This is a genomic window from Calothrix sp. NIES-3974 (assembly GCF_002368395.1).
GTDB lineage: Bacteria > Cyanobacteriota > Cyanobacteriia > Cyanobacteriales > Nostocaceae > NIES-3974.
The window spans coordinates 4037005-4094675 of the sequence record NZ_AP018254.1 but is presented as its reverse complement, the minus strand read 5'-3'; the positions used below and the strand labels follow the sequence as shown (position 1 = coordinate 4094675).

At 41.5% G+C, this 57671-nt stretch carries 43 protein-coding genes and 3 pseudogenes (1 of these 46 running past the window's edge); 27 read left to right on the top strand and 19 right to left on the bottom strand.

The window, feature by feature from the left end; translation table 11 throughout:
- On the top strand, window positions 1-323 hold the final stretch of the coding sequence (locus CDC37_RS16485; RefSeq protein WP_157780768.1) for a hypothetical protein. 673 nt of this gene lie to the left of the window's left edge; 323 of the gene's 996 nt are visible here — the last part of the coding sequence; its start codon lies off the left edge, out of view; the stop codon is at window positions 321-323.
- Window positions 324-382: 59 nt separating this feature from the next.
- Here the strand turns inward: CDC37_RS16485 and CDC37_RS16480 are convergent, their stop codons facing one another.
- Entirely contained in the window at window positions 383-1408 is a 1026-nt protein-coding gene (locus CDC37_RS16480) for a response regulator (protein WP_096623246.1), read from the bottom strand.
- A 1061-nt stretch (window positions 1409-2469) separates the two neighbouring features.
- On the opposite strand from CDC37_RS16480, the gene CDC37_RS16475 reads away from it, so the two are divergent.
- Window positions 2470-3396, top strand: a complete 927-nt coding sequence (locus tag CDC37_RS16475) for an RluA family pseudouridine synthase (protein WP_096623244.1) — start codon at window positions 2470-2472, stop codon at window positions 3394-3396.
- A 77-nt stretch (window positions 3397-3473) separates the two neighbouring features.
- Here the strand turns inward: CDC37_RS16475 and CDC37_RS16470 are convergent, their stop codons facing one another.
- Window positions 3474-4121 carry a hypothetical protein gene (locus CDC37_RS16470; protein WP_096623242.1) on the bottom strand — a complete coding sequence of 216 codons (648 nt, stop codon included), beginning with the start codon at window positions 4119-4121 and terminating at the stop codon, window positions 3474-3476.
- A 269-nt stretch (window positions 4122-4390) separates the two neighbouring features.
- Here CDC37_RS16470 and galE point away from each other — a divergent pair, with 269 nt between their 5' ends.
- From galE to CDC37_RS16425, 9 genes are all read left to right on the top strand, one after another.
- The gene (gene galE, locus CDC37_RS16465; protein ID WP_096623240.1) at window positions 4391-5395 is read left to right on the top strand and encodes a UDP-glucose 4-epimerase GalE; all 1005 of its coding nucleotides are present in this window, start codon (window positions 4391-4393) and stop codon (window positions 5393-5395) included.
- Window positions 5396-5821: 426 nt separating this feature from the next.
- On the top strand, window positions 5822-6721 hold the full coding sequence (locus CDC37_RS16460) for an alpha/beta fold hydrolase (protein ID WP_096623238.1): 900 nt from the start codon (window positions 5822-5824) through the stop codon (window positions 6719-6721).
- A gap of 1427 nt (window positions 6722-8148) precedes the next feature.
- On the top strand, window positions 8149-9012 hold the full coding sequence (locus tag CDC37_RS16455) for a biotin--[acetyl-CoA-carboxylase] ligase (protein ID WP_096623236.1): 864 nt from the start codon (window positions 8149-8151) through the stop codon (window positions 9010-9012).
- Between the two features lie 172 nt (window positions 9013-9184).
- A complete protein-coding gene (locus CDC37_RS16450) occupies window positions 9185-10837 on the top strand; it encodes a M23 family metallopeptidase (protein ID WP_096623234.1) in 1653 nt (550 codons plus the stop codon).
- 499 nt (window positions 10838-11336) lie between these two features.
- The gene (lexA, locus tag CDC37_RS16445) at window positions 11337-11942 is read left to right on the top strand and encodes a transcriptional repressor LexA (protein ID WP_096623232.1); all 606 of its coding nucleotides are present in this window, start codon (window positions 11337-11339) and stop codon (window positions 11940-11942) included.
- A 119-nt stretch (window positions 11943-12061) separates the two neighbouring features.
- Window positions 12062-13546 (top strand): DNA phosphorothioation system restriction enzyme, encoded by a 1485-nt coding sequence (locus CDC37_RS16440; protein WP_096623230.1) that lies wholly within the window; start codon window positions 12062-12064, stop codon window positions 13544-13546.
- Window positions 13547-14332: 786 nt separating this feature from the next.
- Window positions 14333-14500 carry a hypothetical protein gene (locus CDC37_RS24750; protein ID WP_172892791.1) on the top strand — a complete coding sequence of 56 codons (168 nt, stop codon included), beginning with the start codon at window positions 14333-14335 and terminating at the stop codon, window positions 14498-14500.
- Window positions 14497-16647, top strand: coding sequence for an AAA family ATPase (locus CDC37_RS16430; RefSeq protein WP_096623226.1), 2151 nt, complete (start codon window positions 14497-14499; stop codon window positions 16645-16647). Before CDC37_RS24750 ends, CDC37_RS16430 begins: the two co-directional genes overlap by 4 nt.
- A 53-nt stretch (window positions 16648-16700) precedes the next feature.
- Entirely contained in the window at window positions 16701-17168 is a 468-nt protein-coding gene (locus CDC37_RS16425; RefSeq protein WP_096623224.1) for a DNA phosphorothioation-associated protein 4, read from the top strand.
- A gap of 519 nt (window positions 17169-17687) precedes the next feature.
- Here CDC37_RS16425 and CDC37_RS16420 read toward each other — a convergent pair.
- The 3 genes and pseudogenes from CDC37_RS16420 to CDC37_RS16405 form a co-directional block, all read right to left on the bottom strand.
- Window positions 17688-18288: pseudogene (locus CDC37_RS16420) on the bottom strand (cytochrome b/b6 domain-containing protein).
- A 277-nt stretch (window positions 18289-18565) separates the two neighbouring features.
- The gene (locus tag CDC37_RS16415) at window positions 18566-18793 is read right to left on the bottom strand and encodes a HetP family heterocyst commitment protein (RefSeq protein ID WP_096623222.1); all 228 of its coding nucleotides are present in this window, start codon (window positions 18791-18793) and stop codon (window positions 18566-18568) included.
- Between the two features lie 1259 nt (window positions 18794-20052).
- On the bottom strand, window positions 20053-22191 hold the full coding sequence (locus tag CDC37_RS16405; RefSeq protein ID WP_096623218.1) for a GAF domain-containing sensor histidine kinase: 2139 nt from the start codon (window positions 22189-22191) through the stop codon (window positions 20053-20055).
- Window positions 22192-22832: 641 nt separating this feature from the next.
- On the opposite strand from CDC37_RS16405, the gene CDC37_RS16400 reads away from it, so the two are divergent.
- A complete protein-coding gene (locus tag CDC37_RS16400; protein WP_096623216.1) occupies window positions 22833-24764 on the top strand; it encodes an AAA-like domain-containing protein in 1932 nt (643 codons plus the stop codon).
- 352 nt (window positions 24765-25116) lie between these two features.
- Here the strand turns inward: CDC37_RS16400 and prmA are convergent, their stop codons facing one another.
- The 6 genes and pseudogenes from prmA to CDC37_RS16370 form a co-directional block, all read right to left on the bottom strand.
- Window positions 25117-26034 carry a 50S ribosomal protein L11 methyltransferase gene (gene prmA / locus CDC37_RS16395; RefSeq protein WP_096623214.1) on the bottom strand — a complete coding sequence of 306 codons (918 nt, stop codon included), beginning with the start codon at window positions 26032-26034 and terminating at the stop codon, window positions 25117-25119.
- 681 nt (window positions 26035-26715) lie between these two features.
- A complete protein-coding gene (gene serA, locus CDC37_RS16390) occupies window positions 26716-28296 on the bottom strand; it encodes a phosphoglycerate dehydrogenase (RefSeq protein WP_096623212.1) in 1581 nt (526 codons plus the stop codon).
- 193 nt (window positions 28297-28489) lie between these two features.
- Window positions 28490-28781 (bottom strand): annotated as a pseudogene (locus CDC37_RS16385) (hypothetical protein).
- Between the two features lie 127 nt (window positions 28782-28908).
- Entirely contained in the window at window positions 28909-29637 is a 729-nt protein-coding gene (locus CDC37_RS16380) for a Stp1/IreP family PP2C-type Ser/Thr phosphatase (protein ID WP_096623208.1), read from the bottom strand.
- 57 nt (window positions 29638-29694) lie between these two features.
- A complete protein-coding gene (locus CDC37_RS16375; protein ID WP_096623206.1) occupies window positions 29695-31383 on the bottom strand; it encodes an ABC1 kinase family protein in 1689 nt (562 codons plus the stop codon).
- 241 nt (window positions 31384-31624) lie between these two features.
- Window positions 31625-31954, bottom strand: coding sequence for a DUF6825 family protein (locus tag CDC37_RS16370; RefSeq protein ID WP_096623204.1), 330 nt, complete (start codon window positions 31952-31954; stop codon window positions 31625-31627).
- Between the two features lie 350 nt (window positions 31955-32304).
- Here CDC37_RS16370 and CDC37_RS24445 point away from each other — a divergent pair, with 350 nt between their 5' ends.
- Together CDC37_RS24445 and purD are read left to right on the top strand one after the other, a co-directional pair.
- Window positions 32305-32454 (top strand): hypothetical protein, encoded by a 150-nt coding sequence (locus CDC37_RS24445; protein WP_157780767.1) that lies wholly within the window; start codon window positions 32305-32307, stop codon window positions 32452-32454.
- 125 nt (window positions 32455-32579) lie between these two features.
- Window positions 32580-33851 carry a phosphoribosylamine--glycine ligase gene (gene purD / locus CDC37_RS16365; RefSeq protein ID WP_096623202.1) on the top strand — a complete coding sequence of 424 codons (1272 nt, stop codon included), beginning with the start codon at window positions 32580-32582 and terminating at the stop codon, window positions 33849-33851.
- 9 nt (window positions 33852-33860) lie between these two features.
- Here purD and CDC37_RS16360 read toward each other — a convergent pair whose 3' ends face one another.
- On the bottom strand, window positions 33861-34355 hold the full coding sequence (locus CDC37_RS16360; protein WP_231943089.1) for a Fur family transcriptional regulator: 495 nt from the start codon (window positions 34353-34355) through the stop codon (window positions 33861-33863).
- 163 nt (window positions 34356-34518) lie between these two features.
- On the opposite strand from CDC37_RS16360, the gene CDC37_RS16355 reads away from it, so the two are divergent.
- The 10 genes from CDC37_RS16355 to CDC37_RS16310 all read left to right on the top strand — a co-directional run bounded on the left by CDC37_RS16355 (window position 34519) and on the right by CDC37_RS16310 (window position 45674).
- Window positions 34519-35088 carry a peroxiredoxin gene (locus CDC37_RS16355; protein WP_096623200.1) on the top strand — a complete coding sequence of 190 codons (570 nt, stop codon included), beginning with the start codon at window positions 34519-34521 and terminating at the stop codon, window positions 35086-35088.
- Window positions 35089-35489: 401 nt separating this feature from the next.
- A complete protein-coding gene (locus CDC37_RS16350) occupies window positions 35490-36386 on the top strand; it encodes a phosphodiester glycosidase family protein (protein ID WP_172892790.1) in 897 nt (298 codons plus the stop codon).
- A gap of 129 nt (window positions 36387-36515) precedes the next feature.
- Window positions 36516-37058, top strand: coding sequence for a bifunctional pyr operon transcriptional regulator/uracil phosphoribosyltransferase PyrR (gene pyrR / locus CDC37_RS16345; protein ID WP_096623198.1), 543 nt, complete (start codon window positions 36516-36518; stop codon window positions 37056-37058).
- A gap of 13 nt (window positions 37059-37071) precedes the next feature.
- The gene (locus CDC37_RS16340; RefSeq protein WP_096623196.1) at window positions 37072-38109 is read left to right on the top strand and encodes an aldo/keto reductase; all 1038 of its coding nucleotides are present in this window, start codon (window positions 37072-37074) and stop codon (window positions 38107-38109) included.
- Window positions 38110-38328: 219 nt separating this feature from the next.
- Complete coding sequence (locus tag CDC37_RS16335) at window positions 38329-39930, top strand: sensor histidine kinase (protein WP_096623194.1); 1602 nt, start codon at window positions 38329-38331, stop codon at window positions 39928-39930.
- A gap of 868 nt (window positions 39931-40798) precedes the next feature.
- Window positions 40799-41299, top strand: coding sequence for a DUF2231 domain-containing protein (locus tag CDC37_RS16330; RefSeq protein WP_096623192.1), 501 nt, complete (start codon window positions 40799-40801; stop codon window positions 41297-41299).
- On the top strand, window positions 41296-41901 hold the full coding sequence (locus CDC37_RS16325; protein ID WP_096623190.1) for a DUF2231 domain-containing protein: 606 nt from the start codon (window positions 41296-41298) through the stop codon (window positions 41899-41901). The genes CDC37_RS16330 and CDC37_RS16325 overlap by 4 nt, the downstream gene beginning before the upstream one ends.
- A gap of 131 nt (window positions 41902-42032) precedes the next feature.
- A complete protein-coding gene (locus CDC37_RS16320; RefSeq protein WP_096623188.1) occupies window positions 42033-42941 on the top strand; it encodes a cytochrome c oxidase subunit II in 909 nt (302 codons plus the stop codon).
- Between the two features lie 282 nt (window positions 42942-43223).
- Entirely contained in the window at window positions 43224-44909 is a 1686-nt protein-coding gene (gene ctaD, locus CDC37_RS16315) for a cytochrome c oxidase subunit I (protein ID WP_096623186.1), read from the top strand.
- A 162-nt stretch (window positions 44910-45071) separates the two neighbouring features.
- Window positions 45072-45674, top strand: coding sequence for a cytochrome c oxidase subunit 3 (locus CDC37_RS16310; RefSeq protein ID WP_096623184.1), 603 nt, complete (start codon window positions 45072-45074; stop codon window positions 45672-45674).
- 446 nt (window positions 45675-46120) lie between these two features.
- Here CDC37_RS16310 and CDC37_RS16305 read toward each other — a convergent pair whose 3' ends face one another.
- The 3 genes from CDC37_RS16305 to CDC37_RS16295 form a co-directional block, all read right to left on the bottom strand.
- Window positions 46121-47479 carry an IS4 family transposase gene (locus CDC37_RS16305; RefSeq protein ID WP_096620005.1) on the bottom strand — a complete coding sequence of 453 codons (1359 nt, stop codon included), beginning with the start codon at window positions 47477-47479 and terminating at the stop codon, window positions 46121-46123.
- 176 nt (window positions 47480-47655) lie between these two features.
- Window positions 47656-48402 (bottom strand): DUF1995 family protein, encoded by a 747-nt coding sequence (locus CDC37_RS16300; protein ID WP_096623182.1) that lies wholly within the window; start codon window positions 48400-48402, stop codon window positions 47656-47658.
- Between the two features lie 244 nt (window positions 48403-48646).
- Window positions 48647-49990 carry an NAD(P)/FAD-dependent oxidoreductase gene (locus CDC37_RS16295; protein ID WP_096623180.1) on the bottom strand — a complete coding sequence of 448 codons (1344 nt, stop codon included), beginning with the start codon at window positions 49988-49990 and terminating at the stop codon, window positions 48647-48649.
- A gap of 263 nt (window positions 49991-50253) precedes the next feature.
- Here CDC37_RS16295 and CDC37_RS16290 point away from each other — a divergent pair, with 263 nt between their 5' ends.
- The gene (locus CDC37_RS16290) at window positions 50254-50550 is read left to right on the top strand and encodes a hypothetical protein (RefSeq protein ID WP_096623178.1); all 297 of its coding nucleotides are present in this window, start codon (window positions 50254-50256) and stop codon (window positions 50548-50550) included.
- A 184-nt stretch (window positions 50551-50734) separates the two neighbouring features.
- Here the strand turns inward: CDC37_RS16290 and CDC37_RS25840 are convergent.
- From CDC37_RS25840 to CDC37_RS16280, 3 genes and pseudogenes are all read right to left on the bottom strand, one after another.
- Window positions 50735-50875 (bottom strand): annotated as a pseudogene (locus tag CDC37_RS25840) (IS982 family transposase); the annotation flags it as partial.
- Between the two features lie 208 nt (window positions 50876-51083).
- Window positions 51084-53255 (bottom strand): DNA helicase RecQ, encoded by a 2172-nt coding sequence (gene recQ, locus CDC37_RS16285; protein WP_096623176.1) that lies wholly within the window; start codon window positions 53253-53255, stop codon window positions 51084-51086.
- 419 nt (window positions 53256-53674) lie between these two features.
- Entirely contained in the window at window positions 53675-54424 is a 750-nt protein-coding gene (locus tag CDC37_RS16280) for an RNA polymerase sigma factor SigF (protein ID WP_096626311.1), read from the bottom strand.
- Between the two features lie 1499 nt (window positions 54425-55923).
- Here CDC37_RS16280 and CDC37_RS16275 point away from each other — a divergent pair.
- Window positions 55924-56361, top strand: coding sequence for an Hsp20/alpha crystallin family protein (locus CDC37_RS16275; RefSeq protein WP_096623174.1), 438 nt, complete (start codon window positions 55924-55926; stop codon window positions 56359-56361).
- A 156-nt stretch (window positions 56362-56517) separates the two neighbouring features.
- Here CDC37_RS16275 and CDC37_RS16270 read toward each other — a convergent pair whose 3' ends face one another.
- The gene (locus CDC37_RS16270) at window positions 56518-57042 is read right to left on the bottom strand and encodes a pentapeptide repeat-containing protein (RefSeq protein WP_231943088.1); all 525 of its coding nucleotides are present in this window, start codon (window positions 57040-57042) and stop codon (window positions 56518-56520) included.
- 15 nt (window positions 57043-57057) lie between these two features.
- Between CDC37_RS16270 and CDC37_RS16265 the strand changes: the two genes are divergently transcribed.
- On the top strand, window positions 57058-57546 hold the full coding sequence (locus tag CDC37_RS16265) for a YraN family protein (RefSeq protein ID WP_096623170.1): 489 nt from the start codon (window positions 57058-57060) through the stop codon (window positions 57544-57546).
- Window positions 57547-57671: the final 125 nt, after the last annotated feature.

The window sequence follows — 57671 nt, the reverse complement described above, 5'->3', positions numbered from 1 at the left end:
TAGCAGTCGATGAATTTGCTTATTTAGCATCGGTTCGTGCTGGTTTTGAACGGGGAGGTTGTTTGCGGGCAATGGAGATTTTAGCTCGCTTTGCTCCACCTGAATCCAATCCTTTTGTTCCCACTATATCCCAACGTGCGATCGCAATACAAGCATTAATGGAGAAAAATCCCAATCCCCTATTTACAGAAGAAGTAAAAACCCGTCTTACCCAATCCCCACCCCTCACCTACCAACTTTCTGGAGACAGAAGGTCGTTACAAATCAATCCCCGTCACGGTACTTCGGTAGTCCAAGATATTGACAGATTATTTGGATTTTAGGAGAGACGCGACATGTCGCGTCTGTACTCCCTATCTGAGAGATTTGTGAGAAGTAGGATTTAAGATAAATGGTGAAATATAACTTTTAATAAATCGGCTTGTGTAAATGGCTTAGTTAAATAACCAGATGCACCTAACATTTTTGCACGAGCGCGATCTATTAATCCCGTGCGTGCTGTCACCATAATAATTGGCGTATGTTTAAAGTGTGTATGTTTACGTACTAATCCACACAACTCATAGCCATCTAAATTTGGCATTCCCACATCTAATAAAATTAAATCTGGTTTGAGACGAATAATTTGAATTAAAGCTTTAACTGGTTCACTAATGGTGACAACGCGAAATATCTGTTCGTCTAAAAAACGCTGGATTGCAGCTAAAACAGTTAAACTATCGTCAATACATAAAATTGTATATACTTGCTTCTGATTTTCAGGATGATATTCTGTCCCCTGATTTCCGGTTTCACTATGGTGCTGATGGGATGACTCCGTTGCTGTGTCTAAATCTTGCTGAGGGGTTTTTCTTGCAGATACATCTGTCGATTTTTTTGAATGCTCCACCCGACTTCGAGAATTAGCAATTAATGCACTTAAATCTAGCTGACAAAATTGAGGCATATTTTCTAAAGCTGAGTTAGCCGTAATTTCGTAGCTACCTTCTTGAATTTTTAAAATAGCGGTGAGAACATCTAATGCCAATTCTTCAATTAATAATTTCGCTTGTTGACAAGTGAGATGTTTGCGATTTACTAACCAGCAAATTGCCAAATAATCTAGATGGGGAATTGCTTTATTATCAATTGATGTATCAAAAATTGTTTTGATTCTTTGATATACTTCTGCATTTAATGTTGGTATTTGTTTACTGAGTATTTGCAGTTTACTCAGCAAGGTATCTAGCATATTATCCCCATAACAGGCATAAATAACTTTCCCTTCCTCAAGATATATCAACCAGGTTCCAGAAGCACTAAATACTTGCAGACACCCACTCGTCTTTTTACTGATAATTCGATTCAGAACTGATATCGGTTGCAATCTCTGAAAAAAGCGATATCTACCAATTGGAAGGGTTTGCATAATAGTTTTTTTAAATGTAAATTACCGTTTGTGGATAATTTAACTAGAGAATTAAATGATAGCAATCTGCTTGATATTTGATATATATAAATCTATATCATATTCAGATAACTTTGCTTGCTAAATAGGAAACACAAGTAACTGGGGATGGGATTTATTCTAGTTAAACCACCGATTAAAAAAATCAAATTTTTGCTCCGACTAGGAGTATAATTTTAACTTTTACCCCGAATAATTTCGGATATTATGCTGCCACTGTATTCATAGATGTACACCATAACCCATGTCCTTGAGCATGTTAATCTGGAATTAGGATTTTTACTTCCGTTACTTAGACACCCTAAATATAGTCTTTTTGATAACAACACATTATTAGTGTGTACACCTGCTACGCAGGAAGTAAGCTAGATAGAAAATAAATCAGGTTTTTTCTTGCTTTCTGGTTACAGGTTTAGATGCGGACAATAAGTATCAAGAATTACTCCTTTTCCTCCGGTTATCAATTCGGTTATATAGGTCAAATCCCAATTCTCGACTCTCAAACAAGATAAACTAAGTATTAAAAACTACCTCTTGATTTAGTTTAAGTTTTGTTTAATCGGGTAGTAAGTTTCGCGTCGTGACTCCCGTGCAGTATTGCCAATTTTTCCTTCACCATCAAATTAACAAACCAGTTTAAATTTTATGACAACAAATATCTTGACTAAACTCACATTACAATAAATTTTTTACAAAAAGTAAAAAATACCTGCGAAGCTATCTTGAAGAGCTAACAAAGTAAGGTACTTAAATGGAGTAATTGATGCGTGTTTATTTTTACTCATATCGACACCTGATGATTGGTAAAAAACAAAATTCGCCTTGAAAAACTTATTTTCTCTCACTTAAACTGGAACTAGATGATTGTGACTTTTTCCACTCAAGCAAACACTAGTAATACAAAATATACATTAGAATTTGGATGGGCAGAAGACGTAAGTAGATACCTATTAGTTCCATCCCTCGCTTATAAATAGGGAGAGGGAGTCAGAATTCAAAATCAATAGAATCAAAGAGAGAACGTGGAAAAAATCGAATTATACGTGGAATTTGGGGGGGATAGACTAGACAGGTATTTGGCAGAGGAATTATCCGGGTTATCATTATCGCGATCGCGGATTCAAAGTTTAATAGAACAGGGTTGGGTAGCAATCAACAACCAAGCTTGTATATCCAAGAAAATCACCGTCAAAGCTGGTGATACCATCATTGTCACTATTCCCGAAGCCGAACCCTTGGCATTAGCAGCCGAACATATCCCTTTAGATATCCTCTACGAAGACGATGAACTCATCGTCGTCAACAAACCTGCGGGGTTAGTGGTTCATCCCGCACCCGGACACCCCAATGGTACTCTCGTAAATGCCCTTCTAGCCCATTGTCCCTATCTCCCTGGAATTGGTGGTATCCAGCGTCCCGGTATCGTCCATCGCCTTGACAAGGATACTACAGGTGCGATTGTCGTTGCGAAGACAGAATTTAGCCATCAACACTTGCAAGCCCAACTCAAAGCCAAAACAGCTCGTCGTGAATACCTAGGTGTAGTTTATGGCGCTCCCAAAACTGAAATAGGCACAATCAATTTACCAATTGGTCGTCACCCGGTAGACCGGAAAAAAATGGCTGTTGTCCCTTTAGAAAAAGGTGGTCGAGAAGCAGTCACCCACTGGCAAATTCAAGAACGCCTCAGTAATTATACGTTAATGCATTATCAATTAGAGACTGGACGCACCCATCAAATTCGCGTCCATAGCTCACAAATTGGTCATCCAATTGTGGGCGACCCGTTGTATAGTTCAGCACACTCAATTGGGGTGAAATTATCTGGCCAAGCTCTCCATGCATGGCGATTAAGGTTGCAACATCCAGTCACCCAGGAATGGTTGGAAGTCACCGCACCAATACCAGAGGAGTTTCGTAAGTTGTTGGATGTTTTACGTAGAAGGTAGGCAAAATCCAAAAAATAACCGAGTCCAACAGAATCCAGACTCGGCCATTAATTGGGAGCAAGAACAGATTCAAGAAACTAACTTCGTCCACCACCCAGGAAAAAGTAAATTTGCGCCAAATAACGTTCCCATTCACGGGTTGTAATACTTAACATTTGGGCGCTAGGGACAAAATCACTCAACTGCAAAGGACGGGGACGGGTAATATCCTGGGGAGTCTGGGGAGCTTGGGCCAAGTAGGGAGTTCTCAGATTCATATCTGCCACTATTGTGCTGCCATTAATACCAGGTGCTGTTGCGAGGGAATTACTGGGAAGTTGGACCACTTGTACTTCGCTGACCACGGGATTTGTCCCAGTGGCAAGGGGAAGACGGAATAGGAAGTAGCCAAAAGCAGGTGTACTAGCAAATAATAAGATTAATAACGAAGCCACCAAATAGTTTCCACCAGGTTTGCCAATTGCACCCTCCTTTAACTTTTGAGCTGCGAGAATCATCAATAAAATCGCAGCACCCAAGGGTTTCAGGGGAAATGTGACAACTTGCCAAATTGAGGCTAGCGCAGGTTCATTCGGATTCACAAACGAAAGTGCTAACACCACAATAAGCGCAATTAATATCATTTTTCCGAAGAAATTACTATTCGGAAACCATTTTTGGAATAGAGTGTAGGCAATGGTACCAATTAGCAGCCACAACAGTACTCGACTTAACATTAAAAACATAAAATTCTCTCTCAATTCTGCGAATTTTGGTCAGTCTCACACGTGTTGGGATTCGACCGATTTTACCGCCAGAGTGTAACAAAACTTGAACTGGAATGGCAAAATAGCTCCTCACATCCGAACTATATTAAGACTACCGTCGTAGTGATTTTAGAGCAATTTTTAGTCAAGTGTAATGTTGTTTTGTAATTTTCTCCCTTAATCCAGATTCACCGATGGTGTCTAGTAAATTAAATTAATTGAGTACCCATAGCTAAAAAGGAAAAAATATGTCGCCCCAAAAGCCTACCATTCTTGTCACTGGAGGCGCTGGATATATCGGCTCCCATACCGTACTTGCCCTGAAAAAAGCCGGGTACAATGTGGTAGTTCTTGATAATCTCGTTTACGGACATCGTGACCTGGTTGAATCCGTATTACAGACGGAATTGGTAGTCGGGGATACTAATGACCGTGGTCTACTGGATGAGGTTTTTCGCACCCGTGATATCTCTGCTGTCATGCATTTCTCCGCCTATGCCTACGTAGGTGAATCCGTATCTGACCCGGCAAAATATTACCGTAATAACGTTATCGGTACAATTACGCTGTTAGAAGCGATGTTAGCTGCCAATGTAAATAAATTTGTATTTTCTTCAACTTGTGCAACCTACGGTGTCCCCGTAGTTGTGCCCATTCCTGAAGACCACCCCCAAAATCCGATTAATCCCTACGGTGCAAGCAAGTTAATGGTGGAACGTATTCTCACCGATTTTGACACCGCCTATGGCTTAAAATCAGTCCGCTTCCGTTACTTTAATGCTGCTGGTGCAGACCCCAATGGTTTGTTAGGGGAAGACCACAATCCAGAAACCCACATCATTCCGTTAGTGTTACAAACAGCGTTAGGAAAACGTGATTCTGTCTCGATTTTTGGTACGGATTACGATACACCTGATGGTACATGTGTTCGAGATTATATTCATGTCAGTGATTTAGCGGATGCCCATGTTTTGGGTTTAGAATATTTACTGAGAGACTCTCCCAGTGCCGTATTTAACTTGGGTAACGGCAACGGTTTTTCCGTAAAACAAGTGATTGAAACAGCCCAGCGCGTTACCGGAAAACCGATTGCAGTGAAAACATGCGATCGCCGTCCTGGAGACCCCCCGGCTTTAATTGGTAGCGGTGAAAAAGCTCGACAAATCCTCGGTTGGGAACCGAAGTACCCGAATCTGGATGATATTATTTCCCATGCCTGGAAATGGCATCAGCGAAGGCATGGGGAGGGGTAGGATAAGGAGATAGAATACAGGAGGTAGGAGCGGGGAGGGGTGAGGATATGGGACTTTAATATGTTTATTAAGTATTCTTGTATTGTTTTGAAGACTTACCCTTGACAAAGTACGTACATAATCCCATTTACTACTGCATAAATTGCTACTTTTCTTGGACGACCACCTGGTTTTGTCTGGGGGACAAATCGGCAATTAATTCCTACTGCTCCCAGGTCAAATTGTTAGGATATGTTTTATATCGTTTACGTTAATGCTTGCTACATATCAGGGGCTGTAACCGTTGATTATTCTAGTTTCATTGAGTTTATCCTGGTTGCAAGTATTGAAATATAACACTTTGCAAGCTTTTGTCCCCTACAGAGATTACCTTTACAACAAAGATGCTTTACCATTATTAAAAATGGCTTAATATATCTTTGTAAAATGCAGACCATCAAACCAACCTCTATCCCCACAATCCCTGGAGAATACTGGCAATGGCGAGGTCATAATATTTACTATGTCCCAGCCGGAAATAAACAACTTACTCACCCACCGTTGCTACTGGTGCATGGCTTCGGAGCATCGACTGACCACTGGCGTAAAAATATTCATGGTTTACAAAATGATTTTGCCGTTTACGCCATAGATTTGTTGGGGTATGGCAGGTCTGCTAAACCAAAGCTAGAATATGGTGGGGATTTATGGCGAGACCAACTGTATGATTTTATTACCCAAATTATTGGCGAACCTGCGGTATTAGCTGGAAATTCTCTGGGTGGCTATGCAAGTTTATGTTTAGCGGCTCAATGTCCAGAAGCGGCAAAAGGTGTTATTTTACTCAATAGTGCGGGGCCATTTAGCGCACCTCCCAACCAAGTTAGACCCAATCCGACACTAATTCAGAAACTTATTGGCAATAGCGCAAAATGGGTGTTTCAACGGCGGATTTCCCAATATTTATTATTTCAATACCTGCGTAATCCCTGGGTAATTCGTCGGACTTTGAAAAAAGTTTATCTTGACCACTCTGCAATTACCGATGAATTAGTTGCGGATATCCATCGTCCTTCCTGTGATGTCGGTGCATTTGATGTCTTTTCAGGTTTATTTAGCAACCGACAGGGAGAAAAAGTTGATATTTTGCTCAAACAATTAACACTACCATTAATGTTAATTTGGGGAGAAGGTGATCCGTGGATGAATTCCCGTCTTCGCTCAGAGCAATTCAAAACCTATTATCCAGACCTAACTGAGCATTTTGTCAATGCAGGTCACTGTCCCCACGATGAAGTCCCAGAAGTGGTTAATCAGTTAATACGGGAATGGGTACAAAATTTGTAGCTTTGTTTAAGAGGTTGTTGAAAAAGTCATTTCTAATACTTGAATTATCGTTTTTGGGAGCAGGAAGAGACGCGACATGTCGCGTCTGTACGGCAATAGGGAGAAACGCGACATGTCTCGTCTGTACTCTCGAAGGAAAAATCCGCTTGATAACCCCATCTCCAGGGTCAGGACGATGGTCACAATAGTGATAATTAATACTTGAGAAACATCCTCTGAGGATATGGGAGTTTAAATTAAATCTAGTCAGTATCTTTAGTCCTGGGTTCTGGGAATGGATAATTTGCGCGATCGCTCATAGCGCTTTACTTGAGATTTGATGCCTGATGGGAAGCTTTGTAATGGTAAATGTACCCTTGCAATTACAACAATCAAGTTCAATCTAGATATTTATCACCTCAAATAAACCAGAGCCAACTTGATTTATCTCAACTTGGAATTCAATTCCAAAAAGTCTAAAAAAGGGTTGATTAATTATAAGGGTTTCTGTTAGTATTGGTATGAGGCTTCAAGGGACTAATAGACCCTAATGTATGAGAATGATAATCACCTATAGGGGTGTAAGCCGCTCACCGTAAGTCTTTGAAACAAAAAGGGCTATGGGTTTTACCCCGCATTGGAGGATATTCTGGGTATTAGCATTTAACATTTTTTGGTAGGTTTTGCCAGGAGAACCCCATATCACTTCGCAAAAGTGTTGATATATTGTCTTTTTGGGTTTTCAAGGCACTTCTGATGCCGTTTTACTTTGGATTTGATACCTGACGGGAAGCTTTCGGGAGCAGGGGAAGAAAATGTATCAAAATTTGAGTGCAATGGTATTCGTGACAAGTTAAGGTGAAATTAGTTTTGTCAACTCGTAATTATCCTTAAAAGTGGGGTGAAGGAGAAGTTTTAAATTCACCTTTACACTGGATTTTCCGCGCCAGAATCAATTATGCATTGAAAATTTAGCGATCGCATCCTTCAACATCATGTTTATTCATCCAGATTTTGACAATATTTTGAGCATTATTACTTATTGACAAAAGACTAATAAGCTTAAATTGTCAGCAATAGTGCAATGGTATCTAGATCCATCTCTATTGATAAAGTATACGGAAAGCGAAAGTTTTCACCGACTGTTTCCCATTGAGTTCAATAGCTGCTATGTTGGTTCTGGCTAAAACTTCACTGAGTAGCCAACATGTAATCCTGACACCAAAACAGATGAAACCTGGATTTTGAGCGAGTAAGTTGTAAGCCTTGAGTAACGGATTGATTTTCCTGATACGGACTATCCCTACTCCCTATTCCCCATGAGTTTTAGGGTTTTGTGAGAAATGCGGGGAAAGTGGTTTTTCCCTACTCTACAACACTAGCTTTCAGGTCAAGATTTTACATGTCCATCCGACTAAATACATGTTCCCCCGTAAAAATCATAAAATATGCTTGATTTGCAGCAAATTGAATCTCGCTTCCATCTTCTCCGTCAACACCGTTTTTTGGATGTTTCCCTACATACATTTTCCTGCGTTGAATCCACGAATCAAATTGCTTGGGAATTAGCTGATTCCGGTGCAAATATCGGGACTACGGTGATTGCTCAACAACAAAATTCCGGTCGTGGACAATGGGGTAGAACATGGAGTTCCTTACCTGGGGGGTTGTATCTGTCAATGTTAATTTATCAATCTTCTCCAGAAAATAATTTACCTCCGATTCCCGCAACCGATAGCTACCAGTTGACCTTGGCAACAGCCTGGGGTATTGCCCACCAGTTGCAAAGTTGTGGTATCCCCTTGCAATTGAAATGGCCTAATGATTTAATTTTACAAGGATGTAAACTGGGCGGTATTTTGACCGAAACCAGGATTGGGGGAGAAAAAATCACCCGTGCAGTGGTCGGAGTTGGGATTAATTGGCAGAATCCTGTACCGGAAACGGGAATTAATTTATATCAGTGGCTCAACTCTCCGGACGATGATTCTAGGGATATCAAAAATTCAGCAAAAATTCAAATAAACAGTCTGGAAGCATTGATAGCTGAGGTTTTAGCGGGTATCGAGGCTGGTTTGACTTGCCTTTTTTCGGAAGGAGTGAGTATGCTGTTACCGCGCTATCTCAAATTTTTCCGCAATATGGGGGAACAGGTGTATGTGGATAATTCTGTTGGCACTATTATTGGTGTCACTGCCAAGGGTTGTCTCCATGTTCGCATCACTGCATCTGAATCTAAATCAGTAAATTTACGAGAAATTTTCCTAGATCCAGGTACAATCAGTTTGGGTTATGCCAAACCCACAAATTGAATCAAACTAAACAATTCCATATATTTATTTTTTGGGATTGATGGCTGGGTTGGTAAGCTTTTTTGACGGTTAACGGTTAACAGTCAACCCTCAACAATGGGAATTTCCGAACCTCAAATGGCTACCTATCCATCATCTTCAGAAGTTTTTTAGACAAAATAACGGTTGAACAATGACCCAAGAACACAAATCGACTCGTCATCAATCACTCTCAGGATACAAGCGAAGTATACCTGCTCAAGGACTTTGTTGGTTGGGTAGTTTCAGTTTACTGAGTAGTGGTTTTGTCTATGCTCAAACGGAAGCCGCTATTGATAATATTGTACCCACCACAGAAAACGTTCAGCCGGTCAATAGCAAACCAGTTCCATCACCCTCGATAGAACGGCTCAAGAAAACAACACCAGAAGCTAGCAATCCCCAGGTGGAGTTTTCCCAAAGACGGACGCGTTTACGGGAGCGACTTAATCAAAATACCGCTACACAGCCACAAAAACCCATCACCAGATTGAGAGAACGGTTGGTAAATCAGTCTCCCCAACAACCAAAAAATACTGCCCCATCTCGTCCCCTACCATCCTTAGCAGTGACGGGAAATCATGATACACGCAACGTCAAGCCGGAAACTTCACGAATTTCTGGGAATGCAGGTCAGCCACAATCAGCACCAGTAATCAGGTCCTTAAGAGAAAATCCTCATGCTGATGGTGAAAATAATCCAGTTAGCAGCAATAGGGAATCAACCAGGGATTACAATAACGTCTATCTCGACCCCACTGAGTATAAAATTAAGCCCGACACCCATCTAGATCGAGCCACTCCAGTTGTTGTGCGATCGCGTTCCGGTGAATGTCGGGTTCTCGGCGCAAATTCCAGTCTTTGTGGAAAAGTACCAGTGGTTGCTAACACCACCAAACCCGCACCTACTCAGAAAAATAATCTTCCACCCACGTGGATACGTAAAAGCGAAAATGTGCGAGTTGCAACAGATAATCCGATTCATCCCCGTCAAGTTGCCCTCAGCAGAACCCGGTCTGCAACCATTGCGGTCAATAAACCCAGGGAAATCATCCCCTACACACCACAACGGCTCAGACATCAACCTGTGCGTCCAGAGCAACCAGTTACTAAGCATAACCCCAATCGCTTCATCCCCGCACCCAGTAGTTTCATCCCCACACCCGAAACCACCGTCAGTTCCACACCCATTGCTCCTAAAGGGGGAATACTACCGCTACCCATCAATGCCACATTGACTGCACCCCGTCCAAGTCAGGTGACATACGATATCCCCCTAGCCTCCGCATTGCCCCAAATTACCTACACTGCGCGTCTAGGCACAATCGCAAATAACCCCACAGGTATTATTTTCCCCCTATCCATTCCCGCACCGATCACATCTTTATTCGGTTGGCGAACTCACCCCATCACTGGCGATCGCCGTTTTCACTCCGGTACTGATATCGGCGCTCCCATCGGTACACCCATCGTTGCAGCTGCTAACGGACAGGTGGAAATCGCTGATTATGTCAGTGGTTACGGCTTAACCGTCACCATCAACCATAATAACGCCCAGCAAACCCTTTACGGCCACATGTCCCAAATTTTTGTCCAACCAGGACAATGGGTGCAACAAGGGGCAATTATTGGTCTTGTTGGTAACACCGGTACTTCCACCGGACCCCACCTCCATTTTGAAGTCCGTCAACTCACCCCCAATGGCTGGGTCGCTGTTGATGCTGGAACCCAACTTCAATACTCCCTAGGACAGATGACACAAATGCTACGTGCTACCCAAGTTCATCAGTCACCACAGGGTGAATAGGGGAGAGAGAATACAGGAGATCGGTATTCAGATCATTGATTACTGATTTCCCCTGCTCCCCCGACTCCCTGTAGAAATGACCCGACGGGTCGTCCCTACCGGGATTTCTCACAAGTAAGTTGTAAACCTTGAGTAACGGATTGATTTTCCTTCTACTCCCGTCACGGACTATTTCCTATGAGTTTTAGGGTTTTGTGAGAAATGCGGGTCTACACCCTTTTTCCCAAATTCAGAACATAAATACTGCTTTTGCTATAAACTATTAATCAATGAGTAAATCATTAACTAACTCATTAACTAACATTTATTTCCTTACAGATTTTTTGAGTAGGCTTGTCAATTCCGTCAACTACCCAACACTTAATGAATCACAATGAATCACACTTTTTTTAATTTGTTAATTTGATTCAAAATCTCCAACAATAAGTGGTCTGTAAGGATAATTATGTAGTACAAATGTTTTTAGGGGTTTGTATTTTGTCTTCCTTACAAATCAATTATGGAAAAGTTAACACAAGCACAACAAGAGTTATACGATTGGTTGGTTGAATATATTCGCGAGCATCGATATTCGCCATCAATTCGTCAGATGATGCAGGCAATGAAATTAAAATCGCCAGCACCGATTCAAAGTCGATTAGAGCATTTGCGTAATAAGGGTTATATTGATTGGCATGAGGGGAAAGCGAGAACCATTCGGATTTTGCATCCTCCGAAAAATGGGGTTCCGGTGTTAGGAAGTATTGCTGCGGGAGGTTTAATCGAACCGTTTACCGATGCGGTGGATACCGTTGATTTGACGAATATGACCTTACCACCAAAGACCTATGCTTTGCGGGTGAATGGGGACAGTATGATTGAGGATTTGATAGCCGATGGCGATTTAGTGTTTTTGCGTCCAGTTTCCGAACCCGATTTGTTAAAGAATGGCACAATTGTGGCTGCGAGGGTGGAAGGACATGGTACAACTTTAAAAAGGTTTTATCGTAGCGGCGATCGCATTACTCTGCAACCAGCTAACCGGAAGTATACACCCATTGAAGTTCCTGCAACGGATGTGGATGTACAAGGTTCTTTGGTAGCCGTTTGGCGAGATTATAATTAGGAAGTCGGGAGTCGGGAATAGGGAGCAGGGGATGGTAAGGAAATAAGTAATCCATTAACTTAATTACTTATGTACTATCTCCTATCCCCTGTATTCTTTAATGGGTGTCTAAATCAAAAATGTATCTAACTCAAAATCAACCACAGAAAGTACCCGTGTTTAATTTAAAACCTCCATTTCTTGGGGAAACACGGGGTTTTTATCAAGTGGAATCGGTGACGGGTTGTCCGCAAATACCTGGGGAGTTGGAATTGCGACCCTATCAGCGTCAAGCGGTGACGAATTGGTTTGGTAACAATGGACGCGGTACATTGAAGATGGCCACGGGTAGCGGGAAGACAATTACAGCTTTAGCGATCGCCTGTGAATTGTACCAGCAAATTCAGTTGCAGGTGGTGATAATTGTTTGTCCGTTTCGCCATTTGGTGGCACAGTGGGGGAGGGAGTGTCAACGGTTTAATTTGCGACCAATTTTGGCGTTTGAGGGGGTACGCAGTTGGCAAAGTGAGTTAGCGACCCAGTTGTATAATGTCCGCACCGATGCGCAACGGTTTTTAGCGGTGGTGACGACGAATCAAACTTTGCTGAGTCAGGGGTTTCAGTCCCAGATTCCCTATTTACCGGAACGAACTTTAATTATTGGCGATGAGGTGCATAATTTAGGTACACCTAAGTTAGAAGAGTCCCTTCCCCGGAGGATTGGTTTACGGTTAGGATTGTCGGCAACGCCGGAACGTCATTATGATGAGGAGGGAACCCAATCGGTATTTGAATATTTTGGTGAGGTTTTACAGCCAGAATTAACCTTAGCAGACGCGATCGCTCAACAGGCTTTAGTTCCGTATTATTATCATCCCCTATTTATCCAGTTGACTCCAGAGGAGAGTCGGATCTATGCAAAACTGACCCAAAAAATTGGTCGGATACTGTTAACCCGCGATCGCGATAGTGTTAGTATGGATGATTGGGAGCGCAGTCAGGATTTGACAACTTTACTGGTACAGCGCGCGCGTTTGGTTGGAGTTGCCGAAAATAAATTAGTGGCTTTACGGGAATTAATGGCACAGAGACGGCATACTACCCATACCTTATTTTACTGTAGTGATGGTTCTCCAGAACCAGGGGGCAACTTACATTTACGTCAGTTGCAGGAAGTCACCCGGATCCTGGGGACAGAATTGGGGTATCGAGTCAGTACCTACACGGCGGAAACTAGATTACGCGATCGCGAAATCCTACGGCAACAGTTTGAGCAAGGGGAATTACAGGGACTAGTAGCAATTCGTTGTTTAGATGAAGGGGTGGATATACCCGCAATTCAAACCGCAGTCATCCTTGCAAGTTCCACGAATCCCCGTCAGTTTATTCAACGTCGTGGTCGGGTGTTGCGTCCCCATCCAGGTAAGGATTATGCCACGATTTTTGATATGATTGTGATGCCTCCAGAACTGGATAGACAAACCTTTGAGTTTGAACGCAATTTACTCAAAAAGGAATTACGTCGCTTAATTGAATTTGCTAACCTTGCGGTGAATGCAGACACTTGCACCAGCCAACTTATAGATATTCATCACCGCTATGGTTTAGGTGATTATTTGGTTTAATTCACTGAGATTTTTATCTGGTTAATTTTAAATTTTATTTAATTATTTATCTTTATTCAAAGAATATTTAAAAATCTCGATATATTTATGGAGAAATAATGGATATTATCGAAGTAGACTGGATTTCAGATAGAAAACAGCTATTGGGGGGACAGGTGTCGGGAATTGGAGTCATTGGCGATTTTTATATTGGGATATGGTTAAGTTATCTTAGGATAAATTTTTCAGATAAAAGCATCATTACTGACATGAAGACCAAAGTAGGGGTAATTTATAAATTTTCACTAAGTAAGAATGACTTTTTCAGTCAGATATTACCTCATTCCTAGAGGTTGTTTGCAAATTCGCTTTTAGGAAGATATTTTATCAAGAGACGTGACATGTCGCGTCTGTTTCTAACGATAAATATACTGTTTGAGCTTATTTCCCTGTCTCCAAGAAGTGCTTATATCATTTATGTTAATGGTTACGACATATCAGGAGCTATAACCGTTGATTATTCGAGTTTCATTTGTTTCAAAATAAAAGAGAATCGATATTAATCAAGTGTTGATTGACACTTTTTAAACATCCTCTTCAGGATAAAGCTTTTAATTTTGGACTTAAAAACCCATGGGAAAAATCATCAAAATTATCAATTATTAAATGTATGAGTGATACTGCTTAACTTCCATAATACTCCTGAATGTGACAAAATAAGCGATTACTGAAAAACTTTTCATATGAGTCTTTTGTGCATTGATAAATTATGCGATCGCCGATTATCCAAATAGCTAATTTTTCCCTATGCAAACCGACCAAAATGACGTGATGGAACCCATCAACACAGCACCACCAGAGGTGAAGGAAATTATTGAAAAAGTCTGGCAACTGGAAAAACGTCGCCTTGCTCAAAAATGCTTTAGTCATATCAACGATGATATTTTATTGATTATCAAAGAAGCTGTAAAATGAGACTAAAATCAATTCGTTTATATAACTTTCGCTCCTTCTATGGGATGACACCGGAAGTGATTTTATCAGGAAATGGTCAGCAAAATACAATCATTATACATGGTAATAATGGGTCTGGTAAAACCAATTTATTGAATGCATTTACTTGGGTATTATACGAAAAATTTAGTGCAGCTTTTGCCTCCAGTGAACAACTAATTAATAAACGTGCTATCCATGAAGCTAAAGCCGGACAAATAGTTGAAGCTTGGGTAGAATTAGCCTGGGAACATGATAATATAAATTATCGGTTAAAGCGGCGAATTCGCGGTCGAAAACTCAAAAGTGAGAATCCGGTAGCGAATGCAAATAATCAGATTGAAATCGGTAAGACTGAGTTATTTATGCAATATGCCGGAGAAGATGGAAGATGGTCTTTTCCCAGACAGCAACCAGAAGACATTATTAATCAAATTTTACCCAGTAATTTGCACCAATATTTTTTCTTTGATGGTGAAAGAATTGAACAGATAGTGAGGTCAGATAAAAAAGCAGAAATTGCCGAAGCGACAAAAATTCTGTTAGGAGTAGAAGTCATCAATCGCTCCATTCGTCATTTAGGAGAAGCCAAGAAAAGTCTAGAAAATGAGTTAGCTGCAATTGGTGATATTGAAATCAAAAAAATACTGACTACCCAAACTAAGTTAGAATCAGAAAAATCAGAATTAATTGTACGTCAACAACAAATTGAACAAGAACAATTAGAACATGCGGTACTAAAACAAGAAATATATAGTCAACTACAATCTTTAAGTGTCACCAAAGAATTACAGGAACGTCGGCAAACTTTAGTTAAACAAAAATCTCAGCAGCAAACAGAACTCTTCCAAAGCCGCGAAAAAATTAAACGTCTAATTTCTAGTCAAGGATATACAGTTTTATTACCATCACTACATCTTAAGTTTCGAGAATTTATTGCCAAATTCAAACAAAAAAATCAAATCAATCCCGGTATATCTAGAGAATTCATCGAAAACTTAATTCATCAGCAAAAATGTATTTGTGGAGCAGATTTAATACCAAAAAATCCAGCTTACTTGCAAATCATCCAACTTTTAGAAACTGCCGTATCTGCTCAAAATGAAACTACTATTATTCAAATTGAAAACCATATCCATGAATTAGAAAGTCGAGCGCAGGACTTTTGGCAGCAAATCGATAGAGAACAAATTCATGTCGCCGAATTACGTCAACAAATTTCCCAATTAGAATCAGAAATAGATAGCATTAATGAACGTCTACGACAAGATGGGAATCAAGAAATTCGCGATTTACAAACCCAACTAGACAACATCGAAGTTAAAATTCGTGACATTACCCTCGAACAGGGAAGAAATCAACAGCAAATTACATACTTAAATCAAGAAATAGAAACCCTTCAAAAACAAATTAATAAGCAAAAATTACAGGAAGATCGACAGATATTAACCCAGCATCGTATTCAAGCGACCCAAGACGCAATTAGTCGTCTCAACCAAGTTAAAAATCGTCAAGAGAAATACTTTCGTATCCAACTCGAACAACGGGTACAGGAAATTTTTCAGCAAATTTCCTTTGCACCCTATATTCCGAAAATCAGTGATAAATACGAACTCACCTTAGTAGAAAATACATCCGGTCAAGAAATAGCCGTAGCAGCATCTACAGGAGAAAACCAAATCCTCAGCTTGTCATTTATTAGCGCGATTATCGACCGAGTTCGTGATTGGAGCGAAAACCAAAAAATGCTCACCCTCCCCGAAAGTAGTACTTTTCCGATTATTATGGATTCTCCCTTTGGGAGTCTAGACGAACACTACCGTCGGCAAATCGCTAAAATTATGCCAGAGATGGCAAATCAATTAGTCATATTAGCAACAAAAACCCAGTGGAGAGGAGAAGTGGAAACGGAAATTTCCCATCGAGTTGCTCGTGAATACGTACTAGTTTACTATTCTTCCAAACCAGATTGCGAAGTCGATAGTATGGAAGTCAATGGAGTTACCTATCCTCTGGTTCAAGCAAGTGTAAATCAATTTGAATATACGGAAATCCTCGAAATTCAGCATCAACATCAATATCCTCTCCGGGTAGAAGAGAAAATGTTGGCTGATTATATTTCCGCTTGAATATTGAATATTTGATGACTATAAACGCAATCATTCCTATAGGGTGTAGCACCATGTTAGAAACAGGTCGGATTCGCATAGCCAAAGATAAAGCTGAGTTAGTAAAATCACTGACGACGATCGACGGTGGAAATGGCCCATTTTTAACCTTTGCAGATGCGATCGCATTTGCTGCGGCTTTAGGGGTAAAATACCAACAACGTGTTCCCCTAGGGGAAATATCTCGACGGGAACCAGGTCCGATTGGAATGGAAATATTTGTCTCCAGAGGATACGATTTATTCATCAAGCAAGTTGGAATTACCGCAACTGAAGATATCCAGGTTCTCTCTAGCTCTGGTAATGGGGAAGGTAAAGGTTTACAGGTGATTTTTGAAGAGTATGCTAACGGAGGTTTAGAGATACTACAGGAGAAGTTACAGGGTGCTGTGGATTATTCGGAACGGATTTTGCTGATTTTGAGTGGGGAAAGATTTCCCACCCATCAGGGGGAAGAATTTGATTTAAGAAAGTTTCTTTGATGTACTTAGGCTCTGCGGAAAAGTCTTTTCGTGAGGGTCGGGAACAGGGACAGACGCGACATGTTGCGTCTGTAGGGAAATAGTTTTAACCCAACTATTCCACTTTTCACAAGACCCAAAAAATTACAAATGCCAGTTTTTTTTCAGCATTTGTTTACACTTTGTGCGACTAAAATGTCTTCAATCCCTTGCAAAATATAGAGACGCGATATATCGCGTCTTTGTTAAATTACGAATAATAAACGCTACAATCCTTGTAAATCCATGATTTTAGAAGTTCGGCTCCAAAGTAACCTCATTTATTAGTTAATAACAAAGACCATAGCTGGTTGATTCCAGGTTTGTTGATTTGATTCTCAATACACTAGAAGGTTTTTAAAAACTCCTATCTCCTAAGAAGAATGTTGGACAAGAGTTTCAGACTTTATCACTTATCGTCGCTAGCTCTCTCTGTAGGAGTACTCGCGTGATTAATTGAAAAAGTATACTTGAAGTAGTTAACCACTAACTGTCAACCAACTACCAAAACATCGATTCCACTAAAACCTCCCCACCAGACTTACGAGCAAGCAGGGGATGAATAATCACGTATAATAGGATGATTGGTACAGAGGCAAAATGAACGATGCGCAACGCTTGCCAACTACCAAAACATTCTACTATCCACGGAAATTGCGCTGGTTTGTACATCCCCATTCCTGTGAAAATGGACAAAATAAGAATGGGAATTATTGTAGTATACACCAATCGATGCCAAGCGTAATGAAGACGTTTGGGATTACTACTCTTTTGCAATGCATTAATATCGTTTTGACCAACAAATCGATGCTTCCACCTCCGGGTGAAGAGAATATACAACCCGTAAGCAATCAGATTCAAACTAAATAACCACATTGCGGCAAAATGCCAATTGTCTACCACCCGCTAACCAACCTCCCAGGGTGAAAATCGTAGGGATGTGGATCCCGCTACGTCCACCAAAGACGGGGTTGGCATTGTATATCTGCAATCCACTGGTGACCATGACGAAAATGGCAATGATGTTGAGCCAATGAAATATTTTCGCTGCGATCGCTTGATGTGGACGTTTGGGTGGGGATGGAGTAAGGGAAGATTGCATTTATCAGTCAACTGCAATTGGGGTTAATGCTGTATTTTAACAAAAAAATAGTAGGTTGGAAAACCCACTACTGACTGAATAAACACAGAATCGATATTTGGTTGAATTTAAGGGATGTAACACCAGCCGAATCGGGAAATGACGCGATAAAGATATGACCACTGCATTGATTTCGCTATTCACGTTTTCTTTAACTAACTAAATATTGAGTGTTGCTGATTGATGTACCAAAAATCTCGCAGTGTGAGTAGTTCTAATACACGCGTTGATTTAAATCTTAGCTTTCTGTTTTCACTAAATGGGAATGGGATTGCTCAAATTGGTAGTTGTCTTTGAGTAAACGGATATAGGTGCGGTAGGGAATATAATGCAACGGTTCGTAACCATTGTACCGCAAAATCAAGACACAAGCCCAGGAATACTTGCCAGCAATTATTGCTTTGAGTATCTCTTCAATTTGCTTATTATTCATCGGTTTTAAATTCACTTTTTGTTGACACGACATAAATCGATATTGGGTCGTTTTTTGCCCCCTATTTCACAGTTTATATATCTAGCGTATCAAGTTTTCAGCTTTTATTAAAAAAACCGTTAAATATTTATAAATTTTTGATGAACTAACTAGCTACTGTGTCATTTTTATTCAATAAAAATACTATTTGTTTTATTTTGTGTGTGTCAAATAATCATTAATTGCTTTGTTTGACAATAATCGAAGATATATAAAATCTATAACAGTTTCAGCGCTGGTGTAATAGGACAAATCCATGAAACCTTTTCTCAGCAAGCTTTATTGCGGTATGAGCAAATAGGAAATACTAGTATTTTTTATGGAGATAAGATTATTTTTATACCAATAGCTGTTGTATTCAGGGGTTAGTATTGTAAATAAATATGCTTGCTAAATTATACTCTAACTTCTGGAAATTGATGGGTAAAAATTGGCATAAAAATTACTGAAATTACGGATGTTATAAGAATAAATCTCTTTAAATATGGCAATATGTATATCAACAGGATTTATTGTTAAAAAACTAACATCAAAATGAGAAATTCAAGCCAAATACAAGCACTATTTGTGACAAGACTAGTATTAATGATGACAATTACCACAAAAAACACGATGAAATTAAGGATAATGCCTGATGTAGCAACATCAGTTTTTAAGAGTCTCATGGAAATCTAAAGAAATAATTATATTAATTGATTAGTACGCAAAGCAATCAATGATAAGTAAAATTTATGTCACGGAAGAAATTTATGTTGGAAATCATGCAGCAAATAGTGAAGAGGGAAAAGTCAGATATTTCACATTTCCAGCTTTAATTTTGGGTTTTTTGCATAAATTTGCAGGATTGACTATACAAGTATTTGAGATTAGGTTTCTCCAAAAAATAAACTACAAGAATAAATTATCTTCCCCAGTCCAATTGAGGTGATAAAATAGGGGGTAAAACCCATGATGATGCATCAGGTTTGGCAATTGACTTTATTGATTTTTTATAGATATAATGCCAGCAGTTAGCTATTAGCTATGTACCTGAACCCCAGGATAATTTTGGCAATTTAGATAGTCCAGTTTCTCGTCGTTTTGATTATTAATCAGGGGATGTGAACAGAATCATTATTCTTGTAGGAATTACCTCCCAAAGCAACCCAAGTGAATTACAACTAGTCAAATCCTGTATTTCTCACGAGTAAGTTGTAAGCTTTAAGCAACGGATTGATTTTCCTTCTAGGGGTTTTGTGAGAAATGGGGAGAAATTAACGGATGGTGGGATTAAATTCAATTAAAAACTCTGTACCTTGACCAAATTGACTGGTACAGCGAATTTTTCCGATGTGCTTATCGATGATATGTTTACAAATTGTTAATCCTAAACCGCGAATTTGGGTATTTGCTTTCGTCGTGAAAAATGGTTCAAAGATACGTCGTTGAATGTGGGGAAGAATCCCATTTCCATTATCAGCAATAGTAACTGTGATTTTCTGTTTTACAGATTGGCGATCGCTAGATGAGGAAGGAACCACCGATAGATGACTGCGATGGATTGCAGTACGGATACGGATGGTGGGAGCAAAGGAGTAATCGGATTGTAATCGATCCTCGATTGCGTCAATAGCGTTATGGAGGAGGTGGATAAACACCTGATTAATTTCGCTGGGATAACATTCGACTAGGGGTAATTCGGCAAAATCCTTAATTATTTGAATCCCTGGACGTTGATTATTGGCTTTGAGACGATGTTGTAGAATCGTTAGACTGCTGTTAATACCTGCATGAAGGTCATATTTGCAAACTTTCGCATGGGGAGGTGTGATAAACTCCTGTAATGCTTTGGTGATTGTTTGTAGGCGATCGCTACCAGCACGCATTGACCACAGTTGTTTGAGTAGTTCGGTTTTGAGGAAATCCGGATCGAGATTGGGGAGATGATTAGCTGCAATTAGGTCTGGGGAAAGACGGTTGTGGTGTTGGTACAGTTCCAACAAACGAATTAAATCCTCCGCATTTTGACTAACGGGTGTGAGGGTGCTGTAGAGAAAAGCGATGGGATTGTGGATTTCGCTGACTAGCTGTTGGATTAGATGACCTAGAAGGGCAAACTGTTCCGTCTGGATAAGTTTTTGTTTGTAATGTTCTAATTCCCTTTGCAACTGTTCCAGATGGGTTTGTAACTCCTTTTCTCGAACTTGGGTTAGTTGCAAAGTTGCGATCGCGTTTTCGCGGTGTTGAGTGAGGTGTTTCTTTTGTAGGGCAATTCCGATTAAGCTACAGACCTGCTTGAGGGTTTTAATTTGCTGGGGATACCATTTATAGCTAGTCTGGATGTCGGTGCTAACGATCCTACGGGGAAAGTTGGACAAAGTAATATGGGAGTCCTTCAGTTTCTTGTGTTCAGTCTGATTAATTGGTAAGCTAGGTGATATATGTGGAGTTTTTTTGCCTTTTTGGGTTGGGGAGTCACAACAGATATGCACCGTCAGCAAACCCCATAGACGCGGTTGAGAGGGACTTTCCGTTTCCCGCACCGGATATTCTAAGATGGGAACAATGCCACAGGCTTTGATCTGTAGTTTTTGGCAATAATCCATTTGCAGGGAATTGATCCGCGCTGTTGCCACATCATCAATAAATATCATTCCCCCCTCCAAAAAGAACTTCATATCCTCTTCACTAAGGGGAAAAGAATTGATGGGAATATGTTCCGATAACGATGGAGAAGCATTGGCAATAGATGCCACAATATTTTTCTCTCCCGCAAATAATTGGTAAACTACAACCCTATCTGCATCACAAAAAGCTCGTACATCCTCGCAAACACTACGCAACATGCTATCAAACCTACCATGACAGGCAACTTGTGCGCGAATGCGTGTTAATAAGTTATCCGTAACATCCACCTCTTTCCGCAAATGAAAGATTTCTTGACTACCCATCATCTGGAGGGGTTGAAGATTTTGATCCCACTGACAGACCTTTAAGCGTTCCCGTACGACCAAGTTTTGTTGGTTGAGTGTTCGCAGACGATAAATAGTTTCACAAGTAGGTGTTTCCCCCGTCAAACATTTACTCCACACCTCCCGAACGAATCCAACATCATCCGGATGGATAAATTGGATCTCAAACTCTTGTCGAGTCGATGGTAAGTCTGGATGACCGGAAATTTTTCTCCAGTCAAGATCAAATTCAATCGTACCTCGCTCTAAACAGCAATGCCAAAAACCCCAATCTGACTTGACCAATAATCCTTGTGCTAATAAAGCAGGGAAACCCTCACCATTTAACCGATTTACGACTTCGAGGGAAGGGGAATGTAAATATGGACTATTAACCTGGGAAGAATAACTCGACACTTGCTCAATGCCATGCTGATGGAAAGAAGAATCTTCAATCTGCATAATTACCTAGTCACAACGGGAATGTACAACAAGTCCAGCAAATGCTACCCAGATTACCAATAAGCTCCCACAGAATTAGATTAGATCAGCCATCCGTTCAATCTGACTTTGGATTGTTTTTGACCTTCTGATTTCATCAGTCTGAAAATTAATCTTTCCAATTGGACTGCAAGAACCTAAACTTTATCTTGTATCGGATATGCAAAAACGTAAACTCACAAATGTGACTTTTGATGTTGTGATTAACGCTCACAAGTTTAGCTAAATGACTACAAAATTTCTTTAATCAGAATTAAAAAATGTTGTTTAAATCACATTTACCGTGACTTTAGCAAGTTACTTCGTCTTTTTGTACCCAGCAAACCTAATTACGGTCTGGGTTTTAACTAAAACACATTAGTCTCCAAAAGTCAACCCTAAAATGTAGCATGTTTGCTCTCCTAAGAACAACCATCAGTGCGACTCAAGCTACAAGCTCATCCTGTAAACAATTCACCTTGGGTTTGTTGGGCTTTGAGCATAAATACTAAATACTATAGTGAACAAAAAGCTCACTTCTTCACCGCATACAGTATAAATTAGTTCCAACTTTTTTCGTACTGTTTGTAAGAAAACTCCTTGCACCCTACCAGCTAACCACCATGACCATCGACGAGGTTTTGCGCTTAATTGCAGCAACGCTACCCAATAAATTAACTCCACTCCAGGAATTTGTCCTGCGTGCTACTTGGGAGGGAAAAACCTATAGCACCATGGCCAAAGAAGTTCACTACGGAGAAGAAAGAATACGTAAAGTAGCTTCAAACATGTGGCATTTACTGAGTCAAACCTGGGAAATAGAAATCAAGAAATCGAACTTTCGTGATATCTGGGAACAGCGACAACTGACTCGAAAAGAACAACAACTAATAGCAGAATTAAACCAAAGCGATCGCCTGATTGCTTCCATCCCTGGGGAATTTCCCAATGGACCGGTACCACTCCACTCACCCTTTTATATTCCCCGTCCACCTTTAGAAGAGACGGTTAACCTCGCGATCGCGGAACCGGGGGGAGCAGCTTGTATCAAATCACCCAGAAAAATGGGAAAAAGTTCCCTACTTTTACGGATGATAGCCTATGCAGAAAATTTCGGCTACCGTTGCGTGACATTGGATTTACAACAGGCAGATACGAACCTATTTACCAATCTCGATCAATTTTTACGGTGGTTAGCAGTAAATATTGGTCGGGAGGTGGGGATCAAGGTGAATCTGGAGGAATGTTGGCATGTCCAACTGGGTAGCAAGGTGAACTGTTCCCTGTTGATGGAGAATCACATTTTAGCAAAATTAGATACACCCTTAGTTTTAATTTTGAATGAATTAGATTGGATTTTAAACTATCCAGCGATCGCAGCTGATGTGATTTTGTTATTACAATCTTGGTATGAGCGGGGTAAACAGGTGGAAATATGGCAAAAACTCCGGTTAGTAGTTGTCTACAGCAGCGAAATCCTGGTTCCCTTAAACCTAATTTCTTCTCCCATTGATTTGGGTGTATCGGTGACATTACCCTATTTTCAACCTCAGCAGGTGAAAACTTTAGCTAGTCGTTACGGACTTGATTGGCTCCAGGATTCCCATATAGACCTGTTAATGGGATTGGTGGGGGGACATCCCTATTTACTCCGATTAGCTATGTATCATCTGGTACGGGATGGAGGAAGGGAGCAATACCTACAGGATTTACTGGAACAAGCATCAACGGAAACAGGTATTTATAGCGAGTATCTGCATCAGTATTTATTAATTTTACGGGAAGAACCGGAACTTGCAGCCGGATTAGAACAGGTCATATTCAATTCCGAACCAGTATACCTAGAACCAGTCATCGCCACCAAATTACAGAACCTGGGATTAATCCAAATAGTTAGCGATCGCTGTAGTCCAGCTTGCGAATTATACCGTAAATACTTCCGTCAATACTTACGTCATCATCTCCACAACTACCAGAGGATAGAGGAACTAGAACAGGAGAATCAGCAACTCAGAATCCAAACAAGTTTAGATGAAGTCACCCAAATCCCCAACCGTCGTTATTTTCAAACCTATTTAAATACCCTGTGGAAAAAATACGCACAGCAACAAGACAGTCAACTCAAATTGGCCTTAATTCTCTGTGACATCGATTATTTTAACTATTACAACCGCATTTATGGTAATGCCGCAGGGGATAATTGCCTACAATTAATTGCCACCACCATCAATCGCTGTCTCCAAGCGGTCCGTAAAACCGACCCCACTACCCTGCTAGCTCGTTATCGCGATGAACAATTTGCGATATTATTAACAGCAGAAACCCAATTAGCAGCCCAATTAGCAGCCACTATCCGTGAACAGATCAAACAATTGGCCATCCCCTGCGAGTATCCAGGAATTGGCGGATTACCAGCCAACGTTCTCACCGTTAGTTTAGGTGTAGCCTCTCTCCCACCCCAACCGGACACCGATGCCATCTCCTTGATTCGTAACAGTGAAACCGCCTTAAACCTCGCTAAACGTCGAGGAAGGGATGGCTATGCAACCTATTGAGGGCTTGCTGAAAAAAGTCAGACTTTCATATCGTCAGCTGTTGAGGCTATTTGGCTGAAAAAAGTGCAAACACATGGGTATACAAGACTTCAAAACCTTGCACTTGTAATTTCTTGGGTTTGTGAAAAGTGGAAGGGTAAAGCTGAAAACTATTCCCTATCCCTGCTAAAAGACTTTTTCCCCAAACCCGATTAAACATAAAAAACTATTCCCTACTACCGACTCCCCATTCCCGAACCCGACTAAAAGACTTTTTCCCCAAACCCGATTAAACATAAAAAACTATTCCCTACTACCGACTCCCCATTCCCGAACCCGACTAAAAGACTTTTTCCCCAAACCCGATTAAACATCAAGAACGACGCACATTTAAACAGCACCACTCCTTCCGCTTCCACAGGGTAGCCACAATCCATCCCTGCTGTTCCAGAGCATCAGCCACCATTTTTGATTGTTCCACCAGGATACCACTAAAGATGGCCCAGGTAGTTGGTTTAGCGATCGCACTCAAATCGGGTACGAGGTTGACAATCACATCCGCTAAAATGTTACAAACAATACCATCAACGGGAGCCGATATCAATTGGCTAACCTTTTCCACACTCCCTTCATCGGCAATAATCCGCTCACTGGGAATACCATTGAGAACAATATTTTCCTTGGTGGAACGAATTGCTAAAGGGTCAATATCAACTGCATAAACCTGTTTTGCTCCCAATAATACCGCACCAATACTGAGAATACCGGAACCACAGCCAATATCAGCGATAACCACATCTTTGGGTTGGGGTGATTGGGGTTGGAAGCCAAAATTATTATCACTGAAGCGCATTTCCAAAGCTTCCAAACATAACTGGGTAGTTGCATGACTTCCCGTACCAAAAGCAACACCCGGATCAAGTTTAATTACCAAACGATCCGTATGGGGGACAGGTAGCCAAGCAGGATTAATTAAAAAGCGATCGCCGATTTCCTGGGGTTGCCAATGTTGTTTCCAGCTACTTGACCAATCCTGCTCATCAATAATCTGCCATTGTAACACAGGTGCAGCCAGCCCCACACACAAGGCATCTTGACGTAACCACAAACCCAAAGCCGCTAGGTCTAATAAATGGGCTTGAAATTCCGGTAAATAAGCCCGAATCAGGCGAATATTGCCTTTTTTTTCAATCGCCGTTCCCCGACAGCCAAAATCATCCAACCGCCAATACACCGAATCTTCTAAATCCGGTACGCATTCAATTTGTAATTCCCACCAAGTGTTTGCCATAAATACAGAATACAAGAAACAGGAGACAGAATACAGGAGGGTGGGAAAATCAAGGTTTTGAAAATGAATACCAATCCAAAATCCATAGACGCGTAAGCTTCCCGTTCTCCGATTTCTCTGGGAGTAGCATAGTAGGCAAGTACTCCGTGGCTCTAGTATCGAGAAAGCTTTATTTTAGAATCCGACTAAAGCACAACTAGGTACTTTTTTACCCATCAAAGTTGACTTGCCAAAGCGTGGTCTGTGTTGTTAGTTCTAATGAGTTGGTAGTAGTGACTTTTGTATAGAAAAAGCTTGAAAATAAAGCGCTATACCCCCAGGGTTGCCCTAGACTAGCGCTACTACGTGCCTTTTTTAACCCATCAAAATTAATGACATGGAGTACTAATACCGCGCGGCGTAAATACACCTACCTTTCCCCTCGCTCCCATGCTCCGCGTGGGAGCAGAATCTGCGAGGCTCCTGCTTCGTGAATGAAGGCAGAGCCTTCAACTCACTAAGCGACCACGCGGAGCATGGTCACTAGATAAAAAGTTAATACTCGGTTTATTTCAGCCAACCTGTACTAGGGTAATCCAAAATCCATAGACGCACATAGTGCGGCTTCTCGCAGAGTAATCCAAAATCCAAAATCGTACAACCCTCAACAGGGAAAATTATTGAGGGTCTTGAGTTAATAATTTACAGATTGACAGTGTAAGCGTCGCGGATACCGGCAACTTTGGTAATTTCTGCCAAAATTCCCTCCGGTAAGGGGTCATCCAAACTTAAAACCATGACCGCATCACCACGGACTATTTTCCGTCCCACCTGCATACTGGCAATATTAACGTTAAAACTACCCAGAAGCGAACCCAATTTACCAATAATTCCCGGCATATCCCGGTGTAAGGTAAATAACATGTGGTGGCTAGGGGGAACGTTGATGGGAAATCCATCCAGATTAGTCAAACGAATTTCTCCGTCTCCCAATAATGCTCCGGTGACAGCATGGGTTCCTAAATTCCCCGTTGCTTCCAGGTGGAGGGAACCAGCATAATCCTTAATGGCTGCATCACGAGTTTCAATCACCCGAATACCCCGTTCCTTGGCTTCAATACTGGCGTTAACGTAATTAACCCGTTCCCGGAGGGCTTGATATAATAGACCCTTCAAGGAGGCGATTACCAAGGGTTGACTTTTGTTGGTAGCCAATTCCCCTTGTAACCGAATTGTTAAGGCTTCTACCCTTCCTCCAGCCAATTGTCCCACTAATTTTCCTAGGGTTTCAGCTAGTTGCATGTAGGGTTTGAGTTCTTCGAGAACATCCGGACCCAAACCGGGAATATTGACCGCAGAGCGAGCGGGTAAATCGAGCAAAACATCACGAATTTGTTCAGCGACATCAATGGCAACATTTTCTTGAGCTTCTACCGTCGAAGCACCTAAATGGGGGGTTAAAATCACATTTTTGCCTAAAGCACATAATGGCGAATCCCCCAGGGGCTCCGACTCAAACACATCCAAAGCCGCACCAGCAATTGTACCCTCCTTGAGGGCGATCGCCAGTGCTGCTTCATCAATAATTCCCCCACGAGCACAGTTAATTATCCGTGCCGTTGGTTTCATTTTGGCCAACATTTCGGCATTAATCAAATGGGTCGTCTCTGGGGTTTTGGGAATATGCAGGGTAATATAATCAGCTTGTCGCACCAAAAAATCCAGATCCACCAACTTACAGCCAATTTGTTCAGCTCGTTCGGTGGAGATAAAAGGGTCGAAAGCCAATAATTTCATTCCCAAGGCTTTAGCTACAGCCGCAACATGGGAACCAATTTTTCCTAAACCGACAATACCCAGGGTTTTTTTATAAACTTCTGCGCCGACAAAAGTTTTCCTATCCCATTCCCCTCTTTTGACGGATGCATTAGCATCAGGGATGTGACGAGACAGGGACAGCATCATCGCTAATGCATGTTCAGCAGCAGCAATTGTATTTCCCTCTGGGGAGTTAACAACGACTATGCCTTGACGGGTTGCTGCTGGGACATCAACATTATCAACACCAACACCAGCACGACCGATGATTTTCAGATTTGTACCAGCTTCGATAATTTCACTAGTAACACGTGTACCAGAACGAATCATTAATGCATCATACTCACCAATGATTTCCTTCAGTTGCTCAGGTTTGAGACCTGTTTTCACATCCACTGTGGCAACTTGAGAGAGAATATCAATTCCAGCCTGGTCAATTGGATCAGAGACGAGAACCTTAGACATGATTGCTTCAAATTAGAGCGAGAGGTAATTCTGGGCAGGACTTACCAGTTTAGAATTAAACGCTGACACTTTGGGGGTGGAATCATATTTTTTTTATGTGGGTTCTTGGCACTATCAAACAACAGTGTTGCGATTCCTCCCATATTTGAACAATAGCAGGTCTGATGACTCTCAGATCCAATTTCTCTAAATTTCAGTCACAATACCGGAAATCACTGCTTACCCGTTCCATTACACCACCGAAAGAAGCGGCTACATTATAGCCGATGCTGATTCCAAACAATCTTGCATAGGGAGACTTTGCCTGGAGGTTTCTAGCCGCTTTGAGACCAGTTTCATCGACTTCATAGTCACCTGTCTCAATATTGATGATGACCATTTTGCCAATATTTTCCTCTGTCTCAACTTTTTGGCGAATTCTACCCTCGTAAATTTGGTAAGCACGTTTCGCAACTTCTTCACTGCTTAATTAGGATCGCTTGCATAGGCTGACTCCCAATCGCTACGATACTTCCTTGCATTTACTTATGATACCTTGCAAGTCAACGGGATGGTCACTGCCACCTCGACCCAGCATTGTTGATTTGGTCGGGTACTAGCTCTGTCTCCTGTCTACTCCTCAACCGCGACGAGAATCAGGGTGATATTATCGTGTCCCCCCTTACTCTTTGCGGCTTCAATCAAATTTTGGGCTGCTTGTTCTAAATTGCTGCCATGAGTTTGTAACTGGGAAACTATTTCTTGGTTACTCAGTTCTTCCGTCAAACCATCACTACATAACAACAAAATATCGCCAACTTGGATATCCAGTTGTTGAATGTCAAAATTTTGCATTTCCTCTCGTCCCAAGCAACGGGAAAGTACGTGGCGTAATGGATGTTCCCGTGCTTCTTCCACTGTCATATCCCCTAGTTTAATGGCTCTGGATACCCAGGTATGGTCTTCGGTCATTTGTTCTAGTTGTCCAGAGCGAAAACGGTAGAGACGGGAATCTCCGATGTGGACACAATAGGGTTCGTCGTTACGAAACATTACACCAACCACCGTAGTACCCATGTCTGCCCGTTCTGGGTGTTCGTGTTGATCGGCTAAAATTGCCGCATTTGCCTGAATTAAAGCTCCTTCGAGTAACTGGGGTGAGGTTTTGGGGGAGTCCCAATTTTCACTGATATAGGCTTGTATTTCCTCCGTGGCAATGCGACTTGCTTCTTCGCCACCAGCATGACCACCCATCCCATCGGCAACGATAAAAAATTTACCATTTTTGTCGATGTAATGTGCATCCTGATTACTCAATCTGACCAATCCCACATCGCTTGCACCGAAAAATAGAAGTTTCATAGATGTTTTTTGTATAACCTGAAAATTTAACTTAATTTGCCTGTTTTTTTGTGTTATTTAATACATTTTGTCATAGCGGTCTAAGCGCATGAGGATTCGCACCATTAACCATGCCACAAATAATGCGATCGCACTAGCGATTACCGCTAACCATACATGATCTTTAACCAATAAAATTGCAGCAGAAAGGGTAAAACTACCGATTATAATGGCGTAGGTTGTGGTTAGCTGGATATTACTCTGTCTACGTAACAATCTTTCCGTCTCAATCGCTCGCACCCGCATTCGCACATCACCCCGTTCTAGTTTTTCTAGGGTATCTTCTAAGCGACGGGGTAATCCTAAGGCCGTATTGCTAACCTGTACTGCTTGACGGCTCAGTTCATTAAAAATACTATTTCCAACATCATTTCCATTTACGTCTGACATAAGCTGAAACGCATAGGGTTTGGCAACTTCCATAAAATTAAAATCTGGATCTAAACCCTTTCCCACCCCTTCGAGGGTAGAAAAGGCACGCATGACAAAGGTAAAAGTAGCAGGAAACCTAAAGGGCTGATTATAGGCGATTTCATACAAATCGTCACTAATTGCGGCAATCGATTGATTTTCCACCGGGTTATCCATAAAGTTATCCAGCATGTACTGCACCGACCGTCGTACTGGACTCATGTCTTCCACTGGTGCAAGTGCCCCTAAATCAATCAGAGATTTTACCACGCGATCGCCGTCCTTCGCGGCAATGCCAAATAGGGTTTCCATCAAGCCTTCCCTGACATTGGCTTTGATTCTCCCCATCATGCCAAAATCATAGAAAATCAAGCTCCCATCGGCACTGACGGCAATGTTACCGGGGTGAGGATCGGCATGGAAAAAACCGTTATCTAGTAACTGTAACAGGTAAGCTTGGGCACTTTGACGGGCAATGGTTTTACGGTCGATCCCTGCTGCTTCTAGGGCTTCATACTGGCTGATTTTAATCCCCGGCATATATTCTAGGGTTAACACCCGTGAGGAGGCATAGCGCCAATAAACCCTGGGAACCTTCACCCAATTATAACCCCGGAAATTCCGTCGGAAGGCATCCGCATTTCTACCTTCATTCAGGTAATCAATTTCTTCCCAGAGAATTTTGCAACACTCGGCATAAATTCCCATCCAATCCCTTCCCCGTCCCCATTTCGGGTGATTCTGGAAATAACGGGCAATCCCTTTGAGGATGTGTAAATCGATTTCAAATAATTTTTTTAAGCCAGGACGTTGTACCTTGACAACGACCGCATCCCCATTATGTAAAACAGCCTTATGAACTTGTCCTAAACTTGCGGCAGCTAAGGGTACAGGCTCAAAACTTTGGAACAATTCGGGAATTTTGCGTCCCAATTCTTGCTCAATAATCGACTCAACTTGTTCGTAACTAAAAGCGGGAACCCGGTCTTGCAACTTCGACAATTCTTCCACATACTCACTCGGAAAAATATCAGCCCTTGTCGAAAATAATTGTCCCACTTTAATAAAAGTTGGTCCTAAATCCAGTAATGTGTTGCGAATCCAAATTGCCAATGTCCGTCGTCGCGCTGCTTGTTTCGCTTCGTTAACCCCTCCAGGATAACTCCAAGCTTTGTTGTACAACCACAATCGGTATAACAACAACAGCACAAAAGACCAAATATCAATGAATCGCCGTCGGCTCGAATAGTTTTCGCGATTCCAACGGTATGCCTGATCCGAATAACCCTTTTCCATATACCTCGCGTACCGCCGGTGCTTGAGCTAATCACCAAACTTAACTTACTACAAATTCTTTGTAAATTTTGCTTTTATCTTTTATACAGCAACTATTCCCCTCACCGTGGTTCCATCCGTTACGAAACTGGTAAATTAGGGATGAGGGACTTGGAAGTTACCCTATCATCCCGATTTTTTTTCAACTTTCCAGTTTCACCAACAGTGTATTAATTTTTACCAAATTTGAATCGGGAGAGTCCTATTCTGCCGAATTGCCACTACGATAGCGCTGCAATTCTGAACGTAAAGTTGCCATTTCCGCCCGTAAATCGTCAATATTAGCTTGAATATCCCCCGGTGCTTCACCACTCGTGTACTGAGTCGTATAAACACCAGTTTCTGCCGCTTGGGCTGCTCGATTCGCTCTTTCAATCACCTCATCTGTAAACTGACGTAGATTTTCTCTCGCTTCGGCTTCCAACTTACCCCACTCACTTAAAACATCAGTAAGGGCACGTTCTGTACGCTCGCTTAAAACTTCGGCGATCGCACGACCAACAAAAAAGGCTTGTACAACAGGGTTACTCATAAATTTTTGTTACGTTCATCCGCACAAAAATTATAACTTGGGATTTTGGATTTTGGATTGCTGTAGAGACGACCCGACGGGTCGTCTCTACGAAATTGTTGGGTCGTCTCTACGAAATTGTTGGGTCGTCTCTACGAAATTGTTGGGTCGTCTCTACGAAATTGTTGGGTTGTTTCGATAAAATTGTTGGGTTGTCTCGACAAAATCGTTGGATTGTTTCTAGCAGATGGTTGTGACATCAATCACATAATCATCAGGTTTTAAATCATTGTCCCCAACCGCGCTAATTACCTAGTCTAGATGTTAACTCCTTCCTTGGGTATGTAATAAACACCTGCGAGGCGATCGCTATGTGGGAAAAAATTTTCTTAGCACTGGGATTAACCTTCACAATTAGTATACTCGCCCAACAAGCCCGTCCTGGCTCGAAAACGATTATGCGTAAACTAGATACACGTAGTCAGATTGTGTATCTACAAAAACAGAATGATGAATATTGAGAGAATACAGGAGATAGAAGGAAATAGTTTATACACCCTAATCCAAAATCCAAAATCTAAAATCCAAAATCAAAATTAGATGGTAATCTGCAATTTGTGATTAGGAACGCAAATACGAGGTTATCGTGAAGGTTTTAGTTGTTGGAAATGGTGGTAGAGAACACGCGATCGCTTGGAAGTTGCTACAGTCAAAACGGGTGGAACGGGTTTTTTGTGCGCCGGGTAATGGAGGAACGGCTAGTTTGAGTGGTGCGGAAAATATTCCCTATGGAGTTGATGATTTCGCCGGGATGGCAGATTTTGCCCATACCAATGGCATCGATTTAGTTGTAGTTGGGCCAGAGGTTCCCCTGGCTTTGGGTATCACTGATTACCTCCAAGCCCAGGGACTCAAGGTCTTTGGACCTGTGAAGGCGGGTGCGCAAATTGAAGCTAGTAAAGCCTGGGCTAAGGCGTTAATGCAGGAAGCGGGAATTCCCACAGCGAAGGCAGCGGTATTTACGGATTTATCGGCAGCCAAATCCTACATTCAATCCCAAGGTGTACCGATTGTTGTCAAAGCTGATGGATTAGCCGCAGGGAAGGGTGTAATTGTTGCTCAAACCGTCGCGGAGGCAGAAAATGCCCTAGAGATGATTTTTGGGGGAGCCTTTGGTAGTGCGGGTAATTTTGTGGTCATTGAAGAATGTTTGGTTGGTCAGGAGGTGTCCGTATTAGCCCTGACTGATGGTGTGACCATTGTGCCCCTGCTACCTGCCCAAGACCACAAACGCATTGGTGAGGGGGATACGGGGGAAAATACGGGGGGTATGGGAGCCTATGCTCCTGCACCTATTGCGACGGATGAATTAATGGCACGGGTGCAAACTCAGGTTTTAGAAGCGGCGATCGCAGCACTGCGCAACAGAGGAATTGATTATCGAGGGGTGCTATACGCTGGATTAATGGTGTCTCCCCAGGGGGATTTTCGGGTATTGGAGTTTAACTGTCGATTTGGCGACCCGGAAACCCAGGTGTTATTACCGATGTTACTTACACCCCTGGATGAGTTGATGCTTGCTTGTGTAGAACAACGTTTGGCAAGTATGTTGCCTTTACAATGGCAACCAGGAGCTGCTGCTACGGTCGTCCTCGCATCCGGAGGGTATCCCGGTAATTACACCAAAGGTAAACCGATCTCTGGAATTAGGGAAGCTGAAAGCTTGGGAGTAACCGTATTTCACGCGGGGACGAAATTAGCGTCCTCCCAAATTCTTACGGACGGGGGAAGGGTGTTAAATGTGACTGCAACTGCTCCAGATTTTGCTACTGCCCTGGCATCTGCCTATGCAGGTATTGGTAAAATTGCCTTTGAGCAAATGTATTTTCGCCGAGATATCGGTCATCGAGTGTTGTAGTTGAAAAACCTACCCACCATTTTCCGGTCGCTGATTTACTGAACAGCGATCGCATATCCCTTCCACTCTCACTTCATAACTTTGAGCTACCAACCCTGGACGTAATGCCTGCAAATTAATTTCATTTAACGCGTTCCAGGGAATATCTTCAATCATCCCACAGCATTGACAACGAAAATGATGATGTTTTTCCACGTTCGCATCGTAACGGGAAACTCCTTCTTCTAATAACACTGACCGTACTAAACCCGCTTCCCGTAAAGATTGTAATGCTGCATAAATCGTTGCTTGGGAAGACACCGGATAATCCCGATTCAAATCTGTCCATATCTGCTCTGCGGTGGGATGGTCACTACGCGATCGCAAATTGGCATATACCGCAAACCTCTGGGGTGTCACCCGTAAACCCTTTGATTTGAGGATTTGAACTATTTCCTCCGATTGCTGCTGTTTTTCTCCCATTATGCCCCAAATACCCCGATAGTCTGTTGCAATTGCCTTCATCCCATAATCATAACATCTCCGTACTCAAAATCAGTTACAACTCTTTTGCTTAATTAAATAATTTCCTATATTGACAAAATCTTATCTCAGAATTATTCTGAGATAGTAATCAATTAGTCCAAACTAAAATTTAAAATTAATTTCGACTCAGAGGTAAGTAAATATGGCACCAGAGCGCGTACCCAATGTAGTATTTAAAACTCGTGTTCGTGACGAGTCAGTACCCGGTCCGAACCCCTATCGTTGGCAAGACAGAACAACCCAAGAGATATTTGGTGGAAAGCGGGTTGTATTATTTGCCCTACCTGGTGCATTTACACCGACATGTTCTTCAACCCATTTACCCCGTTATGAAGAACTCTACGAAGAATTTAAAGCTCAAGGGATCGATGAAATAATTTGTTTATCGGTAAATGATGCCTTCGTCATGTTCCAGTGGGGTAAACAGCAGGGAGCGAAAAACGTGTTTCTGCTTCCCGATGGGAACGGGGAATTTACCCGGAAAATGGGGATGCTGGTAGACAAATCCAACCTGGGCTTTGGGATGCGTTCTTGGCGATATGCGATGGTCGTCAATGATTGTAAAATCGAGAAAATGTTCATTGAAGAAGGTTTCGACGACAACTGCCCTACAGACCCCTTTGAAGTTTCCGACGCAGACACTGTATTAGCCTACCTCAAAGGCGTACCACGGGGAACCGAAGTCGCAGGTCGCAAAGAATTCGTTGGTTAGTTGTTAATGCGGATTCGGGGTGTTTTGAAATCCAATTTCACACCTACCCGTAGAGACGTAGCGGTGCTACGTCTCTATGTTAGTGAAATTTCCCCAAATTTTTCCCAAAGGAGATAGGGAGGGAATTCAGGCGATCGCATTTATTCTGTAATCTAATTAAAAGTGCCTATATATACTTTGCCGTCAAATAAAAACTCGATTTTTTGACGAATAAATACTGATTTTTTCTATTTTTTAGTAATATTTAAGACGTTCGATTCCCTAGCTGGCAGCGATCGCCATTATGGTGGATTGGTGAGATTTTTGATTTGAGGGGGTGTTTACCTATGATTATTCGCCCCCATCTCGTGGTAAGCCTTGAATAGGGCGGGTTGAATCAGAATAATTTGCATGGGGAGATAATGAGAAACACAAAAACATCCTTAGTACCCATTCAGCGATCGCTGCTGATTGCAGGTGTATTGTTGCTAGCATTCCCATTGCTGATGATGGGATGGTTCCATTATCGCCGTCCCCCACGTACCGACACCCAAAAGCAACTATTTAGCGGGATTAATTATCAACGAATCGTTCGTAACCAACCTCGTCCCATGATGATTCATGTTGTCACAATTGACTTGAATCAGGGGAATATCAAACCTATCGTCACTCCTGCGCGTAGAATCAAAAGTAATCAAACGATTGCGCGGACAACATCCGAATTTATTCAAGAATTTGCCCCCAAACTAGCAATTAACGCCAGTTACTTCCAACCATTTTATGAAAATACACCTTGGGATTATTATCCACGTTCCGGCGATCGCGTGGGAACTTTGGGGCAAAATATTTCCCATCGGCAAACCTACGGTAGACCAAGTGCAGGATGGCATGTGATTTGTTTTCTCGAAGACGGACGCGCTCAAATACCAGGAACTCAAACATGTCCCGCGAACACAATTAACGGTGTTGCAGGTAGTCAGATATTGGTGTTGAATGGCAAAATTCAACCGAATACGGACACCCGTACAGATACACCCTACTCTCGTTTAGCCATTGGTGTCGATGCAACAGGGAAAAAACTCTCATTAGTTGCGATTGATGGGAAACAACCCTTGTATAGCGAAGGAATTACCCGTCACGAATTGGCAAAATTTATGCAGGAATTAAATACCGACGCAGCGTTACATCTCGATGGTGGTGGCTCTACAACTTTAGCAATAAACACCCCATCTGGTCCCCAGGTGTTAAATTCCCCGGTACATGCCAAAATACCTACCAATGAACGTCCAGTTGCCAACCATTTAGGTTTTGTGGAATAACGGTGAATTGAAGTAGAAACACGACATGTCACGTCTCCCTGTTGCCATCAATTGATTTAAATTTATCAAGACGGTTAAAAAAACTACTCCCCATTCCCTACTCCCTGTTCCCTACCTAGGTAAATCATTATGAACCAACCAACCAAAGTGGTGGAAATTCTTTCCCCGGAAGAAATTCGACGGACAATAAACCGTTTAGCCTCCCAAATCATCGAAACCACTCCCGACCTTTCCCAACTCGTTCTGATTGGAGTATATACACGGGGTGTTCCCCTCGCAGAACAATTAGGACGACAAATCGAAATCATGGAGGATGTTCCCGTCAATGTGGGAGCTTTAGATATTACTTTTTATCGCGATGACCTGGACAATCAAGGTTTTCGCACCCCAGCCAAAACGAAAATTCCCTTTGATTTAACCAATAAAACAGTTGTCCTAGTGGATGATGTGATTTTTAAAGGACGAACAATTCGCGCAGCACTGAACGCAGTCAATGAATACGGCAGACCGGAGGTGATCCGTTTAGCCGTGTTAGTCGATCGCGGACATCGAGAAGTTCCCATCCACCCAGATTTTGTCGGTAAACAACTGCCAACCTCCAAAGAAGAAATTGTCAAAGTCTTTCTCAGTGATGTTGATGGACGGGATGGGGTAGAGTTAATTGGAGATTAAGTTGAGCAGGTCTATGAAATATAACCAACTGGGAAATAGTGACCTTCTGGTTTCCGAAATTTGTCTGGGAACCATGACCTATGGACAGCAAAATACCATAGAACAAGCCCATGCTCAATTAGATTTGGCAGTGGATGCGGGTATTAATTTTATTGACACCGCGGAGATGTATCCCGTACCCCCCAGAGCGGAAACCTACAGTTTAACGGAAACCTACCTGGGTCACTGGCTGAAACATCAGCCACGGGATAAGGTGATTATTGCCACTAAAATCGTCGGTGCGGGACGTTCTTTTAAATGGATACGGGACGGTTCGCCACGGGTCGATGCCAAAAACATCCAAGCAGCAGTGGAAGCTAGTTTACAACGCTTGCAAACCGATTATATTGATTTATACCAAATTCACTGGCCAGACCGCTATGTGCCCATTTTTGGGAATACGAATTTTGATCTCCGCCATGAACGGGAACAGATTCCCATTGAGGAACAGTTAACAGCCTTTGACAAACTAATTCAAGCAGGAAAAATTCGTTATATCGGTTTAAGCAATGAAACCCCCTGGGGAGTGTGTGAATTTTGTCAACAAGCTGAGAAATTAGGATTACCCAAAGTCATTTCCATTCAAAACGCTTACAACCTGATTAATCGCACCTTCGAGATGGGTCTTGCAGAAGCTTGCTATCGAGAAAACGTCGGACTACTAGCCTACAGTCCCCTCGCATTTGGTTACTTAACCGGAAAGCATGTACAACTAAGCCCTCCCCAAAGTCGATTAGCCATGTTTCCCGGCTTTGGTCAAAGATACACAAAAATCAACGTCAAACCAGCCGTGACAGCCTACACAGAACTAGCTCAAAAGTATCATCTTTCCCCCACAGCCTTAGCCCTAGCCTTTGTCCGTAGTCGCTGGTTCGTTTCCAGTACAATTATCGGCGCAACCACCATTCCCCAATTACAGGAAAATATTAACAGTATAAATATTAACCTCACCCCAGAAATCGAAGCGGAAATCGAAGCCATACACTTACGCTATCCGAATCCTGCACCCTAATAGTCCATATAGTCTATTGCATTAATTTTGATGGGTGAAGAAAGGTTAGTATTAGCGCTAGTCTAAGACAACCCTGCGGGTATAGCACCTTTCTGGTAAAGCTTTTTCGGAGCTAGAGCTACTACTACGAACCCCTCAAAACTTATGTGTTGGACTATTAGTAATTAAAGTTTCATCGTATACTATACAAGTAAATATATATACTTATACAAAACATACATGGCTTCAGGTGAAATTTGGCGAATTCAGCAACATTTACAGGGTATTCAGGCAATTACCTATAAACGTCCTGCCTATAGTATCGTAGTGGCAGTGGTGTTAACATTAGGGCTATTTATACCTCAATTGTTGATGAATTGGCGTACCTATCGAAACTTTCATCACCTGAGTCAGGAGGAGTTGCGGTTACAAAAACTAAGCGATCGCATAGTGTATTTGGATGAAGTGTTAACCATGTCTGCGCGAATGAATGCAGCTACGGGAAATCGGGAATGGGAAGCGAGGTATCGCCAATTTGAACCTCTCTTAGATGCAGCAATTCAAGAGTCAATAAATTTAATTCCCGAAGTGTATTCTAATCAAGATGCAAAACAGATTGACATTGCGAATCAGAAATTAGTCGCAATGGAGAATCGTTCCTTTGAATTGGTACGGCAAAACCAAGCTAGAGCAGCATTAACGTTATTATCTAGTCCTGAATATCAAACTCAAAAGCGAATTTATGCTCAAGGTGTAGAAAAACGTCACCAGCAAATAGAACAAATCTTACAATCTAGAAATCAAAGTTATCATCAAGACTTACGTTTGTCATTTGTGTGGATGATACTGACATTTTTTTTGTTAATACCCCTGTGGTTTTTAGTATTACATATTTTGCAAACATATTTACGCGATCGCAATTTAGCAGTAGCTAAATTAGAAAATATAAATCAGGAGTTAAATACATCAGTTCAACGCTTAGAAATAGCCCAACGAATTATCCAAGATGAAAAAATATCTAGCTTGACACAAATAGTTGCAGGAATAGCCCACGAAATTAATAACCCGGTCAGTTTTATTCGTGGTAACTTAACTTATATTCAACAATATAGCCAGCATCTGGTGGAGTTAATCAACTTATATAAACAAGAAATAGTTCCCATTCCTCCACAGGCTTTAGCACACATGGAGGAAATAGATTTTGAGTTTATCAGCGAAGATATTCCCAAAGTTATACAATCGATGCTGACAGGAACCGAAAGAATCAAAGAAGTCGTGCTAGGATTGCGAGCTTTTGCTTGTTTAGATGAGTCAGAACGCAAAATCGTCGATATTCATACTGGACTAGAAAGTACCATCTCCTTACTTCAGCATCGTCTACAAGCTAAATCAACAACACCAGTAATTGAAATAATTCGCGAATACCAGCAACTTCCAGAAATTGATTGTTATCCCAGTCAAATTAATCAAGTTTTGATGAATATACTTACCAATGCCATTGAGGCAATTACCATGTCTTCGACAACAACAGGTCGAATTCTCGTTCGTAGCGAATTAGCTCAACCAGGATGGATTCGCATTTCTATCATCGACAATGGTATCGGTATCAACCCCAGTATTCAGCAGAAAATATTTGAACCTTTTTTTACAACTAAACCCATCGGACAAAATAAAGGATTAGGATTATCCATCAGTCATCAAATCATCACGCAATTACATCAAGGTAAATTATACTTTCAACCCTCTACTTCTACTTCGGAAACGCAGTTTATGATTGAAATTCCTACCCAATTGTCTAAAACTCTATACCTAGATTTCCCACAAGGAAGTGATAAGCCTTGAGTAATGGGTTAATTTTCCTACTACTCCCTACTCCCCGCTCCCTACTCACTGAAAGCTTTAGGAGTTTGTGGGAAATCCGGGTATAGTCCTTTCTAGATGCAGAGGGAATCAGGAGTGGTATCGCAATCCGTTGAGGATTGGTAAAATCTTACGTCTAGAGTTATTGACTGTTAACCGTTGACAGTCATAGTCCCGTATACAGCCAAAACCGGTATTTTCACTACTGAAATCGGATTGCCATCGGAGAATCAACCTATAACTTAACATGGGTGTCTGGGTCACAAGTGTGTAAGTATACTATTACTGAAATGATCTTGTGTTAACAATGAACGAACTTAAACAATTTTTTAGAGTTATTCTAAAGAAGCTAAATAAACCTCGTCCATAATCAAAACTGGAGTTTTCGTCATTGCGACATCAGATAGCAATCTCATAATCGTGACTAAGAACTACAATTCTCAGAGGATGTTTTAAAAGTCGATTTTAATACTTAACAAGCTCGTTTTTTGGGAGTAGGGAGAAGGGAGTCGGGAAATACGCGACATGTAGCATCTGTACAGTTTCTCACAAAAAACATACCGTTTGCACCTATTCCCTGTCTTCAAGAAGTGGTTGATAAAGTACTTATTGACACTTTCCAAACATCTCTCAAGCTGGACAGGGTTAATCATTTATTTTTTGAATAGATATATTTTATTGATTCTGTCTCCTATTTCCCGACAAACATATTATTTCATATCGTAATTATTTAAACATTTAAAAATAATTTAACCATGCATGATAGTAATCAAACTAAATTATCGTGTGAGGTCAAAAGCAGAATTTAGGAATTTCACCAATATCAGGGAGAAACCCAGAGGAGAACACAATGCTTGATTGGCTACCCAATCTGAATGACCATAATTTACCCTATCCGGACACATTACATCCCATCATCGTTCACTTTGTCATTGCAATGGTATTATTTGCCGTTGCTTGCGATTTAATTGGATATTTCACTAAAAATTCTCGCCTATTTGAAGTCAGTTGGTGGAATATGTTTTTTGCGACAATTGCAATTTTTGTCGCCATTATCTTTGGACAATTTGAAGCAGGACTCGCAAAACCCTATGCTGTCGCAGCCAATGTTTTAAACATACATACTCTAATTGGTTGGTCGCTTTCAGGAATTTTGGCAGCTGTTACTGCATGGCGATATGTGATTCGTCTACGCAGTCCGGAAAAAATTCCCGTAGCCTATCTTGGGATTGGATTACTACTAACTTTTATTATTGTCACTCAAGTCTATCTTGGTGATGAACTGGTGTGGGTGTACGGACTGCATACTGTTCCTGTAGTTGAAGCAACTAAAGAAGGTCTTTTACCATGAACACAGAACTACTCGACCAAATTCAGTCACAACTAGGTGCAAACGGACTTCCCTATACAATTCCGATTCACCCTAACCTAGTTCACTTGACCCTGGGATTATTCATCATTGGTGTAACCTGCGATATCATCGGTGTCCTATTTCCCTTCCAACAACCAATTTTTAAATTTTTGTCCCTTCCCGCATCCCGTCACAACTTTTTTGATGTGGGTTGGTACAATATGTTAGGTTCAGCAATAATTACTTTTCTGACGGTAGCTGCTGGATTTTATGAAATGATGCTAGCCGAACCTGCAACAGAAGTAAAAAGTGCCTGGGGATTGCAAGCAATGGAAACAATGCTGTGGCATGGTGTGGGTGGTGTAATTCTCTTTGCGATGATTGTGGGGATGACTGTTTGGAGGGGTTTACAGCGCTTTGTGTGGCGCAAGGACACAGATCAACAGGTACAGTGGATTTATTTAGGTGCTGGTGTATTTATTATGCTTTTGATGTATGTACACGGAACCCTGGGTGCGCAGATGGCGGCTGAATTTGGCGTTCACAATACCGCAGATGCACTACTTCGGTTAGGTGAAGACCCCAACACTGTACTCAAATAGATGTTTTTAGGTGTTAACCCCGGATTTTGCCGTGGGTTAAATCACCAATCTCATACCCTCAATTGGATGTTTGATTTTTTTCAAGGAATGGATCAAATCCACGGAGTTCAACCAAAATTTGTATTCTGAACATGAAAATTCGCAGTTTCTTATTACTAACCGTATTTTTAGTGGTACTAACAGGTGTGAGTCTGTGGATGGGTAAACAAGCATATTCCTGGTTTCCTCCCCAAGCAGCAGCCGAATCTCACCTGATTGATGAATTATTTAGTTTCCTGGTGGTGTTAGGAACGTTTATTTTTTGTGGAGTGGTGGGAATGCTACTCTATTCAGTGGCATTTTACCGTGTTCCAGCCGGTGATACCAGTGATGGTCCCCCCATTGAAGGTAATATTACTCTCGAAGTTGTTTGGACAGCTATTCCTATTCTATTAGTAGTTTGGATTGCCACCTACAGTTACCAAATCTACGAACAAATGGCGATTCGTGGTCCAATGGAGGTGGTTCACCTGCATATACCAGAGATGATGAAAACAGCCTATGCAGACACAAATTCGGATGCGATCGCTGAACCGAAGGAGAAAATCAGCGTCATAGCTAAACAATGGGCTTGGGAATTTCACTATCCTTACAAAAATGTCACCAGTACCGAGTTACATCTCCCGACAAACCAACGTGTACAATTAGCTTTGACTTCGGAGGATGTACTGCACGGGTTTTATATCCCTGCATTTCGTCTCAAACAAGACATAATTCCCAAGCGTACCATCGATTTTGAATTTACACCCATGCGGGAAGGAACCTATCGACTGATGGATTCCCAATTCAGTGGTGCATACTTTGCCACAATGGATACCAAAGTTGTTGTCCAGTCACCGGATGATTATAAACATTGGCTAAATAAGGCGGCATCTCAAAAGCCAACACCCGCGAAAAATCAAGCTGTTTGGGAATATACCCAAGCTCAACAAAAATCAGCTAAAAGTGGTTGGCCTACCGTAGTTCCCGCAGCACCTCCTGTAGTAAATTTTTCGGGCTGAATCGATTTTAGATTCTGGATTTTAGGGAATGTGAACAACGCTCCGACAATATTACGAATATTCCCATAACTTGCAACACATCTAGAATATGAGACGCAATATATTGCGTCTGGTGAAACAAAATTCATCTGTGGCATTTTTTTTGAAATTGGTATTACTACTCACTACTTATACAGATTCAGAAAATGTTTGCAACACATACTCAATATAAGACATAGCAATGCTACGTCTCTACATAATTCATCTGTCGCATTCTTTGTTCAAATTAGTATTACTCTCCCCATGACTGATATGCAAATTTCCCCTGGTGTTCTAGGTAATCATCACCATCACCCACCAACCACCTGGAAAACCTATTTTACTTTCAGTACCGACCACAAAGTTATCGGTATTCAGTATCTAGTTACTTCCTTTCTATTTCTGCTGATTGGTGGTATTTTCGCCATGATTATTCGCGGTGAATTAATTACACCCGAATCTGACTTGGTAGACCGAACTGTTTATAATGCCATGTTTACCATGCATGGTACTGTGATGCTGTTTGGTTGGACTTTTCCCAGTTTGGTCGGTCTGGCTAATTACCTAGTTCCGTTGATGATTGGTGCGCGGGACATGGCTTTCCCCCGTCTGAATGCAGCAGCTTTTTGGATGGTTCCCATAGTCGGGGTGCTGCTGATGTTCAGCTTTTTTGTTCCTGGAGGTCCAGCTCAAGCAGGTTGGTGGTCTTACCCACCCGTGAGTATTCAAAATCCTTCGGGGAATTTGATTAATGGTGAATTTGTTTGGCTACTAGCAGTAGCAATTTCCGGTGTTTCCTCCATCATGGGGGCTGTAAATTTTGTCACCACGATTGTGAAAATGCGGGCACCGGGGATGACTTTCTTTAAAATGCCGGTGTTTGTTTGGGCTGTGTTTAGCGCTCAAATTATTCAGTTGTTTGGTTTACCGGCTTTGACTGCGGGAGCAATTATGCTTCTGTTTGATTTGACCGTGGGTACGGGATTTTTTAACCCTGACCAGGGGGGAAATCCGATTCTGTTTCAACACCTATTCTGGTTTTATTCTCACCCGGCTGTATATGTGATTATTTTGCCTGTATTTGGGATTTTTTCGGAGATTTTCCCAGTTTATGCTCGTAAACCTCTATTTGGCTACAAAATAGTGGCGATTTCTTCCCTGTTGATTGCGGCTGTGAGTGCGATCGTTTGGGTTCACCACATGTATGCCAGTGGTACACCGGGTTGGATGCGCATTGTATTTATGATTACAACTATGTGCGTATCTGTACCGACGGGAATCAAGGTGTTTGCCTGGGTGGCAACGATTTGGCGAGGAAAATTACACCTGAATACTCCGATGTTATTTGCCTTGGGTGCGTTAATCATGTTCGTGTTTGCAGGGATTACGGGGATTATGTTGTCCTCGGTTCCCATTGATATTCACGTGAATAATACCTATTTTGTGGTGGGTCACTTCCATTATGTTCTTTACGGAACTGTGACGATGGGGATGTATGCAGCTATCTACCATTGGTTCCCGAAGATGACCGGAAGGATGTATTACGAAGGTTTGGGTAAGTTACATTTTTGGTTAGCATTTATTGGTACAAACCTGAATTTTTGGCCAATGCATCCGTTAGGGTTATATGGAATGTTGCGTCGCGCTGCCTCCTATGACCCAGAGTATACCTTTTGGAATGTGATTGCTAGTATTGGGTCATTCTTGTTGGGAATGTCTACTTTACCGTTCATTTTGAATATGATTAGTTCCTGGGCTAATGGAGAGAAAGCAGGGGATAATCCTTGGAAAGCCATCGGTTTAGAGTGGTTAGTTGCGTCTCCTCCTCCGGTGGAAAATTTTGATGAGATTCCCGTGGTGATTTCTGCTCCCTATGGATATGGGTTGAATGAACCTTTGGTTGCGAATACACCCAGGTTGAAGGATTCCCACCGTGCTGAAGCAGATTAGAGGTTGTAAATAGGGAGTAGTGAACAGGGATGAGGAATGAGTTATTTTTCTTCCCCTGCTCACTTTGTCCTATCAAGTATGATTACCTAGTGGTCTACTACATTAAGAAATCAGTGATTACCATTAGTGTTGTGAATTTTTACAAAATATTAAGTTGGAGTTATGGAAAGTTCAATTAATTCTCATCAGGTTCATTCCCTCGCACATGAACATGGTCATGATGAAGAAGCCAATAAAATGTATGGCTTCATCGTGTTTTTGTTATCGGAAAGTGTGATTTTTTTGAGTTTTTTTGCAGCCTATATTGTCACGAAAACTACTACTGATAATTGGCTACCACCGGGTATTACTGGTTTGGAAATTAAAGAACCAGCTATCAACACAGTGATTCTGGTCTCAAGTAGTTTTGTGATTTATTTGGCGGAAAAGGCTTTAAAAGAAGAAAATGTGTGGGGTTTCCGATTATTTTTGCTGCTGACGATGATTATGGGTGGTTATTTCTTGTATGGACAAGCTGTGGAATGGGGTGGTTTAGAGTTTGGATTTACCAGTGGTGTGTTTGGTGGTTTGTTTTATTTGTTGACTGGTTTTCACGGTTTGCATGTGTTCACTGGTCTGGTGTTACAGATGATAATTTTGATTCGCTCGTTTATCCCGGAAAATTATGATAATGGTCATTATGGGGTGGATGCGACTTCTTTGTTTTGGCACTTTGTGGATGTAATTTGGATTATTTTATTTGTGTTGATTTATGTGTGGCAGTAAAATGAAAATACTTGATTAATAATTTTTACCCCGAAGTTTGTTGCTAGTCGGGGTATTATATTGTTGATGACATGATGAAAATATGCACGCTCAAAAGCTAATACCTATTTAATATGAAGATGCATATTAAAACCCACAAGTGTTGAATCTTTAGATTTTAGCGGTTGATACCAAGTTGTGTATTGGTGCTGGTGATACCAAATTTACCCTGCAATTGACTTCATTGTCATTAATAGAAGCTCAAATTCGTGCAAAGCCCCTAGATTTGTAAAGTTATGTATCGAAATTCAACACTTTTGATTAAAACCCCACCCCTTAATCCCCTCCCCGCTTGCGAGCTATCCATTAGTCACATCTTTCTTAACAAAGTCTGAAAAGCGATTATAGAAATGATTTCAGTAGAGGGATTAAGCATTAAGATTAGACAAAACTCAGAAAGTATGCATTTAGATTTGATGGGCTAGCTTCCAAGTTACGGCGATATCGTGCAATCGTCGTAACCCTCTCCAAATCGTCTTGACTCCAGGTTCCCCATCACCTTTACGACCCAGAAAACCACCTAGTCGAGCAATCATTCGTACAGCTTCTCTTAATGTTGGTGGCTGATCTGGTGGAATTGGGTTTTTGTTCACACTTACACATAAAGATTGCCATTCAACTGTAGTTAAAACCGTTTCACAACTTTGTTCTGGATTATCCCTTGCTTGGTAAGTTAACCATAATAATCGCCATGCCACAATCGAATATGTCGCTAATGCCATTGATAGGCGTTTTCCTGTCTCCAGTTGTAATTCCTCGATTCGACAACCGCTTTTCAATGTATAGTGATAACGCTCGATTAACCAACGATATGTATACCATTCAACACATTTTACCGCATCTTCAAGGCTATTAATTTCCAATGTCGTTAACAATAACCAACTGATTGGTTTTATCTCCGATGGTGGACTCTTTTCTTCTGCTAATATCACCTGTAGTTTTACTGGTTTACAAAGCGAACGCCCGAGCTTATTTTTTGGTACTTCTATTTCAACTGTTTCGTATCTAATTGTTAGTTTTGCTATCCTTTCTGGTCTTTCTGGATTTCTTCTTACCTTGACTTCTACTTCTCCCTGAGTTGGACTTGACCTGATCGCCTCATGTAGATAATTCGCTGTATGGCTAACTTTTCTATTATGAGTTCCTCTGATTAGTAAGTGGCTATTTTCTGGTCTTTCCTGATTAAATAAATCAAATATATCTGCTTCTGAGTCTGCTACTGTTATGATTTTTATCTTTTCTGGTAGTAATTTATTTGTTCTCTCTAGCCCTTCCAACCATCTTTGGCTTTCTTTTTCTTCTGTTTGTCTTTTTCTACGTGTTTTTGCTATTCCTAAATCTTCGATATTTCTTGACCATACTTGTTGGTCTATTACTCCCAGTGGAACTCCTTTTATGCTTGATAATAACGTTGAATGTACTTTTAATCCTAAACTTTTTCTCTGGTCTAGATATCCAATTCCTTCTGTTGCTGGATGACTTGTTACATCCATATTTGTTGTGTCTTGTATTGCTAATACTATCTCGTGTTCTTTTGCCCTTTCGATTGTACTTTTGATATGTCCATTGCTTATATCTGATGGTTTTATATACGGCGAACTCCACAAATCATATGCTGCTGTTGTCGCTGCTACGCTCCCACATGCTTGAGGTACACTCGATGTTGGTTGTGCTGCTAAATCTTCTACCATCTTTATCAAACGCTTGTTTCGCCGTTTATCTCCCAAATCCAAGTGCTTCAATTCCCTTGCTGCCCATTTTTCCATTTTTTACACCCTATCTTTCCTCTCTCAAAACTATACCTATCAAGCCTTTCGTCTTCTTTTAAGTATTTTTACTTTTTGTTAAGAAAGATCCGGGTAATGGATAGCTTTGTAGGGCAGGGAGTATGTCAACCAAATGCAAGCATTATGGGTAGGGACTGCGCTCAACATTTTTCTGTTCAACTACTTAAGGCTTTGAAAAAGCGTTGTAAACCACGCATCACACCGGGTTTTTTCCCTGTACTCACAAGTGTACCATTCTCCCCATTAGCGGTGGTTTGTCCTCCGGCTAAAATCAAATCTAGTTCGTCTCCAGAGGGTTTTTTCGCTAGTTCGGCGATTTTTTCGTAGTCATCACTGGTTTTGACCCAAACTTCCCACATTCCGGGATAACAGCGAAAAACCGCAGCTTCCTCAAATATAGGACGCAGGTAATAACAGGATTCGATGGTATTAATGAAGCGATCGCGAGTTTGTCGAGCTGCATAACCAATCCCAACTGTACCCGAATCCTCTAGACGGGGATTCAACAATACGTGGGGACGTTCGCCTATTTCTGCACAAATTTTTTCCAACTGCGGTAATTCCACCGATGTGGGAGCCACAAATACAAATATTTCATCTTCCGGTTGCACTTTCGTCTGAATCGATGCAGCCCTTCCCGTACCGATGTCTAAAATTTTATAGCTCACCTCCGTCCAATCCCGTCGAGCTAAAGCTGCACTCCCTGCATCCGCAAACATCACTTTCAGTTTTTCTCCATAATCCTGGAATGCAGGCATAAATTGCTGCGCAACTCCCATGTATTTCAGTTCCGGGAAGAGTAACTCTACTTGTAAACGATTGTAACCATCAGCCAGGGCTGCTAAAGTCGCTGTACGGGCTTGAGCGATCGCGTCTTCGAGGGTTTTTGGTAATTCGGTCATGGGTTCAAATGGCTTTGATATAGGGGTTTTGATTCCGATTAACTTTTACCATTTTACCGAAAACTCGATCAGAACCAGGTTTCTGTGATTCAGTTGACGGTTGAACCTTAAGCCGAACTAGCAAATCAACTTGGATGGGTGAGATAAAGCACGTAGTTACGCTTGAGCGCTTGATATTAAAGCTGTTTCGTGGCTCAAGCCGCAACTACGGACCCCGGATTTTGATGTAATTAAGTATTACGGATTAGGCTTTGACTGTTTTTTCCATTGTGGGTTGGTGGGTAATTACTTTCGCTAAGGCTAAAGACTCTTGACCGGTAATCAATCGGGAACCACGTTTACGGGTGAGGTAGTTCCATGCCCACTGAATCATAACTATTAGTTTATTGTCAAACTCAATTAAGAAGTAAATATGGATGAGTAACCAGAAGATCCAAGCAAAGAAACCTTGTAATTTGATTGGACCTAAATCGACAACGGCTGCATTTTGGCCGATCATGGCCAGACTACCATAGTCATTATATTTGAAAGGAGGCACACTTCTACCTCGTAAACGTCTGCGAATTAACTTGGCAACATATTCACCCTCTTGAATCGCTACTGGTGCCACACCAGGAAGGGGTTTATCATTCTGGTGAGAGAAATTGGCCACGTCTCCCACGGCAAAAATATTTTTGTACCCCTTAATACTCAAATCCGGCTCAACTATGACTCGTCCAGAGCGATCGCATTCTACTCCTGTGCGTAATGCCAGAATTTTCGCCATCGGTGAGGCTTGAATCCCTGCTGCCCATAAAATGGTTTTGGAGGTAATTTGGTGGATTTCGTCCCCTTGTTTGTAGGTGACTACGTTATTTTCAATATTGATTACCCGCGTCTTAGTCCGTACACTTGCGCCGATCTTTTCCAAAGATTCCGCAGCTGCCTTCGATAATTGTGGTGCTAGGGACGGCAAAACCCGGTCTGCCCCTTGTAACAGGATCACCTTCGTTTCTGAGGTGTCGATGTCCCGAAAATCCTCCTTCAGGGTCTTATAGGCTAACTCCGCGATCGCTCCCGCTAATTCTACCCCCGTTGGACCACCACCAACAATCACAAAGGTTAACAATGCCCGACGTTTAACTGGATCGGTTTCTTTTTCCGCTGCTTCAAAGGCACTAAAAATCCGCCGACGGATTTCAATCGCATCTTCTACGGTTTTTAATCCTGGAGCCACTTCTTTCCAAGCATCATTGCCAAAATAGGAATGATTTGCCCCCGTCGCCACCACTAGGGTATCGTACTTGACGATGCGATCGCTCATAATCACTTCTTGGGTTTTCGGGTCAATATCGCTGACCTCCCCTAACAAGACTTTGGTATTTTTACTTTTGCTGAGAATTGACCGCAAGGGAGAGGAAATATCACCAGGTGATAGCGTACCCGTCGCAACTTGATATAAAAGCGGTTGAAATAAATGAAAGTTACGTTTATCAATCAAAGTCACGTCTACATCCGCTTTCGCTAACGCCTTGGCTGTATACAGTCCACCAAAACCTCCACCGATAATCACCACCTGATGTCTTTGATTGTAAAGAGAAGCTACCATAAGTAATATTTCCTTTTGTCAAGAACAATTTAACTATTCTTAACAAATATGTAACAAAATCATAATATTTATTGCAGTTTGTGTGGAACAGTTTTCAAAATTATGAAATGCAGCGAAATTTACGATTGAAATTGAAGTAGAGACGACTCGTCGAGTCTTCTGTTGTGTTAATTCTAGTTTGTTGGCAATAGGAAATAATTATTGTTAGTGTGATGCGATCGCTTGATTAATGTTAAGAGTCAAAAAATACTGTTCACCAACCCATGCGCGCGCGAATCGAAGAAGACCTACTGATTATTCATCACGAGGATTTACCCGAGTACAAAAAAGGTGGATCTGTTGTCCGCAATAGTTACTTTTGGGCTTTGCGTTCGATTGCAGGTTCAGCGAAACGTCATGGTGATTGGGAGTACGAACAGGAGGTATGGTTTGCCTTAGCGAGGATGTTAATGTCCTTTACAGAATCGGGATACTTAGGTGTGAGGGAGACAATTTTAGAATTTCCTTCCAGTCAAGGAGAGATACCCGAAGTTTTTCGACTGGTTGCGACTTGGGATTGACACTCCCCGACCTAGGAGTTTCAGTGTCAGCGTTAGTTTAGCCATATTATTAACCCAAGTTGCGGGTTACGCGACTCCGGGTGCTTCGCACCCGGAGAGCTATGCGATCGCACGAAAAAGACTTCGGTTACACAGTAAGTAACCGAAATAGATACTCATCATTGCAAGTGTCAAATGATACTAGCTACATAAATGCTTGTTTTACAGTAAACACAAAAATAAATGCTTGTAACTTAAGTAAAAATCCTTCGTAAGTCACAGCATGAATTGATTTTGGATACATACTAGCAATAGCGCTAAATACGGTTTCAATATAGTGACGAGTAGACAGTAATTATTTCATTTAGCATAATCCCCTCCGTTTTGGTTCCTGGAGGGGATTTTACTGATGGAAGCGATCGCGTTCTCAAGTAACCCGCAACTTGGGTTAATAGGATTTTGGATTTTAGATTTTTGATTATCCCGTGATAATCCTTAGTGGATAAACTTTGGCAGCAAGATTGTCGCTTACCCAGTTCCTGTCTCCTGTATTCTCAATTCCCCTTTTTCCGTCGCCATACTCCCCGAACCAAGAGAATCTCATCATAACTATAATCAGCTCCCAAATAATCCTTGATTGGAGTTAAAGCCACATCACCTAATGTATCTAAAACTTGCCAAATTTTCTGCTGCTTGTTCTCGGCGACAATTTGATTAATATTTAGCTCTTGATTTTTTTCCAGTAAACTTGCCAAATGGTTGACAATAGTCCTTCCACTCAAATTCCGTTTAATGGCGATATCTTGAATGCTCAAGCCTTGTTGATATAAATTCAACGTCACTAATTCAGTTCCACTGGGGGTTTTACCACGGTTGGATGTACTAGATGGGGTGGAAGGCATATCTACACTGGGTAAATTATGCTCCTGACAAAAAGCTGTAATTTCCTTGATAAATACATCCCCATACTCCGTTAACTTGTGGGTACCCACCCCAGAGATTTTGGCAAAACTTTCTCTTGTTTGGGGACGGTATTGGGACATGGCTTTCAGGGTTGTGTCTGTGAAAATCACGAAGGGAGCAACTCCCTGTAAATCAGCCAATTGTTTACGGAGAGTGCGTAAACGTTGAAATAACATTTCTGCTTCGGCTGATTTTTCCTGGGGATTGATATTACTCACCCTCTCAACCGTAGGAACTGCAATCAAAACTTGACGCTGACGACGCATCACTTCCCAACTTTGAGCATTTAACTTTAATACCCCATAACCATCCGTCGATTGCTCCAACAAACCTTGATGTAACAGTGAACGTCCTAACAACCGCCAATCATCCACCTTCCGATCCTTACCAATTCCATAGGTGGAAAGTTGATCATGTTTATGTTGCTTAATTTTCTCCGTTTTCGCACCACGGAGAATATCAATAATATGTCCCATGCCAAACCTTTCTTGACTACGAGCGACACAGGAAAGAAATTTCATGGCTTCCGTTGTCCAATCCTGAACTGGTTTCGGGTAGCGACAGTTATCACAGTTTCCGCAGTTTCCCGGAAAGCGTTCTCCAAAGTAACCTAATTGAATTGTTCGCCGACAACTTGTTCCTTCAGCATAATCTAGAACCTGACGCAATTGCTGTCGAGCCACCATTTGTTCTTGGGGGTCTGTTTTTTGACTAATACTCCATTCAATAGTTTTGATATCACTCAAACCAAAAAAGAGGGTACAGCGAGAAGGTTCGCGATCGCGCCCTGCTCGACCAGATTCTTGATAGTAACTTTCCAAGTTACGGGGTAAGTTAAAATGGATCACGTGACGAACATCGGGTTTATCAATACCCATACCAAAGGCAATTGTTGCGACCATTACCCGAACATCATCACGGATAAAACTAGTTTGATTTTGACTACGTTCTGTATCGCTTAAGCCTGCGTGGTAGGGTAAAACGGAGATTTTGTTATGTTTGAGTTTCAGGGTTAATTCATCAACCTGTTTACGGGTCAGACAATAAACAATGCAAGCTCCATCTGTACTGCGTAATAATTCCAGGAGTTCAGTGTAGGCATATTGGGTTTTCGGACGCACCTGGTAGTAGAGATTGGGTCGGTTAAAACTAGCAATATGAATACTGGGTTGACGCAATTGCAATTGCTGAATAATATCGGTGCGTACCCGTTCCGTTGCCGTTGCCGTTAAAGCCCAGGTGGGAACCTGGGGATATTTTCCCCGTAACTTACTCAATTGTCGATATTCGGGACGAAAATCATGGCCCCATTCCGATACACAATGGGCTTCATCAATGGCAAAGGCAGATATTCCCCCATGATGATGGACTAAATCCAGAAACGGTAAAAACCGTTCACTCATCAACCTTTCGGGAGCAACATACAGTAACTTGACCTTACCAGCTAAAACCGCTTGTTCACGCGATCGCACTTTTTCGCCACTTAAACTACTATTTAAAAAAGTGGCAGCAATTCCGTTGCGACGTAAGGCATCTACCTGGTCTTGCATTAACGCAATTAGGGGGGAAACAACAATTGTCACCCCTGATTTCATTAAAGCTGGTAACTGAAAACATAATGATTTACCACCCCCCGTCGGCATGACTACTAACAAGTCCTGGTTTTGCAAAGCTGCTGTGATTACTTCCCGTTGTCCAGGACGAAAGGTATCGTAACCAAAATGATGCTTGAGCGAGCTTTCTAACTGGGGATACAAGGACATGCCAACGGTCGATGCTTGCAAAACTAACGGTAAATTGAATGGTAACGTACTTATTTACCACCCATGACCTATCTTAGAATAATTTATCATTAGACTGGAACAAAATCATCGCCATCATAATCCGGCAACATTTCCTGACATCAATAATTTGCGTTCCTAAATAAATCTCAAAAACATCCCTAATTGAGCCAAATATCGAAATTGTCGGTGGGAATTTCGATACTTATAGGGTACTAGTAGGGAAACTTGGGCTGGTAAATTAACTTGAGTACACCTAGCGTTATCCTAGACTAACCACCAGTATAATGGCATCACCTTCGCCATTACTGCCTACCCAAAAAGCAATAGACATCTCCAGAACTTAAATATTAACCCTGAATACACAAGAATTTGAGTTCCTTTGTGAGAAATGTCTAATGCTAGGAATTAGCGATCACGGGTTGGGTTTGCATCATGCACATCAAATCCTGAATCCCTTTTTGTAAGTAACGTGTCACCGTCATCGGACTAGTGCCAATGGTTTTAGCTGCATCCTTACGGGAAAGCTCCTTCAGGAATACTAACTCCACAGCCATGCGGGGTTTTTCTTCCAACTCGCTAATGGCACCTTGCAACTGCTGACGTTCTTCCTCTTCATGCTGTAAAACTGCCGAACGAGGACAGGGAAGAGCTTCACCCAAAGTAATTTGACAATCTACATAATGCACCACCGTTGCATCCAAACTCAAAGGCATCCGGTTTTGTGCAGCCAACTTGGTCTCTTGCCATTCATGTAGAGACACATCCAAAACCTGGGCAATCTCCGCATCCTTGGGAGGACGACCTAAAGACTCCGATAATTCCTTACGGACTTTTTGCCCCTCATTATAAAGCTCTTGCCAACGCCGGGGGATTTTGAGCAGGGTACTGCGATCGCGCAAAAAGTGCAACATTTCCCCACGAATATAGGGAACCGCGAAGGAACTAAAGGCGTAACCTTGACTGGGGTCAAACCGCTCAATTGCCCGAATCAAACCGAAGTAGCCAATTTGCTCCAAATCTTCATAGGGTTCGTTACATTGATGGCTAAATTTGTGCGCCATTTTCCGCACTAGCCCAGTATGCAACTGCACAAGTTCATTCCGAAGTTTTATTGAGGGATTTCGATGATAAGAACGCAACAACTCCATACTATCGGCAGGCAATACACCACGAGAATTACCTGCACTATAGCTGCTGCTATACCGCAAACATGACTGACTCGCTACCATAAGATATCCTTCTCAATTACCCCTTTTCCTTGCGGAAAATGGCAATACGTAATTTTTTATCTAAGCTGTAATTATTTTGCTTAGGAAATCTTTTTTACACCATTCGTTGTTCTACGGAACTTGTGGGGGGTCTCACCCGATATTTACGTATTTGTACGGGTAATTTTTTCGGTAATATCTGATTTATTGCTATATAACAATACTAATTGTGGGATATTTGCAACTCTTTTGACATCCACCTCAAATCAATACCCTAATACCGTTTGACTTTGAAGTTGATACCTGACGGGGAGTTTTTGGGAGCAGGGGAAGAAAATGCATCAAAATTTGAGTGCATCAAAATTTGAGTGAAATGATATAAGTTAGATTTGAGATTTAGGATTGATTTGTACAGACGATCCGATTTGATGGGAAGTCGCGCTACGTACGTCTACGGATTGTCTCTCACAATTGTCAAATGTTAAAAATCGCTGAGGAATGAGGAAAACTTCTGAAATTAGGATGCAACAATAGTTTTTAACCAGTCTTTCATCACAAGGGAAGCATCATTTCCCGGCTTGATTAATTCTATGATTAATCAGCTTCGAGTCAAAGCCTTATTTTTCCCTGGAACTGAAAGGCGATACTCCGGAGAAGTCACTATGCGATCGCTACTCAATAATCCTTGCACCATAAAGCTTTGAAGCTAGATTATCACTCCCCAGGTCATGTTGAGGCAGATTCTAAGGGTGGTGAAAAATTTATCTGTACCAATCCTTGCTGCTGGAAAATAAGGAATAGGGAGTGGGAAGGAGCTATTTTCTTGTTTGTTGTGTCCCAAGGAAATGGGGAACTAACTAGATAGATTAATTTTTCTCAAGGGTCAATTGTGATGATTCCCATTATTAACACCCAGTAATCAACATTTAGGAATGATGGGTAATTGACAGATGGGAATATTCCAGCCATCAACTACCCATTACCGATTACCCATTACCCATTACCACCTTTAGGTTAGCAAATCCCATATCTTTAGTTAAGTCCTAACATTGGAAGTTTTAATTAAGTTTTTCCGATGAATTGAGGTGAGTCGGACTTATATGATAAATTCAACATATTTCCATGATTATGTGGACAGATTGCTGTTGCTAGCAGACTTCCAATTCCCAAAAATTTATTATCTGGTTACGATTGCCTAAATTTTAATTATTTTTGTGGGGACAAATCTTAAATTAGACTAAAGTTTTCTGAGGAGACTATTCATAAAACATCAGGATCGGCAATCATCCACATCAAAGGTGATAAAAACCGAATCTCCTGGCTTGTAAGTTCACCTAAGATAAAAGTGTCAGCAAAAGATAAATGCTGAGTTCTTTAAATCAACCCTTACCAATACTTAAACTGACATTAAACAGATTGCTAGATTTGGAGGGATAGTTATGACATTAGTTCGTTGGAATCCTTGGCGCGAAATGAGTGCATTGCAACGACAAATGAACCAGCTTTTTGAAGATACAATCACTCCTGCAAAACTGTTTGACAGTAGTTTCGCACACATCCCCGCAGTTGAAATCCAAGAAACGGATGATGCAATTCTTCTGAAAATGGAAGTCCCAGGAATGGATAGCAAGGACTTAGATATCCAAGTTTCGGAAACTACTGTTCATATCAGTGGTGAACGTAAACATGAAGCTAACCAAGAAGAAGATGGCTTCAGAAAAAGCGAGTTCTACTACGGTAAATTTGAACGAACAATTCCTTTAGGTATCAGAATTCAAAATACCGAAGTTAAAGCCGAATATAAAGATGGTATTTTGAGTTTGACCTTACCAAAAGCTGAAGCCGAAAAAAATAAAGTTGTCAAAGTGAGCTTGTAATTTCACTGTAGTGCCAAAATCGAACTAAGTTAATAGTTGAAGTGAGTAGTGGGGAATATTCCTAGACATTCAGATTAACCAAGCATAAACAAAAGACCCAGTTAGATTTTAACTGGGTCTTTTTCGACGTTTGCAATCATGCGATAGACTGCTAATTTAGGGACACATGAGGGTATCGCGGGTGCTGCGTCCGGTTGTTGGATTTACTCCCTTAGCTACTTGACACAGTTTTTCCTGTTCGTCTTCACGCATTAAGACATCGGTAAAATCTGCTCCGTCAATAATAGCTCCGGCAAATTTGGCATTCGCAGCAAATGCTCCTTCTAAAATGGCATTTGTCAGATTTGCTTTGACTAATCTCGCTGAATCAAGGGTTGCAAAGGTTAAATCTGCACCTGTAAAATCCGCTGATTCTAAATTCGCGGCAAAAAAACTCACCCCTCGCAAATTAGATTTACTAAAGTTGCTTTGCTTGAGATTGGCTTTAGTAAAACTGGAATCCGTTAAATCCCTCCCGGAAAAATCCGATTCAATTAAAATTTCCTTGTTGTAATCCAGGGCTAATGCAGTTGTTCCCCATCCGCATATACTAGTAATACAAATTACTGCAAACAGCACTATATTGAGGATAGCTAGATAAATTTTGTGCCTGGATGGATTTTGTAATTGATTAGCATTCATGGTAATTTTGACTTGATGGCAAAGCATTCTCCTTCTAATTATCTCGATATTGGTAACTTAGGTGAAGACCTTACGGTGCAATGGCTAGTATCTCAAGGTTGGATTATTTTACATCGACAATGGCATTCCCGTTGGGGAGAAATTGATATTATCGCTGAATATACTAATCCAGAGAATGGTACATATCCACCTCAATTGCCAATATTAGCTTTTGTCGAAGTGAAAACCCGTAGTCAAGGCAGTTGGGACCGGGGTGGAAGGGATGCGATCGCCAACACCAAACAAATGAAAATATACCGTACAGCCCAAGCCTTTATCAGTAAATACCCAGAAAAAGCCGCATATACATGTCGGTTCGATGTTGCCCTTGTTAACTATGCCTTACTTACTGATACTAGCAGGAATGATAATAGTTATCAGAAATTAATTTCTCAAGCTATCAATAACTACTATTTATGTTTGCAAGAATATATTCCTGATGCCTTTAACTCACCGACGGAGTAATATCTTGATGGAAAAATACCTGATTGGTAACGGGTGATAGCCACTGTACAATCAACAATAACATATTCAGCGATCGCCTGTTACCAAATAATATTATCCATGACTATATTATGAGTCTACTTTCT

Bases quoted from the DNA above. Each gene is read 5' to 3' on its own strand.
- lexA (WP_096623232.1), top strand. From the start codon at position 11,337: ATGGAAAAGTTAACACAAGCACAACAAGAGTTATACGATTGGTTGGTT.
- CDC37_RS16425 (WP_096623224.1), top strand. From the start codon at position 16,701: ATGTTAGAAACAGGTCGGATTCGCATAGCCAAAGATAAAGCTGAGTTA.
- CDC37_RS16325 (WP_096623190.1), top strand. From the start codon at position 41,296: ATGAACACAGAACTACTCGACCAAATTCAGTCACAACTAGGTGCAAAC.
- galE (WP_096623240.1), top strand. From the start codon at position 4,391: ATGTCGCCCCAAAAGCCTACCATTCTTGTCACTGGAGGCGCTGGATAT.
- CDC37_RS16400 (WP_096623216.1), top strand. From the start codon at position 22,833: ATGACCATCGACGAGGTTTTGCGCTTAATTGCAGCAACGCTACCCAAT.
- CDC37_RS16330 (WP_096623192.1), top strand. From the start codon at position 40,799: ATGCTTGATTGGCTACCCAATCTGAATGACCATAATTTACCCTATCCG.
- CDC37_RS16275 (WP_096623174.1), top strand. From the start codon at position 55,924: ATGACATTAGTTCGTTGGAATCCTTGGCGCGAAATGAGTGCATTGCAA.
- serA (WP_096623212.1), bottom strand. From the start codon at position 28,296: ATGTCTAAGGTTCTCGTCTCTGATCCAATTGACCAGGCTGGAATTGAT.
- CDC37_RS16360 (WP_231943089.1), bottom strand. From the start codon at position 34,355: ATGAAGGCAATTGCAACAGACTATCGGGGTATTTGGGGCATAATGGGA.
- CDC37_RS16300 (WP_096623182.1), bottom strand. From the start codon at position 48,402: ATGACCGAATTACCAAAAACCCTCGAAGACGCGATCGCTCAAGCCCGT.
- CDC37_RS16455 (WP_096623236.1), top strand. From the start codon at position 8,149: ATGCTTGATTTGCAGCAAATTGAATCTCGCTTCCATCTTCTCCGTCAA.
- pyrR (WP_096623198.1), top strand. From the start codon at position 36,516: ATGAACCAACCAACCAAAGTGGTGGAAATTCTTTCCCCGGAAGAAATT.
- CDC37_RS16335 (WP_096623194.1), top strand. From the start codon at position 38,329: ATGGCTTCAGGTGAAATTTGGCGAATTCAGCAACATTTACAGGGTATT.
- CDC37_RS16265 (WP_096623170.1), top strand. From the start codon at position 57,058: ATGGCAAAGCATTCTCCTTCTAATTATCTCGATATTGGTAACTTAGGT.
- CDC37_RS16430 (WP_096623226.1), top strand. From the start codon at position 14,497: ATGAGACTAAAATCAATTCGTTTATATAACTTTCGCTCCTTCTATGGG.
- CDC37_RS16375 (WP_096623206.1), bottom strand. From the start codon at position 31,383: ATGGAAAAGGGTTATTCGGATCAGGCATACCGTTGGAATCGCGAAAAC.
- CDC37_RS16415 (WP_096623222.1), bottom strand. From the start codon at position 18,793: ATGTCGTGTCAACAAAAAGTGAATTTAAAACCGATGAATAATAAGCAA.
- CDC37_RS24750 (WP_172892791.1), top strand. From the start codon at position 14,333: ATGCAAACCGACCAAAATGACGTGATGGAACCCATCAACACAGCACCA.
- CDC37_RS16470 (WP_096623242.1), bottom strand. From the start codon at position 4,121: ATGTTTTTAATGTTAAGTCGAGTACTGTTGTGGCTGCTAATTGGTACC.
- CDC37_RS24445 (WP_157780767.1), top strand. From the start codon at position 32,305: ATGTGGGAAAAAATTTTCTTAGCACTGGGATTAACCTTCACAATTAGT.
- CDC37_RS16405 (WP_096623218.1), bottom strand. From the start codon at position 22,191: ATGCAGATTGAAGATTCTTCTTTCCATCAGCATGGCATTGAGCAAGTG.
- ctaD (WP_096623186.1), top strand. From the start codon at position 43,224: ATGACTGATATGCAAATTTCCCCTGGTGTTCTAGGTAATCATCACCAT.
- CDC37_RS16480 (WP_096623246.1), bottom strand. From the start codon at position 1,408: ATGCAAACCCTTCCAATTGGTAGATATCGCTTTTTTCAGAGATTGCAA.
- CDC37_RS16295 (WP_096623180.1), bottom strand. From the start codon at position 49,990: ATGGTAGCTTCTCTTTACAATCAAAGACATCAGGTGGTGATTATCGGT.
- CDC37_RS16355 (WP_096623200.1), top strand. From the start codon at position 34,519: ATGGCACCAGAGCGCGTACCCAATGTAGTATTTAAAACTCGTGTTCGT.
- CDC37_RS16380 (WP_096623208.1), bottom strand. From the start codon at position 29,637: ATGAAACTTCTATTTTTCGGTGCAAGCGATGTGGGATTGGTCAGATTG.
- recQ (WP_096623176.1), bottom strand. From the start codon at position 53,255: ATGTCCTTGTATCCCCAGTTAGAAAGCTCGCTCAAGCATCATTTTGGT.
- prmA (WP_096623214.1), bottom strand. From the start codon at position 26,034: ATGGCAAACACTTGGTGGGAATTACAAATTGAATGCGTACCGGATTTA.
- CDC37_RS16440 (WP_096623230.1), top strand. From the start codon at position 12,062: ATGTATCTAACTCAAAATCAACCACAGAAAGTACCCGTGTTTAATTTA.
- CDC37_RS16290 (WP_096623178.1), top strand. From the start codon at position 50,254: ATGCGCGCGCGAATCGAAGAAGACCTACTGATTATTCATCACGAGGAT.
- CDC37_RS16280 (WP_096626311.1), bottom strand. From the start codon at position 54,424: ATGGAGTTGTTGCGTTCTTATCATCGAAATCCCTCAATAAAACTTCGG.
- CDC37_RS16460 (WP_096623238.1), top strand. From the start codon at position 5,822: ATGCAGACCATCAAACCAACCTCTATCCCCACAATCCCTGGAGAATAC.
- CDC37_RS16305 (WP_096620005.1), bottom strand. From the start codon at position 47,479: ATGGAAAAATGGGCAGCAAGGGAATTGAAGCACTTGGATTTGGGAGAT.
- CDC37_RS16450 (WP_096623234.1), top strand. From the start codon at position 9,185: ATGACCCAAGAACACAAATCGACTCGTCATCAATCACTCTCAGGATAC.
- CDC37_RS16270 (WP_231943088.1), bottom strand. From the start codon at position 57,042: ATGAATGCTAATCAATTACAAAATCCATCCAGGCACAAAATTTATCTA.
- CDC37_RS16370 (WP_096623204.1), bottom strand. From the start codon at position 31,954: ATGAGTAACCCTGTTGTACAAGCCTTTTTTGTTGGTCGTGCGATCGCC.
- CDC37_RS16340 (WP_096623196.1), top strand. From the start codon at position 37,072: ATGAAATATAACCAACTGGGAAATAGTGACCTTCTGGTTTCCGAAATT.
- CDC37_RS16310 (WP_096623184.1), top strand. From the start codon at position 45,072: ATGGAAAGTTCAATTAATTCTCATCAGGTTCATTCCCTCGCACATGAA.
- CDC37_RS16350 (WP_172892790.1), top strand. From the start codon at position 35,490: ATGAGAAACACAAAAACATCCTTAGTACCCATTCAGCGATCGCTGCTG.
- CDC37_RS16320 (WP_096623188.1), top strand. From the start codon at position 42,033: ATGAAAATTCGCAGTTTCTTATTACTAACCGTATTTTTAGTGGTACTA.